Genomic DNA, 44,001 nt, shown 5'->3' on the forward strand with positions numbered 1-44,001 from the left:
GTACCGGCCCGTCGCGCGGAGCCGTGCGCGGTGCCCCACGTACCATGCGGAAGCGTGAAGCTGACAATTCTGGGTGGCGGCGGGTTCCGGGTTCCTCTGGTGTACGGGGCGCTGCTCGCCGACCACGCCGAGGGGCGGGTCTCCGCGGTCACCCTCTACGACACCGACGCCGACCGGCTCACCGCTGTCGCCCGGGTGCTCACCGAGCAGGCCGAGGGCATCGCGGACGCGCCGGCCGTCGTCGCCACCAACGAGCTCGACGAGGCGTTGCGCGGCGCCGACTTCGTCTTCTCGGCGATCCGGGTCGGCGGGCTCGCGGGCCGGGCCGCCGACGAACGGGTGGCCCTCGACGAAGGCGTGCTCGGCCAGGAGACCGTCGGCGCGGGCGGAATCGCCTACGGTCTGCGCACCGTGCCGGTCGCGGTCGACCTGGCCCGGCGCATCGCCCGGCTTGCCCCGCACGCCTGGGTCATCAACTTCACCAACCCCGCCGGCCTGGTCACCGAGGCCATGTCCCGGCACCTCGGCGACCGCGTCATCGGCATCTGCGACTCGCCGGTCGGCCTCGGCCGCCGGATTGCCCGGGTGCTCGGCGCGGACCCCGACCGGGCCCGGGTCGACTACGTCGGCCTCAACCACCTCGGCTGGGTGCGCGGGCTGTACGTCGAGGGCCGGGACGAACTGCCGCGTCTGTTGGCCGACCCGGAGCTGCTCGGCTCGTTCGAGGAGGGCAGGCTCTTCGGCGCCGACTGGCTGCGGTCCCTGGGCGCGATTCCCAACGAGTACCTGCACTACTACTACTTCAACCGCGAGGCGGTCCGCGCCTACCAGGAGGCGGAGCAGACCCGGGGCGCCTTCCTCCGCGAACAGCAGGAGGGCTTCTACGGCCGGATGAAGAACCCGGACACTCCCGCGCTGGCCACCTGGGACCGCACCCGCGCGGAGCGCGAGGCGACCTACATGTCGGAGAACCGGGATGTCGCGGGGGCCGGCGAGCGCGACGAGAGCGATCTCGACTCCGGCGGCTACGAGCAGGTCGCGCTGGCCCTCATGCGGGCCGTCGCCCGGAACGAACGGACCTCCCTGATCCTCAACGTCCGCAACCGCACCACCCTTTCGGTGCTCGACGCGGACGCCGTCATCGAGGTGCCGTGCCTCGTGGACGCGAACGGCGCCCAACCGGTCGCCGTCGACCCGCTCCCGTATCACGCCGTCGGCCTGGTCACCTCGGTGAAGGCCGTCGAACGCGCGGTGCTGGACGCGGCGGCGAGCGGTTCGCGCGCCGACGCCGTCCGGGCGTTCGCCCTGCATCCACTGGTCGACTCGGTCTCGGTCGCCCGTCGCCTGGTCGACGGCTACACCGGGGTCCACCCGGGTCTTTCCTATCTGACGTAGCGCCGCTCACGGGAGATGCGTCCGGGCCGCCGCTGTGCGGCTGTTGTGCCGCTGCGGGGTGACCGCACGGTCCGGGACCCGTGCCGGGTCAGAGGCCCTCGGCGGCCAGGAGTTCGCTGCTGACCAGGAGATGGAGCTGCGCCGCCGGCCAGGCACCGGTCCGGGGGTCACCGCCCGGCGAGCCACCGGCCGACGGGGTGTCACCCCGCGCGGTGGGTGCGAGGCCGCCACCGTACTCCAGCGCGCGCATTACGGCCCGCAGCAGGGCCGACGCACGCGTCAGCCCGGTCCGCGACAGGGCGGTCGCCGCCTCGTCGATCCGGGTACGCGAAGCACCGGAGGCCTGCCGGAGACCGCTGTGGGCCAGCGCGGCCGGCGCCGATATCGCCTCGTCCAGCGCGGCCGTCAGCGGCTCGGGTGTCCGCCGCGCCGCGGCGGCCAGTGCGGTGGCACCGTCGCCCGGCGCCAGGCCGGGCACGGTCACCCCGTCCGCGGTGAGCACCGCGATCGGGTCGATCCGGATTCCGCCGCCCGCACGGACCACGGATCCGCTGACATGCGTGGCACCCCGCGCGAGCGCGTCGGCCGGCGCGTCCAGCGCACCCGGGCACTCAGGCCGGTACTCCGACGTCAGCACCGCGGGCGTCCCCGACGCATCCCGCACCATGACCTCCAGCCGTTGTTCGCCCGCGTCGTAGCCCACCTCTGCGACCTCGGACAGCGCGACCACCCCGACCGACTCCGCCTCGACGCGGGGCCGGATCAGCCGGGGCGGCCGCCCTTCCCCGGCCGCGGTGAGCGCGGACAGATCGCTGATGAGCAAGGGCGCGGGCAGCTCCCTCCAGGCGGCGCCGACCGGAGTGATGCCGGTGGTGCCGAGGCGGCCCCTGGTGATCGTCAGGGCGCGTCCGGCGGTGCGCCGGACGCTTTCGCTGACCAGGCTGCCGGTGGCCGGACTGCCGAGGGTGGTGGACAGCAGCCGACGCCCCGTCAGCCGGTGCCCGGTGAGCTCCTGGCCCTCGACGGCCGTCCACGGTTCCAGTAGGACCGACCACTGGCAACGCAGCGTGACCAGGGTGCGGGAACGAGTGAAAGGGCAGGTCAACCGCTGTGCGCAAGCTCCTCCCTGTGCACCGCGCGGGCGAACGGAACTCCGGTGACCAGGCGTTCCACCTCGTCGGCCGCCGCACTGCCCAGCCGCTGGAGCTCGTTGCCGAGCGAGCCCGCCAGATGCGGCGTCAGGAAGGCGCCCGGCAGATCCAGCAGAGGAGAATCCGGAGGCAACGGCTCCGGATCGGTGACATCGAGTACGGCGGTGATCCGGCCGCTCGCCACCTCGTCCGTCAGCGCCGCCGTGTCGATCAGTGCCCCGCGCGCGGTGTTGATGAGCACCGCCCCGTCGGGCAGCAGCCCGAGCCGTGCACGGTCCAGCATCCGGTAGGTCTCGGGGATGGCCGGGGCGTGCAGGCTGACCACGTCGCATCCGGAGAGGAGTTCGTCGAGACCGGCCGGTCGCACCCCCAGGGACCGCGCCGACGCCTCGTCGACGTAGGGATCGCTGAGCCACACCTCCAGGTCGAACGGCCGCAGGAGTTCGATGACCCGCCGGCCGATCCGTGAGGCCCCGATGATGCCGACCCGGCGCCGGAAGTTGCCGATCCCGTTGCCGAGGTCGTACGGCGAGGTCGCACCGCGCTCCGCGCGCAGCCGTTCCCGGGCGGCGAACACTCCTTTCCCGGCGAACAGGACGGCCGCCAGGGTGAACTCGGCGACCGGCACCCCATTGGTGTCCGCGCCGGAGGAGACCGCGATGCCCCGCTCCCAGCAGGCCTCCGTCACCAGCGACTTGACGGTTCCCGCCGAGTGGACGACGGCGCGCAGCCTCGGTGCGGCGGCCAGCACCGACGCGTCGACGGGTGGGCAGCCCCAGCCGGTGATCAGCACCTCGGCGCGGGCGAGCGCCTCCCGTACCGCCGGATCGTCGAACCGTTCCGCGACCAGGGGCGGATCGACATCGATGTCGACGAGTCCGGCCAGCCGCGCCAGCACGTCGGGAGGGAAGACCTCCGGCACATGGCGGCGGTGGAGGGCGAGAAGCGCCGGGGGACGGGCGTGCGCCACGGGAGTGCTCCGATCGGCAGAAGGCCGGTTGATCACCGGGAAGTGAAGCAACTATTTCGAAAATCTTCGAAAATTCAACCCGGTCCGGCGAGTTGTCCGGGCGTGGGCCCTTCAGCGGCGGGTGTGCCGCTGCCCGCCGCAGCCGACGGCGGGCTGGTGCTCTCGCGCACGACCAGTTCCGTGGCGACCTCGACCCTGGTGGTCTCCGGCTGCTCCCCGGCGATCAGCTGCAGCACCATCCGGGCGGCCAGCGCGGTCATCTCGGCGAGCGGGGTGCGGACGGTCGTCAGCCGCGGGGTCACCCAGTCCGCGAACGGCAGGTCGTCGAAGCCGACCACGCTCAGATCCTCCGGCACGCGCAGCCCGAGCGAGGCCGCGGCCCGGTAGGTCCCCAGTGCCTGGTGGTCGCTCCCGGCGAAGATCGCGGTCGGCCGGTCCGGGAGCCGCAGCAGGTCCAGGGCGTGCTGGTGGGCCAGGCCGTGGGTGAAGTCGCCGTAGCGCACCAGCTCCTCGTCGAAGGGCAGCCCGGCCTCCTCCAGGGCCGACCGGTAGCCGCCCACCCGGGCTCGCGAGGTCAGCCGGCGGGCCGGGCCGCTGATGATCGCGACGCGCCGGTGGCCCAGCTCGATCAGGTGGCGGGTGGCGGCGAAGCCGCCGGGCCAGTTGGTGGCGCCCACCCATGGCACCCCCGGGGCCGGCTCCTCGATCGGGGCGACCAGGGCGAACGGGAGGGCCAGTCGGCGCAGTTCCTCGTGCTGCTCGCCGGTCAGCTCGGGCACCACCAGGATCGCGCCCCGGGTCGGACGGGTGGCCAGCGAGTCCAGCCACTGCCGGGCCAGTTTCGTGCGGCCGTGCGTCGCCGACACCACCATGCCCATGCCGACGCCGTGCAGCGCCTCCTCGGCGCCCCGGATCAGCTCGACCGCCCAGGGGCTGTCCAGTTCGTTGATCACGAACTCGATCAGCCCGCCCCGGAGTTGGGAGGTCGGCGGGCTGTTCCGGGCCAGGTAGCCGTACTGCTCGAGGAGTCGCTGCACCTTGGCCCGGGTCTTCGATGACACATCGGATCTGTCATGCAGAACTTTGGACACGGTCGAGACCGAGACTCCGGCCTCTCCGGCAATTTCTGCCAAAGTGCTCCGCGTTGATTCGTCCCCAGCCGTTGACGTCATCCGATGTTTCTCCTACGTTTCGATCGATCCGTTGTTGCGAAAACTATCGCAACTTCATTTTCAGGCACAGAGGTGGTCTTCGATGAACCGATGGGGTACCGGCGCAAAGACGCGTGCGGCGCTTTCGGTGTGCGGCGCGCTGCTGCTCACCGCCTGCGGCTCGGGCAGCGGCGGCTCGGGCGGAGACAGCGACGAGCTGCTCGTCTGGGTCGACAACACCCGCACCGCCGCTGCCAAGGAGTATGCCAAGGCGCACCCGGACCAGAGGATCCGCGTGGTCACGATCCCGCCGGACGCGGGATACGTCCCCACCAAGATCTCCCTCGCCAACCGCACCAAGCGCGGCTGGCCGGACGTGGTCTTCCTGGCCAATCCCTCCGAGACCGCCACACTGGCCGCCGAGCCCTTCGACTACGCGGCCCCGCTCGACGCCGCCGTCCCGAAGAAGACCCTGGACGGCTTCGCCCCCGGCGCACTCGACACCTGCACCTTCGACGGCAAGACGTACTGCCTGCGCAACGACATCGCGCCCGCCATCCTCTGGTACGACTCCGAGCTGATGAAGAAGTACGGCTACCAGGTGCCCACCACCTGGGAGGAGTACCAGAAGGTCGGTCTGAAGGCGGCCGCCCAGCACCCCGGCACCATCGTGGGCTCCGTCGCCGGCAAGTACGGTGCCGGTCTCTACTTCGGCTCCAGCGGCTGCCCCACCCGCGACACCCTCAGCCTCACCAAGGTGCGCATCGACACCGGGGACGACACCTGCACCCGGGTCGCCGACGTTCTGCAGCCGCTCACCGAGAAGAAGGCCGTCACCAATGTGGTGCCGACCGAACCGGCCTTCGCCAAGCTCGGCGCCGACGACAAGATCCTGATGCTGCCCGGCCCGGCCTGGTTCGGCGACTTCATGTTCGAACCGTCCTTCAAGGTGCCCGAAGGCCGGATCGCGGCCGCGCGGATGCCCCTCTGGAAGGGCGAGTCCAAGTCCGCCGCGGGCCAGGTGGGCGGCGGCGCGTACGTCGTGTCGAAGCACGCGGGCAAGCGGGCGAAGGCGGCCACCGACCTGGTGACCTGGCTGACCACCGACGTCCCCCTGCAGGCCAAGCAGCCCACGTACCCCGCCTTCACCGCCGCCGCCACCGAATGGGGCAAGGCGAAGGCGAAGGACACCTACTACGCGGCCAACCCCGTGCCGGTCCTCACGGAGGCGGCAGCCAACCTGCGTCCCGGCTTCGGCGCCGTCCGCTACGAGGCCGAGTGGCAGAGCAGCTTCAACGACACCCTCGGCGCCGCGGCAGGAGACGGGAAGTCGCTCAAGGACTCCCTCGGCAGCTGGCAGAAGCGGCTGGAGCAGGCCGCGAAGACCAGCAACTACACCGTCGAATGAGCCGCCCCATGACCCTCACCGCCAGGCGGCCGGCAGCCGCCGCCACCACCACCACGCCCGCCCCGCAGCGGCGAAGCCCCATGAAGCGGGCCCGGTCGCTGGCGGCCTGGGGTCTGATCTGCCCCTACACGCTCTTCCTCGTCCTCTTCGGCGTCGCCCCGGCCGGCTACGCGCTCTGGACGTCCTTCACCCACGACGGCTCATTCGCCGGCATCCGCAACTGGACCGGGGTCTTCGAGGACTACCGGCTCGCCGACTCCGCGGCGCACGTCGGGATGTACCTCCTGCTGTGGCTGCCGATCCTCGTCCTGCTGGTGCTGTCGCTCGCGCTGACCCTGCATGTGAAGCCGGGCCGGTTCTCCTCCACGATGCAGTTCGTCTACTACCTGCCGGGCGCCGTCACCGGCTCCGCCGCCGCGCTGCTGTGGCTGTTCATGGTCAGCCCCGACGCCAGCCCGTTCAGCCCGGTTCTCGACCTGTTCGACATCAGCAGCGCCACCGACGCCCTCTCCGGCCGGAGCCTGATCTCCGTCCTCACGGTGATGGGCGTCGCCGTCCACGCGGGCGGCTGGATCATCGTCCTGTACGGGGCGCTGAACGCCCTGCCCAAGGACGTCATGGAGGCGGCCCAGGTCGACGGCGCCTCCACCTGGCGGACCACCTGGCACATCAAGCTGCCCATGGTCCGCAGCTACGTCGCCTTCGTCCTCATCTCCAGCTTCGCCGCCGGCAGTCAGGTCTTCGTCGAACCGACCGTGCTGACCACCGGCGCCCCCGGACAGATCAGCCCCACCTGGTCGGTCAACCAGCTCGCGTACAACTACGCGACCCAGGAAGGGGACTTCGGCAAGGCCGCCGCCCTCTCCCTGGCCATGCTCGCGGTCGGTCTGCTGGCCGCCTGGATCGTCATCAGCCGCACCCGCATGTACGAAACGGACCACCGGTGATCACACGTGAGAGGCGTCCGAGCCCGATGAACGCCGTATCCCGCTCCGCACGGCTGCTGTTCCTCCTCGGCGCCGCCGTCTTCTTCGGACTCCCGCTGCTGTGGCTGGTCCTCGCTCCGACCCGTACCGCCGACGACCTCACCACCGGGTCCTCGCTCGGCTTCGGCTCACTGGGCAACGTGGGCAGTGCCTGGGACCACCTGATGAGCTACAACGACGGCCAGATCACGCTGTGGATCGGCAACTCGGTCTTCTACACCGCGGCCAGCGTCGCGCTGTCCCTGGTGCTCTGCGTACCGGCCGGATACGTCCTGGCCAAACACGTCTTCGGCGGGCGCAAGCTGCTGCTGACGCTCTCCATCGTCTGCATGATCCTGCCGCCGGCCGCCCTCGTCCTCCCGCTCTACCTGGAGATGAACGCCTTCGGCCTCACCGGCACCCCCGCCTCGGTGATCCTGCCGCTCTCCTTCTACCCGTTCGGCGTCTACCTCGCCTATCTGCACTTCGCCGCCAACCTCCCGGACAGCCTGCTGGACGCCGGCCGGGTCGACGGGGCGGGAGAGCTGCGGCTGTTCTGGTCGATCGGCATCCCGCTCGCCAAGCCGGCCATCGGGCTGATCGCCTTCTTCTCCTTCACCCGGACCTGGACCGACTTCTTCCTGCCGTTCGTGATGCTCGCCGACGACCGGACCTTCACCCTTCAGCTCGGCCTGATGTCGCTGCTCCAGTCGACCGGCGCGGTCAACGCCTCCAGCGGATTCAGCGACCTCGACATCCACCAGCCGGAAGCGGCCCTGGCCGGACTCGTCGCCTGCGTACCCACGCTCGTCGCCTTCCTGTTCGCCCAGCGCTTCCTGCGCACGGGACTGCTCGCCGGCGCGGAGAAGGGCTGAGGCGGATGACCGATGACAGCCGTGCGGAGCTCCAGGAGTACGTGCGTACCCTCGCCGAACCCCTCCTCCCGCACTTCAGCCCCGGCCGTGCCCGGCTCCGCCTGGGCGTCAACACCGCCATCCACGACGACCCGGCCGCCGAGCTGGAGGCGTTCGCCCGCCCGCTGTGGGGCCTCGCCCCGCTCGCCGCGGGCGGCGGGCACTTCGCGCACTGGGAGTACTGGGTACGCGGACTGGCGGCCGGCACCGACCCCGGCCACCCCGAGTACTGGGGCCCGCCCGGACCGCACAACCAGCGGATCGTGGAGATGGCCGCCATCGGATTCGCCCTCGCGCTCGCCCCCGACCGGCTCTGGGAACCCCTGACCGAACCGGAGCGCGCGCGGGTGGCCCACTGGCTCACCACCGGCATGTCCTGCCCGGTCACCGACAACAACTGGCTCTTCTTCCCCGTCCTGATCGGCCTCGGGCTCGACCGCGTCGGCGTCCCGTACGACCGCGAGCGGGTCAGCACCTGCCTGGACCGGCTGGAGACCTTCGCCTGCGGCGACGGCTGGTACTCCGACGGCCCCACCGAACGCCGCGACTACTACGTGCCGTGGGCGATGCACTTCTACGGACTGCTCTACGCGGCCCTCGCCGGACACCGCGACCCCGAACGGGCCGTGCGCTTCCGGATGCGGGCGGCCCTGTTCGCCCAGGACTTCCAGCACTGGTTCGCCGACGACGGCGCCGCCGTCCCCTACGGCCGCTCCCTCACCTACCGCTTCGCGCACGCCGCGTTCTGGTCCGCCCTCCCGTACGCCGGCGTCGAGGCCCTGCCCTGGGGAGTGGTCAAGGGACATCTGATGCGTCATCTGCGCTGGTGGCAGCAGCGCCCCGACGCCGCGCCCGGCGGACTCCTCTCCATCGGCTACGCCTATCCGCAGCCCGCGCTCGCCGAGCAGTACAACGCCCCCGGCTCCCCGTACTGGGCGATGAAGACGTTCCTGCCGCTCGCGCTGCCCGCCGGCCACCGGTTCTGGACCGCCGCCGAACGCAGCGCCCCCGCCCTGCCCGCCGTCTCGCCCCAGCCGCACGCGGGCGCCGTCCTGATGCGCTCCGGCGGTGACGTCACCCTGCTCGCCGGCCGCCAGCACCACTCCTGGGTCCGCCACGGGGCCGAGAAGTACGCCAAGTTCGCGTACTCCTCACGGTTCGGCTTCAGCCTGCCCGCCGGACCGGTCGGACTGGAGCAGGGGGCGTACGACTCGATGCTGGCCCTCAGCGACGACGGCGGCGTTCACTACCGGGTGCGCGAGGAGCCGGGCGCCCACCAGGTCACCGACGACACCGTGCGCTCCACCTGGCACCCGTGGCCCGACGTCGAGGTCACCACCTGGCTCACCGCCGCCCCGCCCTGGCAGTCGCGCGTCCACCGCGTCCGCACCGCCCGCCCGCTGCACACCGCGGAGGGCGCCTTCGCCGTCGACCGCGACTCCGCGCCCCCGCCGGGACCCACCCGCCAGACGGGCCCCGGCCGCGCCCGCGCCACCGGCTCCGCCGGACTCACCGGCCTGATCGACACCGACGGCCGCCGCACCGGGCAGATCGTCGACTGCCTGCCCGGCACCAATGTGATCGCCCGCCGCACCATGCTGCCCATGCTCACCGGCGAACTCCCGCCCGGCGAGCACTGGCTGAGGTGCGCGGTCCTCGGCGCCGAGCCCGGACCGGACGGCGAGACCGCATGGAACCGCCCACCCGCACCACCGAACACCGGAGGCAGTACATGAGACCGGTTCTCAGTCCGACATCCCTGGTGGCCGCCGCGGCTGCCGCACTGATCGCACTGCCCCTGGCCCTGGCACCGGCGGCCACCGCCGCCACCCACGGCAGGACGTACGAGGTCGCGACCTGGGGATCCGACCGGTCCGCAGGCAGTGCGCGGCACCCGCTGCGCACGATCTCGCGCTGCGCCGAACTCGTACGCCCCGGCGACAGCTGCCTGATCCACCGGGGCACCTACCGCGAGCAGGTCACCCCGCCGGCCGGCCGCAAGGACGCGCCGGTCACCTTCGCCGCGTACGGCGACGGCACGGTGACCGTCGACGGCACGGACACGGTCTCCGGCTGGCAGGACGCGGGCGACGGCCTCGTCTCGACGAGGACCGATCTGCCGCTCGACACGAGCGAGAACGCCCTCTTCCTCGACGGCGACCGCGCCATGGAGGGCCGCTGGCCCAACTCCGGCACCGACCCGCTCAATCCGACCTGGGCCGTCGCCGAGAAGACCTCCACCGACCAGCACATCGACGACCCGGCCCTGCCCGCCGGGGACTTCACCGGAGCCACCGTCCATCTGTGGGCCGGCTCCAACCCCTGGAGCCAGCAGACCGGAACGGTCACCTCCACCGCCACGGGCGCCCTCGACTTCAAGGGCGGCAACTACCGCTGCGACCCGCTCTGCATGGGCGACAAGAACTACCGCAACTACTATCTGGTGGGAGCCAGGGCAGCCCTCGACCAGCCCGGCGAGTGGTACTACGACAAGGCCGCGAAGACCCTGTACCTCGTGCCGCCCAAGGGTGGTATGCGGGGCCACACCGTCACCGCCAAGCAACGCTCCTGGGGCATCGACCTCAGTGGCAGCTCCTACGTCACCGTGCGCGGCCTCGACCTGTGGGGCACCTCGCTGCGCACCGGCAAGAACAGCACCGGCGTCCTCGTCGAGGACCTGAACGCCCGTTACGTCTCCGAGTACTCGACGCTCCCGATGCCCGCCGACGACGAACTCGCCATCGAACCGGGCGAGGGCCACATCGTCGTCTCCCGGATCCTGGACTCCGGCATCCAGATCCTCGGTACCGGAAACACCCTGCGTGACAGCGAGATCGGCTACTCCGCCGGCACCGGCGTCCTGGTGCGCGGCAGCGGCAACACGGTCACCAACACCTATATCCACGACATCGGCTGGATGGGCAGCTACACCCCCGGCATCGAGATCAACGGCAGCGACCACACAGTCACCCACAACACCGTCCGCCGCACCGGGCGGGGCAGCATCGACGTGTCGTGGCAGCTCAACGGGGTGCCGTTCCACAACAACGAGATCGCCTACAACGACCTCTCCGAGGCGATGCGGACCTCCCGCGACGGCAGCCCGTTCTACGTCTGCTGCAACCTGGACGCGACCGGCACCAGTGTGGACCACAACACCGTCCATGACGACGACGGCCAGGTCGGCTACTACATCGACAACTCCTCCGGGAACTTCCTGCTCCACCACAACGTCGCGTACAACACCGGCACCCGGGGCACCTTCTTCAACGGCCACAGCGGCGTCAGCCTCGGCAACCGCGACCACCACTCCTCGTACGGCCAGGGCATCACCGGCGCCTCGGTCCGCCTCTCGGGTGCCACCGACGCCACCGGGACGTACGTCAGCAACATCGTCGGGATGACCAAGACGGAGATCTCCGGCCCCGGGAACCCGGGACCCGTCGTGCGCAGCAACCTGCTCCCGCCCACCGACCCCGGCTACACCGACACCCGCAACGGCGAACTGTGGCTGCGCGCCGGCTCGCCCGCCATCGACGCGGGGGAGACCGTCGACGGGGTGACCACCGAGGTGCGGGGCGCGGGCCCCGACCAGGGCGCCTACGAGTACGGTGACGCGATCTGGTCGGCGGGCTGCGACCTGCCCGGCTGCCAGACCCGGGTCCGCAACGACGGCTGGACCGCCACCGGGTCCGACGGCTCGGACGCCTCCGCGGCCGTGGACGGCATCCAGACCACCCAGTGGAAGTCCGCCGGACTCCAGGCCCCGGGCCAGTCGCTCACCGTCGACCTGAGCGCACCGAAGACCGTCGGCCGGCTGGCCCTCGACGCGGGTCTCGACGCCACCGGGCACCCGTCCGGGTTCACCGTCGCGACCAGCCGTGACGGCAAGCGGTGGGACAAGCCGGTCGCCGAGGTGAGCGGCCGTTCCTTCACCCAGGAGGCAGTCTTCGCGCCCGCCACCGTCCGCTATCTGCGGATCACCCTCACCGCACCGGGCGACACCGAATGGGGTGTGAACGAGATCCGTCTCTACGCGGACGGGCCGGACGCCGCCGGGACGCTCCAGGCCGAACTGGCCACCGATGTCCTGGGCACCACCCGGGGCGACGCCGCCACCGGGCTGCTGGGCTCAGGTGACCGCTTCGGCTTCCGCAGGGTCCAGTTCGGTGCGGGCGCGGACCGGATGACCGTCCGCGTCGCGGCGCCGGGCCGGGGCGTGACCGGTGTGCTCCAGGTGCGGCTGGACAGCCCGAAGGGCCGGATCGTGGGTGTGCTGCCGGTGAGGGCGACCGGCGGCGCCGACACCTGGCAGGAGCAGTCGGCGAAGCTGCCGCACACCGTCACCGGTTCGCACGACGTGTACGTCGTCGCCGCAGGCGGCGCGAAGACCGCGGCCGTCGACTGGCTGACGTTTGGCAGGTGAGTACGCGGGTGGGGGCCGGGACATCGTCCGATGTCCCGGCCCCCACCCGCACGTCCGTACCCCGGTCAGGGGGCGGAGGGGACACGCGGGCCACCGGTGGAAGCCCAGGAGGGCGTCACGCCGGTCACCTGGCAGACCATCAGGTAGAGCGGGATGGGCGGCGTGTACGGCGTACGGCTGTCGGGCTGGTGGATCAGCCGGGGCCGGACCGCGGGGACGCAGGCCCCTCGTGCGTAGGCGGCCTGCGCGGGCCAGTCCAGATCGAGGTCGGAGCCCGACGGGACGATCCACCACCAGCGCTCCCCGTCGTCGAAGACGCAGCCGGTGCGCGGCAGATGAGACATCAGCCGGAAGCCGTACCGCGCCGGCACCCCCACCGCGTCGCAGCCCAGGGTCGCCGAAAGGGCAGAGGGAAGCGGCAGTTGCACGCGGCCGCCGCCGGGGCGGCCCAGCTCACGGGGGCGGCGGGTTCCGAGGAGATGGGACATGGCGTTCTTCAGCATGAGTGCTCCGAGCCGTGCGGCAGTTCTGCCCAGACGATGCGGCCCGAGCCGCCCCCGGCGTCGCGGGACCCCCAGGAGCTGCACATCGCGTCGACGAGCAGCAGGCCGCGTCCGTGCTCGTCATCGGCGCCGCGGCCCAGCCGCGGCCCGCCGGGCTGGTGTCCTTGGTCCTGTACGGCTATGCGCAGCCGCCGGTCGAGGCAGCGCAGCTCGCACACGACGCGAGAGCTGGCGGTGTGCACCACCGCGTTGGTGACCAGTTCGGACACGATGAGGATCGCCGCGTCGTGTGCGTCGCCGTCCAGCCGCCACTCGTCCAGCCGGGCCCGGGTCAGCTGCCGGGCACCGGCCACCGACTCCGGGCGCGCGGGCAGCGCGAAGCAGTACCGGAGCGCTTCCGTCCCGGGGCAGAGGTCCATGAGCCGGGGGATGAGCGCACTGCCAGGTGCCACGACCGAATCCTCACAGTGGGGGCTGCGTCACGCATCGCGATCCTCTGTCAAAGGGGGCGATGGTGACTAGTGAACTGGTTCACTCGCCAACTCTCCCCCTGTCGTGAACACTTGGCAAGGGGCACTCTGAAATTTCCAGAGTGGCTGTGTCTTTGATGGCACGCGCATGGCACACTGCTGGCAAACAGCGCATGGGGAGGTCTGAAGTGAGTGAACCGCGGTCCGCCCCGACCGTGGGTCAGGTCGTTCTCGGCAAGCGCCTGCAGGATCTGCGGGAACGGGTCGGCCTGAGCCGGGACCAGGCTGCCAAGGTGCTGCGCGTCGCGCCCGCGACGATACGCAGGCTGGAGACCGCCGAGGTCGCTCTCAAGATCGCCTATGTGCAACTCCTCCTGAAGGCCTACGGGATCTCCGAGGAGGAGGCCGACGCCTTCGTCGTCCTCGCCGAGGAGGCCAACAAGCCGGGCTGGTGGCAGCGGTTCCACGACGTGCTGCCCGACTGGTTCAGCATGTACGTCAGCCTGGAGGGCGCCGCGAGCCTGCTGCGCATGTACGAGCCGCACTTCGTCCCCGGACTGCTGCAGACCGAGGACTACGCGCGCTCGGTGATGCGTACCGGAGCGGTCGGCCAGACCAGGCCGGAGGACATCGAGCGCCATGTGGCACTGCGGATGCAGCGCCAGTCCCTGCTCACCCGGCCGGACGCCCCGCGGCTGTGGGTCGTGATGGACGAGACGGTGCTGCGCCGCCCGGTGGGCAGCCCGCAGGCCATGCGCGCCCAGATCGACCAGTTGCTCGAAGCGACCACGATGCCCCATGTGACCCTCCAGATCGCGGAGTTCTCGACCGGCCATCACCCGGGCACCTACGGGCCGTTCGTACTCTTCCGGTTCGGCGTCCCCGAGCTCCCCGACATGGTCTACAGCGAGTACCTGACCGGGGCCGTCTACTTCGACGCGCGCCCCGAGGTGGCCTCCTACCTCGAGGTCATGGACCGCATGGCGGCCCAGGCCGCGACTGCACAACGCACGAAGGAAATCCTCCGGGACTTCCGCAAGGAGCTGTGATGACACCCATATACAACGGCATGCCGGCCGCCGAACTCGGCTCCGAGGGCTGGTACAAGCCGTGGAGCGGCGGCAACGGCGGCAATTGTGTGGAGGCCATGAAGCTGTCCGACGGAAGAATCGCCATGCGCCAGTCCGCGGACCCGGACGGCCCCGCCCTGATCTACAGCCACCGCGAGATCGCCGCCTTCATCCAGGGAGCCAAAGCCGGTCAGGCGGACTTCCTGCTGACCTGACCTGACCTGACCTGACCTGACCTGACCTGACCCGGGGGCGGCCCGGGGCCCGGCCCGCCGCTCACCCTCTTCGTTCTTCCTGCCGCCGTCCCACGGACCCAAGGAGCGCGCCATGACCGGACACGAGCCCCCCGCCCTCGAGATCGACACCAGCAAGCCGCACCCCGCGCGGATGTACGACTGGTTCCTCGGCGGCAAGGACAACTACCCGGTCGACGAGCAGATGGCCCGGCAACTGCTGGCCCTGGACTCCCGGGGCCGCGACATGGCACGGGTCAACCGGGCGTTCATGCACCGCGCCACCCGGTGGCTCGTGGAGAACGGCATCCGGCAGTTCCTCGACATCGGCACCGGCATACCCACCGAGCCCAACCTCCACCAGATCGCCCAGCAGACCGCGCCGGACGCCCGGGTCGTCTACTGCGACAACGACCCCATCGTTCTCGCGCACGCGGCGGCACTGCTGCGCTCCACCCCGGAAGGCGCCACCGAGTACATCCAGGCCGACGCCCGCAGGCCCGAGGCCATCCTGGAGGCGGCCGGCCGGGTCCTCGACTTCGACAGGCCGATCGCCCTCTCGCTGCTGGCCCTGCTGCACTTCCTGGACGACGAGGACGGCGCCGCCGAGCTGGTGGACCGCCTGGTCGACCAGCTCGCGCCCGGCAGTTACCTGATCCTCTCGCACACCACGGGCGACTTCGACCCGGACGGCGCGGCCCAGGCGGCCGCCCTGTACAAGGCCCGCGGCATGACCCTGCGCCTGCGCACCCACGCCGAACTCACCGTCTTCTTCCACGGCCTCGACCTCATCGCCCCCGGGGTCTCCCTCGCCGCCGACTGGCATCCGGAGCTCGGCGAGGTGGTCGATGTCCCGGGCGACGAGCCGATCCCGGGGTACGCGGGCGTGGCCCGCAAGCCCTGAGGGCGGCCCGCCGGGACGGCAATGCGCCGCCGCAGGCCACAATGGACCCATGTCCCGACGCACCTCACGCCCCCGGCGCCCGTCCGCCGCGAGCGCCCGCACCGCTTCCGCGGCCGAGATCACCGCAGCATCGCCCTGTCCGTGCGGGCTGCCCGCCGAGTACGGCGCGTGCTGCGGAAATCTGCGCGCCGGGGCCGCCGCGCCGACCTGTGAGGCGCTGATGCGCTCGCGGTACGCCGCCTTCGCCGTCCGGGACGCCGCGTATCTGCTGCGCACCTGGCACCCCGGCACCCGGCCCGCCGTCCTCGACCTCGATCCGGGGGTGCGCTGGGAGCGTCTGGAGATCCTGGGGACGACCGAGGGCAGCGCCTTCCACACCACGGGCACCGTCACCTTCCGGGCCCACTTCAAGGACAACGGCCGCGCCGACTCGCTCCACGAGAAGAGCCGCTTCGTCCGGCACGAGGGCGCCTGGGTCTACGAGTCGGCGGTCTTCGCCGACTGACCGCCCGGCTCAGACCGGCGCGCCGGCCGGGGCCGCCGGGGACAGCTCCTGCGCGAGGTCCTCCGCCAGCAGCCGCTTGGCGATGACGTCGACCGCGGCGCGCAGGCGCGCGTCGTCCGGGCGCTCGCCGTCCTGGCCCAGCTGTTCGTTGAGCCACGTCGCCCAGGCGTTCGTGATGGTCGCTGCCTCCCTGCTCCCGGCCTCGGTGTGCGCGAACAGGTGACCGTCCCCGGTGAGATAGCCCTCCTCGATCATCCGGTCGAAGGCGGGCACCAGTACCTCCGGCGGAATCCGGTGCCGGGCGGCGATCAGCCGGAGCCCCGCGTGGCCGACCATCCGGGTGAACAGCTCGACCTGCATCACCGCCCAGGCCCCCGCCATATCGAGCCGGGTGTCCGATTCGGCGATGATCCGCCGGGCCGTGTCCGGGTCGACCCGGCGCAGGACCTTGGCCACCGAGAACTCGAGCAGCCGGGCCGAGTCCCCGGCGCTCGGTGAGGCGAAGCCCTCGCCCATGTCGGTCGAGCCGGCCCGCACCGTGTCGCGCAGCTTCACCTCCTTCAGGAACAGCGCCACGACGAATCCGACCAGCGCGACCGGCACGGTCCACAGGAACACCGTGTGCAGGGTGTCGGCGTACGCCTGGGCCAGCGGCGCCGACTGCGCGCCGGGCAGCGAGTGCAGGCCCTCCGGGCTCTGCGACGCCTTCGCCAGCACCGCCGGGTTCCCGCCCGCCCGCGTCGCCGCCGCGATGCCGTCCTTGAGATTGGGGCCGAGAGCGTTGGCGTAGATGGTCCCGAACACCGCGGTGCCGAACGCGCTGCCGAGCGTCCGGAAGAACGTCACGCCCGAGGTCGCCGTGCCCAGGTCCGCGTAGTCGACGGTGTTCTGCACGGCGATCGTCAGCACCTGCATGGACAGGCCGATGCCGAGCCCGAGCACCAGCATGTACAGCGACTCCAGCCACACCCCGCTGTGCGGGCCCATCCGGGAGAGCAGGTACAGACCGACCGCCATGACCAGCGAGCCCACGATGGGGAAGATCCGGTAGCGGCCGGTCTTGCTGACCACATTGCCGCTGAAGATCGACGCGACCAGCAGGCCGAGGACCATCGGCAGCGTCCGGACGCCCGAAAGGGTCGCCGAGTTCCCGTCCACGTACTGCAGATACGTCGGCAGGAAGATCATCGCGCCGAGCATCGCGAATCCCACGATGAAGCTGAGGATCGAGCAGACCGTGAAGACCGGGTTCCCGAACAGCCGCATCGGCAGCATCGGTTCCTTCGCCCGGAACTCGACGAAGCAGAACATCGCGAGCGCGGCCAGCCCGAGGGCGAACAGGCCGATGATGACGGGCGATCCCCAGGCGTACTGGTTGCCGCCCCAGCTCGTCGCCAGGATCAGCGAGCTCGCCCCGACCGTGACCATCGCGATGCCCAGGTAGTCGATGACCGGGCGTCCCACTGCCTTGACGGACGGAATGGTGCGGGCCGCGGCGATGACCACCACGATCGCGATCGGCACATTGACGTAGAACGCCCAGCGCCAGGTCAGATGGTCGGTGAAGAGTCCGCCCAGCAAGGGGCCGATGACGGTGGAGATGCCGAACACCGCGCCGATCGCACCCTGGTACTTGCCGCGGTCGCGCAGCGGGATCACATCGGCGATCAGCGCCATCGAGGTGACCATCAGCCCGCCCGCGCCGATGCCCTGGAGACCGCGCCACACGATCAGCAGCGTCATGTTCGTCGCGAGGCCGCAGAGGAACGAACCGGTGATGAAGATGATCGCCGAGAGCTGGAAGACGATCTTCCGGCCGAACAGGTCGCCGAACTTCCCGACCAGGACCGTCGCCACCGTCTCCGCGAGCAGGTACGCCGTGACCACCCACGACATATGGGCGGCGCCCCCCAGGTCCGAGACGATCGTGGGCAGTGCCGTACCCACGATCGTCTGGTCCAGCGCGGCCAGCAGAATGCCCAGCACGATCGTGGCGAAGACGATGTTGCGGCGGCGCGGATCGAGCAGCGGCGGTGCGGCGGCACTCTGCCCGGCGGGGACGGTCTCGCTGGCAGTGGTCACGCTTGCACCCTCACACCGCGCCGTGCCACCCGCATGCGGTGGAGGGCCGGACGTGTCAGGCCGGCAGATCCCGCAGTGACGCCTTCATCCGGGTCACGAACGCCTCCCGCACCGGTTCTGCCACCCGGTCCAGCGAGAGGTACGGATTGAGGTCCTCCAGCTCGACGAGCAGCAGTTCGCCGTCAGCCGTCCGGCACGCGTCGACCCGCTGGATGCCGTGGTCGAGGGTGTTCCACTCCACGAAGGACCGGGCGAACTCCAGATCCGCCGCACTCGCCCCGTACGGCTCCAGCACCCACCGCCGCTCCGGGTGCGGCGCGTGCAGCGCGTACTGGAAGTCGTGGTCGACGAAGTAGAAGGACACCTCGTAGCGGAAGTCGATCCGCGGCTGGATCAGCTGGGTCCCGTCCGTCTCGCTGGACAGCTCGGCGGACAGCTCGGGGGTCCGCACGAAACGCAGCCCCACCGAGTCCGCGCCCAGCTTCGGCTTGATCACATAGCCGTCGGCCCGGGGCAGCAGCCCCAGGTCCGCCACCCGGTCCACGGTGGGGATCACCGGGTACCCGGCGCGGCTCAGGTCGACCAGGTACTGCTTGCCGGCCATGTCACCCCGGCCGGTCAGCGGGTTGTAGACCCGTGCGTCCAGTTCCCGGGCCCGTGCGCAGAAGGCGTCGTACGCCTCCTGGTAGTGCAGCACCGGGCCGCTGTTGCGTATGACGGCCATGTCGAAGCCGTCCAGCAGGGCGGCGGCGTCGCGCGGGTGGCAGAGTGCCGTGTCGAAGTCCTCGCGCAGCCGTGAGGTCAGGAAGATGTCCTCGGCGCAGTAGCGGCGCCCGCGGGCCTCGTAGGCGAGGTCGGTGACGAAGAGGACGGACGGGCGCGAGCCGGCGGCCATGGTGTTCCCCCAAGGGGTGTATGAGCGGACGGGTGGTCAATAACCTGGGCGGCGTTGCCCGTCAACGACCCTGGAGCGTCATGACGTCTGCCCCGCAAGAGTCGCTCGCCTCGCAAGAGCCGCCCGCGCCCGACATTCTCTCGTCCGCCTTCGCCGCAGATCCCTACGGGGCCTACCGGACCATGCGCGAGAGCGCCCCGTTGATCAGGCACGAGGCCACGAACAGCTACATCGTCTCCCGCTACGAGGACGTCGAACGGGTCTTCAAGGACAAGGCGGGGGAATTCACCACCGACAACTACGACTGGCAGATCGAACCCGTTCACGGCAGGACCATCCTCCAGCTCAGCGGCCGTGAGCACGCCGTGCGCCGGGCCCTGGTCGCCCCGGCCTTCCGGGGCACCGACCTCCAGGAGAAGTTCCTCCCGGTCATCGAGCGCAACTCCCGCGAGCTGGTCGACACCTTCCGGCACACCGGCACGGCCGATCTCGTCGACGCGTTCGCGACCCGCCTCCCCGTCCTGGTCATCGCGGACATGCTCGGCCTGGACAAGGCGGACCACGACCGTTTCCACGGCTGGTACACCACCGTCATCGCCTTCCTCGGCAACCTCGCGGGCGACCCGGAGGTGGCGGCGGCCGGCGAGCGGACCCGGCAGGAATTCGCCGCGTACATGATCCCGGTCATCCAGCAGCGCCGGGCCGCACCCGGCGACGATCTGCTCTCCGCCCTCTGCGCGGCCGAGGTCGACGGCGTACGGATGAGTGACGAGGACATCAAGGCCTTCTGCAGCCTGCTGCTGGCCGCGGGCGGCGAGACCACCGACAAGGCCATCGCCTCGATCTTCGCCAACCTGCTGACCCACCCCGAGCAGCTCGCGGCCGTACGGGAGGACCGCGGCCTCATCGACCGGGCCTTCGCCGAGACGCTGCGCTTCACCCCGCCGGTGCACATGATCATGCGCCAGACCGCCACCGAGGTGGAGCTCGGCGGCGGCCGGGTGCCCGCGGGGTCGACCGTCACCTGCCTGATCGGCTCGGCCAACCGGGACGCGTCCCGGTACCGCGATCCGGACCGGTTCGACATCTTCCGCACGGACCTGACGAGCACCACGGCGTTCTCCGCGGCGGCCGATCATCTGGCGTTCGCCCTGGGCAGGCACTTCTGTGTCGGCGCGCTGCTGGCCAGGGCCGAGGTGGAGACCGGGGTGAACCAGTTGCTGGACGCGATGCCCGACGTGCGGCTCGCGGACGGATTCACCCCGTCCGAGCAGGGCGTCTTCACCCGGGGGCCGCGGTCGCTGCCGGTGCGGTTCACCCCGGTCGCGGGCTGAACCGGGGCGGCGGCACGGATCGCCGGGCCGCCGCCCGACGGGGAGGCCGGCCGATACGGGTGCGGATGTCGTCCGTGGACCCGTGGCGCACGGACGGCGTCCGTACGGGCGCCCCGCACCGGCTCAGCGGATGTGGCGCCCCGAGATCGCCCGCGCGATGACCAGGCGCTGGATCTCGCTGGTCCCCTCGAGGATCGTGTAGATCTTGGCGTCGCGGTACATCCGCTCGACCGGATGCTCCCGGCTGTACCCGGCGCCGCCGAGGATCTGCACGGCCTTCTCCGTTGCGGACACGGCGAGTTCACCGGCGCGCAGCTTGGACATGGAACCCTGCCCCGCGTCGAAGGTCCGGTCGTTGCGGGCCATCCAGGCGGCCTGCCAGATCAGCAGCCGCACGGACTCGATCTCGGTACGGATGTCGGCCAGCGCGAAGGCGATCGACTGGTTCTCGATGATGGGACGGCCGAACGCCTCGCGCTGTCCGGCGTACTCCAGCGCGTACTCGTACGCCGCGCGCGCGATGCCCAGCGCCTGGGCGCCGACGGTGGGGCGGCTGACCTCGAAGGTCGCCATCGCCGCCTGCCCCTTGGCGTTGCCGCCCTCGCGGGCGCGGGCGAGCCGGGCGTCCAGCTTCTCCTTTCCGCCGAGCAGACAGTGCCCCGGGACCCGGACGTCGTCCAGAAAGACGTCCGCTGTGTGCGAGGCGCGCAGGCCGAGCTTCTTGATGGTGCGGCCCGCCTCCAGGCCCTTCGTGGCGGGCGGCACGATGAACGCGGCCTGCCCGCGGGCGCCGAGCGCCGGGTCGACCGAGGCGACGACCACATGGATCCCGGCGATCCCGCCGTTGGTGATCCACGCCTTCTGGCCGGAGAGCACCCACTCGTCCGCGGCCTCGTCGTAACGGGCCTTCGTGGCCATGGCGGAGACATCCGAACCGGCCTGTGGTTCGGAGACGCAGAACGCCGCCACCTTGGGGTCGTCCTCGTCGCCATAGCACTGCGGAACCCACTCGGCGAGCTGGTCCGGTGTGCCGGAGGCGAAGATCCCGGCCACGGCGAGGGAGGTGCCGAAGAGTGCCATGCCGATTCCGGCATCGCCCCAGAACAGTTCCTCGTTGGCTATCTGGAGGGAGAGCCCTGTGGGGTCGCCGTACATGTCGGCCAGCGACTCGAACCCGTACAGGCCGATCCGGGCCGCTTCCTGGATGACCGGCCAGGGGGTCTCCTCGCGGGCGTCCCATTCGGCGGCTGCCGGGCGCACCACCTGGGCGGCGAAGCCGTGCACCCAGTTGCGGAGGTCCTGCTGCTCCTCGGTGAGGGCGAGGGAGAAGTAGCTCATCGGCTCAGGCCTTCGGGATGTCGAAGTACCGGGTGAGGCCCGAGGCGAGGCCGACGTCGCCGGCCACCTTCAGCTTGCGCATCATGAACATCGTGACGGGATTGCCGTTGCCGGAGACCAGTTTGAGGAACTCGGCGTCCCCCATCACCAGGGTCGTGCGCGGTTCGGCCTCGGAGCGGCCCTCGCTGACGGTGCAGCTGCCGTCCGCGATCGAGGTCTCGAAAACCGCGTCGGTGTCCCCGGTGATCTTCCAGCGGATCAGCGCGTTGAGCTGTCCCGCGGCGTCCGGGCGGAACTGCTGCCTCATCCGGCCGAAGACCTCACCGAGCACCCGGGTGCGCAGTTCACCGTGCATGACCTCGCCGAGCTGCTTGGCGGACAGACCCTTCACGATCCGGGCGAACTCCGGCGGGGAGACGGCCGCGAAGTCGAGTGCGGCCAGTTCACCGGTGAGGTTGCCGCTGCTGTTGTCGGCCACGCCAGTTCCTTACTCTGGAGTAAACTTACTTTTGAGTAAGGTAAGCGCCGGTCCGCCCCACCGCAAGGCGGGGCCGGGCGCCGGTGCGCCGCGGGGGAGTCACCAGGAGCTGCCGGGGCGCACCGTCAGCAGGGGGTGATGGGCGGCCAGGAGCTTATTGGCGCGGGCCAGTTCCGACAGGGCGTGCTCACGGTCGGCCTGGTCCTCGATGCCGAGCCGTGGACCGCGGAACCTGCGGACCTCGCGCGCGGCGCACTCGGCGTCGAACTCCGCCTCCAGGATGTGCGGCGGGATGCAGGACCCGATCAGTGCGGCGACCCGGTCCGGGATCGGCACGGGGACGAGCAGGTGCGAGGCGGTCATGGGGGTTCCCTCTCGAATGGTGGCCAGGAGGTCGTGCGGTACGGCCGCCGGGCGGGCGGCCGACTCCTCCATGTGTACGGGACGCAGTTCCGGGTTTCTCGTTGAGAACGTCTCCGTGTGGCAACCGTTTGGGAGTGACCGGGTATTTCGCCTTACCCATAAGTAAGTTGACTCGACGCGAGGGCCGTGATCCGGCCGGAAACCGTTCTGCGGGACTACTACAGGGCGGATTCCTGACTCCGGGCCTGCAGTTGCAGCGCCCGCAGTACCGCCTCGGTGGAGAACCTGCTCTCGGGGTCGACCAGTTGCTCGCCGAAGATGGACTCCAGGTTGCGCATGCGGTAGCGGACGGTCTGCGGGTGCACATCCAGGAGTTCGCCCATGTGGGCCGCGGTGCCGCGGGTGTCGAGCCAGATGCGCAGTGTCTCCACCAGCCGCTCCCGGCGGGTGGCGCTGATCGCGGCGATGGGCGCGAGTTCGCGCTGGGCGAGCTGGTCCAGGAGGACCGGGTCGGACAGCAGCCACAGCGTGATCAGGTGGTCCTCGCAGAGGACGAACGGCGCGTCGTCGATGACGCCCGTGTCGACGAGTTCGAGGATCCTCCTGGCCCAGCGGATCGAGTCCGAGGCCAGAGCGGTGGGGACGGTCAGCCCGATCGCGGCGCGGGTGCCGAGGAGCGACTGGTCGAGCATGGATCTTCGCGCGTCGTCGAGGGGCCCCGGGATCAGTAAGTGCGGCTGGGGATCGCTGAGATCGGCCAGTACGTCTCGGTCGGCGCTGACCCGGTCGAGCCCGGCGGGGGCGCGCACCGCGACGAGGGTGACCTCCTTGGGCAGTGTCCACCCGGTCTGCTCGCACAGCTCGGCGATGGCGGAACGGGGGACGGGGCGCCCGGCCAGGATCAGGTGCAGCAGACGCCGGCGCATGGCCTCGCCCTGTTCGCCGCTCTGGGACTGCACCTCCAGGAACCCCTCGCGGGAGAGCGATTCGAGCTCGTCTATGTAGGTGAAGAGCGCGTCGGCGAAACTGAGCATCAGGGTCGGCGAGAAGTTGTAACTGCGGCCGACCTTCTTCGCCCGCCGCAGTGCGACGCGGGCCCCGAGCCGATAGGCGCCCTGAAGCGTTTCCATGGTGCGGCCTTCATATGCCTCGAACCGTCCGAACCGGCGGCACATGTCGTCACGCAGTGATGTCGATGTGGACGGTTCGGCGACCAGGTCCACGAACGAGGAGAGGCTCTGTTCGACGCCGACCCGGATGGCATGGCCATTGGGGCCGCTGAGAAGACGCGCGTATTCCGGATAGGCCCGGGTGACCTCGACGCCGATCTCCTTGATGAGACTCGGGAGTTCGGGCCGCATGATCGCGGCGAACTCCTGGGGAAGCGGTCCCAGCGGATCCCCCGTGTCCAATGGCGAAATGACTTTCGGCATGACGTGTCCCCTTGCTCTCCGGCGCCCGGTGGGGGTGAGGCGGTGGGGGACCGCGCTCCCACGAACCGACAGGTGCGTATCAAGTCCGCGATGAAGATAGACCAAGTCAGCGGCCATGCGCACCACTTGTGCAAGATCGAAGTGCAAGGTGCACACACTTCCGCCCTGTTGCGGGGCTCCGGCGCAGGTGGGGTGGGAGTGGTCAATTTCGGACAACAGTCGAGAGTGTGGCTGGTACCACCATGTACGGGCGTCGGCGAAGTCCGGACGACCGGCCGGACCGGGGCCGTCCTCCAGCCGGTTGAGCGGCGTCCGGTCCGGACGGCCGGCCCGGGCCGGGAAATTGCGCACCAAGTGACAATTGATCTGAGCCGTTTAGTGACCTACGGATGACAAAAACAGCTGCTGGCGAGAATCTTCGCCAGCAGGATTGTGCTGGAAGTTTCTCGCAAGTAACGTCACGGCCTGTCACAGATTATATGTGGCCGAGAGTGTACGTCTCCCCTCGGAGAATTGGTTCGTAGTCGTGCTTCCTGCCCCTTGGGCAGCTGTGGAGCACGTCCCCGCAAGCAGTGCCACCCGCATTGTCGAATCGGAGGAACTAACTGTGCGTAATGCCCTCAAGAAGATCGCCGTCGCCACCGGCGTGGCTTCCGTCGCCGTCGTGCTCGGGGCCACCCAGGCCATGGCGATCCCCGCCACCACATGGACCGTCGCGCCCAACCCGGCCCCGTTCACGGCTGTCTCGACCAACACGGTCCTGTCGGTGAGCGGGATTCCGCTCACCTGCCCGACGGCGGGCGCGAGCGGATCCGCGTTCAGCGCCACCGGCAACCCCGCCACCGTCGGCAACATCACCTCGGCCACCTTCGGCACGACGGCAAGCCCGTGCACGAGTGCTCTCGGCCCGGTGACGCCGGTCGCCACGACCACGCCGGCCTGGCAGCTCGTGGCGCAGGACTACGCCTCCGGTGTGACGACCGGCTACATCAAGAACATCCAGGCCAAGCTCACGGTCCTCACCTGCACCTTCAACGTCACGGGTGAGGTCAACGCGACGTACACCAACAGCACCAAGAAGCTGGCCGTCTCCAACAGCACCCGCCAGCTGACCGTCTCGGGTGCCACCGCCGCGTGTGCCGGCATCGTCGCCAACGGAGCCCACCCGACCTTCACGGGCACCTACAGCGTCACCGGGATCACGAGCATTGTCGGCAGCTGACGGACTGCCGGACAGTCGAACCAGCAGACCGCACCGCGGGATTCCTGCCGTGCGGTCTGCACCGTCGATGGAAGGGAATGACGAAGCATGATGACGCGCGGCACAACGGGGCGGAGCCGTGGGCGTGCGACGGCACGGAGCGGAGCCGTTCTGGCCGCGGTCCTCATGGCCGGAATGATCCCGGGTGCGCAGGCATCCGCCGGTGGTCGTGACGTTCGCATCGATGTGAAGTACGGCTGCGACTTTCCTTCCGGGGCCAAGAAGGTCGCGGTCCGGGTGTCCGCGACGGTTCCGGAGGAGGCCGCGGTCGACCAGCCCGTTCAGCTCAGCGACGTGAGCACCGAGCTGACCCTGCCCGAGGCCGGACTGCCGGACCTGGCCGACGTGGGGACGGCCGGCGTCGAGGTGGAGACGCAACTGACCATGGGCGTGGCGCAGGGTGACCACACCGCCTCGACCGTGTGGATCGGGACCACCGGTGATCCGGTGGCCGTCCCGGATACGGGGGAGTTCACCTTCACCTCCTCCGGAGCCGTTCCCTCGGTGACCGCCGGCTCGTCCGGCGACCTCACCTTCACGGCGGGGAAACTGACCGCACTGCTGACCTCGCCGAAGCCGGACAGCGCGTCCGCCGAGCCCTCGGCCGAGCCCGCGGCCGTACTGCTGACGTGCACTCCGGAGCCGGACCAGGACCTGGCACTCGGAAGCGTGCCGGTCGCCGGCGACCCGCAATGGCCTTCGCCGGAGCCCTCCGGGACCGAGGAGGGAAAGGCCGCCGGAAGCAGCGGACCCGATCGTGACGCCGGGACTCCGAAGGTGGGCGATCCGGCGAATTCCGTCCTCCAGGACGGGAAGGCACCGCGCTGCGTGGGTGACCCGGAGGACCAGTTCAGCCTGAACGCCTATGTCACCGGCTACGCGAACGTCGCCAAGCTCAAGAGCGCCACGCTGTTCCCGGTCGCGTGCACGCAGATCGAGCAGGGCGCGACCGAGATCAAGATCCTGGACGGCCTTGTCCATCTGTTCCAGGATTCTACGGCGACGCTGGACTATCAGGGCAAGCCGCAACTGCCTCCGGCCACAGGCACGTTCCTGACGTTCGGCTTCATGCCGACGACCGCGACCCTGGAGATGACCCAGATCCCACCGGCCGCCGGTCCGGACGGCAAACCGGCGCCCAATATCCACTCCGACCTGAAGATCCTCGGCCCGGGCAACAGCGAGGGCAAGACCACCATCGAAATCCAGCTCCAGTTGCGGCTGCACGACGTGAAGGTCAACGGCGTCGCCCTGGACGTCGGCGCCAACTGCCGTACGGAGCGTCCGTTCACCCTGCCGCTGCAGGGAGACATGGTTCTCAAGGACGGGGTTCAGACCGGCTACACACTGGTCACGGGCGGTGTGCTCACCGGCCAGGTCACCCTTCCGCCGTTCTCGGGGTGCGGTGTCGGTGAGGACCTGGACGATCTCTTCACCGCCTCCATATCGGGTGTTCCCGGCGCCGTGAAGCAGGTCCAGGCGGCGCCCTGCGCGGCGGCACAGCAATCGCCGACCGTGTGCACGCAGGACAGCCAGCCGGTTCAGGTTCCCAAGCCGCAGCGCTGATTCCCTTCCCGTCCTGCTGCTTTCTCCACCGGAACCGAATCATTCCATTCCGCTCAGCCCACCATGAATTGAGGGAGTAATGAGAGCTGTCCCGAAGAGATGGCGCACCGGCCTGCTCGCCGCCGGCGCCGCCGCGGTGGTCGCGATTCCGCTGACACCTCTTTCCGCCTCGGCGGCCGTCACCGCCGCGAACCTCAACGGGCACTGGGCGCCCTTCTCCCGCTGCCCCGTCGACGATCCCGCCATGCTCGCGGCGGACGGCCAGGACTTCGTGGCGTCGTGTGTGTCCTCGTACTCGCCCAGCGGTGCCATCAAGCTGGGCAGTACGGAGGCCACCACCGGCGCCAACGACATGCAGTTCGGTGTCATCCAGGACACGGCCGCCGGTACGTTCAAGGTCGTTCCGCCCGCGGGCGGGGCGATCGTCGGTGCGCCGACGTCGATACCCGGCGGGCTGCTCGGGCTCATGTGCCCCAGTGACATTCCGGTCGTCACCGCCGTCTGCCAGCAGATCACCGACGTCAGTCTGAACAAGGTGAAGGCGACGGTGGAGTCCGCCGGTACGCCCACCGAGTTCAATCTGCCGGCCGGGCTGAGCACCGGGCAGCCGATCGTGAAGCTGCCCGTGCGGATACACCTGGAGAACCCGCTCCTCGGCTCCAACTGCTACATAGGCTCGGCCGCGGACCCGGTGATTCTGCGTCCGCAGAACACCACTGCTCCGGCCATCGCCATCCAGCGGTTCGACGGTGACGGCACGCCCAACGCCACCGAGGGCGCGATGCTCAGGTTCGCGCTCACCGGAAACAACCAGGGCGACACCACGTTCTCCGTGCCGAAGGCCACCGGCTGCGGTCTGGGCGGAATCCTGAGCTGGGCGGTGAACCTGAAGACGGGCCTGCCGTCCACCTCCGGGAACAACCACCTCACGCTGAACAACGCCTCGACGTACAGCGGTGCGCTCACCGCCCCGGGGCTCGTCCTTCCCAACGACGGGAAGGTGCTTTCCCAGTACTGGCACTCCGCGGTGAAGTAACGCCGGCGGACGCGCAGAGGTACGCTGTCCCGCTCTGCTCTCCGTGTATTTCCTCGCTGTGCATGACGATGCCCGCCCCGTCCGGGAAATCTCCTGGGCGGGGCGGGCATCGTCGTGGGCTGTTCCATACGAAAGTGAGCACAGTGAAGGGTGGCGGGAGTTCCAGGAGGGCTCAACTTTCGACAACCCCACGTGGGTCCCTGCTCACCTCCGTACAAAAACAACCCTGCCGTGAACAGCTGCGCAAAAAGTTCAGGGACCGCTATTGCGAAGGCAGGTTACTGAGCCGTAGCGTCCCAGGTGAGCAGCGCGGAAACGCGTCCGCAACTGTTCGTTCGACGCACGTGGAGTCCAGGTCGCGCCCCCCTTGACCCGGATTCCGCACCGGGATTGCCTCGGCCCCGAACTCTCCGTCCGGGGGCGGCGCTCCCGCTGTCGGGGTCTCGCGGCTCCGGCCTCCGTGGACCGGGGGCCCCGACTCGTACGCCGGAGATCTTGCGCAGATTCCGACAAAGCCGGTGCACGGCTTTGTCACTCGGTGACAAGTGATCCACACCGAGCACCTTGTTCGTCGATTTCCGCTGTTCAACGGCTTGTCCTGGCGGTTTCGGCGGACATAACGTGCGCCTCCTGGTGCATGTGTGACGAGCCGCCATTGGATTTCTCAGAGCCGGAGCGCTGACAGATGACTTCGTTCACCGACACGTCGAGGGAGGGCCGATGGGAATCGAAGTAGTCGTTGAAGGCCTTACGAAATCCTTCGGTAAACAGAACATCTGGCAGGATGTCAGCCTCACTCTGCCCGCCGGTGAAGTGAGCGTGATGCTCGGTCCTTCCGGTACCGGAAAGACCGTCTTCCTGAAATCCCTCATCGGTCTGCTCAAGCCCGAGCAGGGGCGCGTACTCATCAATGGCGTCGACATGGTGAACAGCCCCGAGCGGAAGATCATGGAGACCCGGAAGCTCTTCGGTCTCATGTTCCAGGACGGTGCGCTCTTCGGATCGATGTCGCTCTTCGACAACATCGCCTTTCCCTTGCGCGAGCACACCCGCAAGAAGGAATCCGAAATCCGCCGGATCGTCATGGAGCGGATCGATATCGTCGGCCTTCTCGGCGACGAGGACAAACTGCCCGGCGAGATATCCGGCGGTATGCGCAAACGGGCCGGCCTGGCGCGCGCCCTCGTCCTGGACCCGCAGATCATTCTCTGCGACGAGCCGGACTCCGGGCTCGACCCGGTCCGCACCGCCTACATCTCCCAGCTGCTCATCGACCTCAACGCACAGATCGACGCGACGATGCTGATCGTCACCCACAACCTCGACATCGCGGCCACCGTCCCGGACAACATGGGCATGCTCTTCTGCCGCAACCTCGTCACCTTCGGACCGCGCGAGGTCCTGCTGACCAGCGATCTGCCCGTCGTCTCGCAGTTCCTCTCCGGCCGCCGCGAAGGACCCATCGGCATGTCGGAGGAGAAGGACGCCGCCACGCTCGCCGCCGAGGAGGTCAACGGCTACGGGCAGGGCATCAGTTCGGCCAACGCCGTGCGCACCGTGGTCCCGCAGCTGGAGCCCTCGCCGGGCCTGCCCGTACGGCAGGGCGCGCTGCGCCGCCGGGAACGGGTCATGTCGATGATGGGGCAGCTGCCGGAGGCCGCCCGTACGGCTATCCTGAACAGCTACAGCCCGGCCGCCGGCGGTGGACGCCCGTGACCGCCCCCATACCGGTGCGGCCCCCCGGGCCGCCCGCGGACCGGGTGCCGGAGAAGGCGCCCGAACAGAGACGCCCGACCCGGCTGTTCGCCCCGCTGCGCGAGACGGGCAGGCTCTTCACCCTTGCCGGGACCGTGTGCCGCGAGACCTTCCGCCGGCCCTTCCAGGTGCGGGAGTTCATCGAGCAGTTCTGGTTCGTCGCCAGCGTCACCATCCTGCCCGCCGCCCTCGTCTCCATCCCGTTCGGTGCGGTCATCGCGCTCCAGGTCGGCTCCCTCACCCAGCAGCTCGGCGCCCAGTCGTTCACCGGCGGTGCCAGCGTCCTCGCCGTCATCCAGCAGGCCAGCCCGATCATCGTGGCGCTGCTGGTCTCCGGGGCCGCCGGGTCGGCCATCTGCGCCGACCTCGGATCACGCAAGATCCGCGAGGAGCTCGACGCGATGGAGGTCATGGGCGTCTCGCCCGTCCAGCGCCTCGTCGTCCCGCGGGTGCTGGCCACCATGCTGGTGGCCGTCCTGCTGAACGGACTGGTCTCCGTCGTCGGCACCCTCGGCGGCTACTTCTTCAACGTGATCCTGCAGCACGGCACCCCCGGCGCCTATCTGTCCAGCTTCTCCGCCCTGGCCCAGCTGCCCGACCTGTACATCAGCGAGATCAAGGCCCTGATCTTCGGCTTCATCGCGGGCATCGTCGCCGCCTACCGCGGCCTCAACCCGCGCGGCGGGCCGAAGGGGGTCGGGGACGCGGTCAACCAGTCCGTCGTCATCACCTTCATGCTGCTGTTCTTCGTGAACATGGTCCTCACGGCGATCTACCTCCAGATCGTCCCCGCGAAGGGGAGCTGACCGATGTCGATGCTCAGCTGGCTCGACCGATCCGGTGACCAACTCACCTTCTACGTAAGGGCGCTGCTCTGGATCCCCAGGACCCTGCGGCGCTATCTCAAAGAGGTGCAGCGGCTCCTCGCCGAAGTCGCCTTCGGCAGCGGCGGCCTCGGCGTCGTCGGCGGCACCATCGGCGTGATGATCGCGATGACGCTGGCCACCGGAACGGTCGTCGGCCTCCAGGGGTACGCGGCGCTCAACCAGATCGGCACCGCCGCCTTCACCGGCTTCATCTCCGCCTACTTCAACACCCGTGAGATCGCCCCGCTCGTCGCCGGACTCGCGCTCTCCGCGACCGTGGGAGCGGGCTTCACCGCGCAGCTCGGCGCCATGCGGATCAACGAGGAGATCGACGGCCTGGAGGCGATGGGGGTGCGGTCCATGCCCTACCTCGTCACCACCCGCATCATCGCCGGGGTCGTCGCCATCATCCCGCTCTACGCGATCGGGCTGCTCTCCTCCTACGTCTCCTCCCGCTACGTCACCGTCCTGTTCAACGGGCAGTCGGCCGGCACCTACGACCACTACTTCAATCTGTTCCTGTCCCCGCAGGACGTGCTGCTGTCGGTGCTCAAAGTGCTGATCTTCAGCGTGATGGTGATCCTCGCGCACTGCTACTACGGCTTCCACGCCACCGGCGGACCCGCCGGGGTGGGGGTGGCGGTCGGCCGGTCGGTGCGCAACGCGATCGTGCTGATCAGCGTCACCGACTTCTTCCTCTCGCTCGCCATCTGGGGCGCCACGACGACGGTGAAGGTGGCCGGCTGATGAACACCCGGACCACGCAGACCGCTCGCCGCAGACTCGCCGGAGTGGCCCTCCTGCTCGTGCCCGCCGTACTCATCTGGGTGTCGGTGGCCGTGTACAACAAGGACTTCACCGACGACGCGACCGTGACGGTACGGACCGCGAGCGTCGGCAACGAGATGCACGACAACGCCGATGTGAAGCTGCGCGGAGTCGTCATCGGGCAGGTCCGCGACATCTCGGCCGACGGCGAGGGCGCCCGCCTCACCCTGGCCATCCAGCCCGGCAAACTCGACCGGATCCCGGCCGACGTGACCGCCCAGATGCTGCCCACCACCCTGTTCGGCGAACGGTTCGTGGCGCTCGTACCGCCCGCCGTGCCGTCGGCGCGGACGCTGCGGGCCGGAGCCGTCATCCCGCAGGACCGCTCCAGCAACGCCATCGAACTGGAAGAGGTCCTCGACAACGTCCTGCCGCTGCTGACCGCGGTGCAGCCGGAGAAGCTCTCCGCCACCCTCAACGCGGTCTCCCAGGCACTCCGGGGACGCGGCGAGAAGCTCGGCGACACCCTCGTCAGGCTCGACGCGCACCTCCAGAAGTTCAACCCCCAGCTCCCCACGCTCAACGCCGACATCAAGGAACTCGTCAAAGTGAGCAGGGTGTACGGGGACGCCGCACCGGACGTCCTGGACGCACTCACCGACTTCACCACCACCAGCGGCACCATCGCCGACCAGCAGGCGGAGCTCGCCGATCTCTACGGCTCCACGACCGCCTCCGCGCATGACCTCACCACGTTCCTCCAGGAGAACAAGGACAACCTGATCCGGCTCTCCGCCACGGGCAGGCCGACGCTGGAACTCCTCGCGAAGTACTCCGACGAGTTCCCCTGCACCCTGCGGACCGTGGCCGGGTTCGTCCCGGCGATGGACAAGGCGCTCGGCAAGGGCACCGGACAGCCCGGCCTCCACGTCACCGTCAAGTCCGTGAAGTCCAAGGGGAAGTACGTGCCCGGCAAGGACACCCCGGTCTACGACGCGACCGGCGGACCGCACTGCTACTCCGTGCCGTACGTCGGCACGGCCGCGCCGACGGCCGCCGGACGCGCTGCCGCATCGCCGGCCCCCGGCGACAAGGCGGCCGCCGGCGAGGCGGCCGGCACCGGGCCCAAGGCCACGGACACCTCTCTCGGCATGCCCAACTCCCCGCAGGAGAGCCGGCTCGTCAACGAGCTGGTCGCTCCCTCACTGAAAGTCCAGCCGCAGACCCTGCCCGACTGGAGCAGCGTGCTCATCGGTCCGGCCTTCCGCGGCGCGGAGGTGAAGCTCAAGTGAAGCGCCGCTCCCTCGCGGGACCGCTCGCGAAATCGATCGTCTTCATCCTGGTGACCGTCCTGGCCACCACCGTCCTGGGGCTGTCCATCGCCAACACCGGGGTCGGTGACACCACCACGTACAAGGCGAGGTTCACCGACGCCACCGGGCTGATCGTCGGCGACAGCGTACGGATCGCCGGGGTCAAGGTCGGGCAGGTCGAGTCGATCAAGGTCGCGGACAAGCGGCTCGCCGAGGTCGGCTTCGCCGTCCGCAAGGGGCGCAGCCTCCCCGCCTCGGTGACCGCCTCGATCAAGTACCTCAACATGGTCGGCCAGCGCTACATCGACCTCGACCAGGGCGCCGGACCGGTCGGCAGGAGCTTCGACGCCGGAGCGACCATCCCGCTCTCACGCACCACACCCGCGCTCGACCTGACCCAGCTCTTCAACGGCTTCCAGCCGCTCTTCGAAGGACTGTCCCCGCCCGACGTCAACCAGCTCGCCGGCTCCATCGTCCAGGTGCTCCAGGGCGAGGGCGGCACCGTCGACAGCATCCTCCAGCACGTCGGCTCACTGACCTCCACGGTCGCGGCCAAGGACAAGGTGATCGGTGAGGTGATCAAGAACCTCAACACGGTCCTGAAGACCGTCAACGACCGGGAGGCCGGCTTCAACGACCTCGTCGACACGCTCCAGCAGCTCGTCACGGGCTTCTCCGGCGACCGCAAGCCGCTCGGACAGGCAGTCACCGCGATGGGCGCGCTGACCACCGTCACCGCCGACCTGCTCCAGGACGGACGCCAGCCCCTCAAGGACGACATCAAGCAGCTCGGGCGGCTCTCGGACCAGCTGGGCAAGGGAACCCCGCAGATCGAGAACTTCCTGAAGAAGACCCCGGCCAAGATGGAGGCGATCGGCCGCCTCGCCTCGTACGGGTCCTGGCTCAACCTCTATCTCTGCGAGGCCAGGGTCAGCGGTGTGACCACCGAGGACGGCAGCGCGCCGCCCACCGGCATCGCGATCACCCAGCCGAGGTGCCTGGCATGAGAATCAAACCCCTGCGGGAACGCAACCCCGTCGCCATCGGCATCGCCGGACTCCTCGTCCTGGCCCTCATCGGCTTCGGCGCCTACCGCGCCGACTCGCTGCCCTTCATCGGCGGCGGCACCACCTACACCGCCGACTTCACCGAGTCCGCCGGGCTCGGCGACGGCGACGAGGTACGGATCGCCGGCGTCAAGGTCGGCGAGGTCACCGGAGTCTCGCTCGACGGCGCCAGGGTGAAGGTCAGCTTCCGGGTCAAGGACGCCTGGATCGGCAACTCCTCCACCGTGGGCATCGCCATCAAGACCCTGCTGGGCGACAAGTACCTCGCCGTCGACCCGCTCGGCACGGGGCCGCAGGACCCGGACCGGCGCATCACGGTGAGCCGTACCACCTCTCCGTACGACGTCACCCAGGCCTTCAACGGACTCGGCGAGACCATCGGCGAGATCGACACCAAGCAGCTCGCCAAGAGCTTCGAGACGATCTCCGCCACCTTCAAGGACTCGCCGCCCGATGTGAAGAGCGCCGCCGACGGGCTCTCCGCACTCTCCAGGACCGTGTCCCAGCGCGACGCCCAGCTGGCCACGCTCCTCAAGGGCAGCAAGCAGCTGACCAAGACCCTCGCCCACAAGAAGAGCAGCTTCGAGACCCTGCTGGAGGACGGCAACCTGCTCCTCGGCGAGATCCAGGCCCGGCGGGACTCCATCCATCTGCTGCTCACCGGCACCCGGGACCTCGGCACCCAGCTCACCGGCCTGGTCGCGGACAACAACAAGCAGCTGAAGCCCACCCTGGAGTCGCTCGGCCGGGTCACCGCCGTCCTGGTGAAGAACCGCAAGAGCCTCGACAAGGTGCTGTCGCTGGCGGGTTCCTACAACCGGCTCGTCGGCAACACGATCGGCAACGGCCGCTGGCTCGACAACTACGTCTGCGGGGTCGTCCCGAGGGACTACCTCCCCGCCGGCACGCCCCCGGCGACCGGATGCATGCCACCCAAGCAGCAAGGCGGCCGCTGACATGAGAATCACGCGCATCGTCGGCATCGGCGCCGGACTCGCCGTCGTGGCCGTCGCGGCCACCTCCGGCGTGCTGGCCATGGACGACGAGGGCAGGACGACCGTCACCGCCTACTTCGACCAGGCCACCGGCGTGTACGCCGGATCGGACCTGCGGATCCTCGGAGTGAAGGTCGGCACCGTCGAGTCGGTGCGGCCGAAGGGAGAGGAGGTCGAGGTCAGGCTCCGCGTCGACAAGGGCGTCAAGGTGCCCAAGGACGTGCATGCCGTGGTCGTCGCCCCCAGCCTGGTCGCCGACCGGTACGTCCAGCTCGCCCCCGCGTACAAAGGGGGACCGGTGCTGGCGGACGAGGCCGAACTGCCCGCTTCACACAACGCGACCCCGGTCGAGGTCGATCAGCTGTACGCCTCCATCACGGAACTCTCCACCGCGCTCGGGCCCGACGGGGCCAACGCCGACGGCGCGCTGGCGAAGCTCCTGGACACCGGAGCGAAGAACCTCGACGGCAACGGAAAGGCGATCGGGGACTCCATCGAGCAGTTCGGCAAGGCGACGAAGACCCTCGACAAGAGCAGCGGGAACCTCTTCGGCACCCTGTCCTACCTGCAGACCTTCACCACCATGCTGAAGGACAACGACGGCAACGTCCGCGAGGCCGAACAGCAGCTCAACTCGGTCACCGGATTCCTCGCCGACGACAAGTCGAACCTCAGCGCGGCCCTGAAGGAACTGGGCACCGCCCTCGGCCAGGTCAAGACCTTCATCAAGGACAACCGAGGCGTCCTGAAGGCGAACGTGGACGCCCTGGTGCCGGTCACCCAGACCCTGGTCGACCAACGGGCCTCGCTCGCGGAGTCGATGGACACGCTGCCGCTCGCCGCGGACAACGTGATCAAGGCCTACGACCCGTTGAACCGCACCATCAACGGCCGCACCAACCTCAACGAGCTCTCCATGGGCGGACCACTCACGGACGAGTCCGCGGGCCTGAGCGGACTCTCGCCCGTGGACGCCGCCCGCCAGCAGGCGCTGCCCTCGCTGCCGCTGCCCGCCGTGGGCACCGTCTACGGCACCCCCGACAAGACCGCCACGCAGAAGAAGGGGGCGAAGCGATGAGCCGCGTACCGCGCCGACCCGGCGCCCGCGCGACCGGCGTCGCCGCCGTGCTCGCGGTGGGCGTCGGCCTGGCCCTGATCGTCACCACGGTCGACCTGCCGACGTTCACCGGCATCGACCAGGTGCCGCTGCCCGGCGGCGCGGACCTCGGCGACCACCCGTACGAGATCACCGCCGAGTTCGGGGACGTGCTCAGCCTCGCCCCGCAGTCCTCGGTGAAGGTCAACGACGTGGCCATCGGCCGGGTCACCAAGATCTCGCTGGCCCCGGGCAGCTGGAACGCCAAGGTCACCATGCGGGTCAACGGGAGGATCAGACTCCCCGCGAACGCGTACGCGCACCTGGAACAGTCCAGCCTGCTCGGCGAGAAGTACATCCAGCTCTCGCCCCCCGCATCCGGCACCGCCAAGGGCGCCCTCGCCGACGGGGACCGCATCCCGCTCGCCCGGACCAACCGGAACCCGGAGGTCGAGGAGGTGTTCGGCGCGCTGTCGATGCTCCTCAACGGCGGTGGCATCAACCAGCTGAAGACCATCACCACCGAGCTCAACAAGGCGCTGACCGGACAGGAACCCCAGGTCCGCTCCATGCTCAGCCGGGTCAACACCCTCGTCACCGACCTGGACGACCACAAGGGGGACATCACCGACGCCCTCGACGGCGTCAACCGGCTGTCCGCCACCCTCGCCACCCGCAAACAGGACGTCGGCACGGTCCTCACCAAACTCAGCCCCGGCATGAAGGTCCTGGAGAAGCAGCGCGGCTCGCTCATGACGATGCTGCGCTCGCTCGACACGCTCTCCACCGTCGCCGTCGACACGGTGAACAAGAGCAAGGCCGACATGGTCGCCGACCTCAAGGCCCTCGCACCCACCCTCCAGGCCCTCGCCGACTCCGGCCAGGACCTGCCCGACTCGCTCCAGGTGCTGCTGACCTACCCGTTCACCGATGAGGTGCTGCGCGGCGTGAAGGGCGACTACCTCAACGTCTACCTGGATGTGACGGCGCTGCCCGGCACCCAGATCATTCCGCCGCTCGACCCGGCCGGCGGCACCACACCCCCGGCCGTCCAGGGCAGCACGGCCCAGAAGTCCGGTGCGGCCCTGCCGCTGCCGCTTCCCTCGGTCACGGGGCCGGCCACGAAGGGGAGCAACCGATGATCACCCTGGCCATCCGGCTCAAGAACATCGCCTTCCTGATCATCGCGGTGCTCGTCCTCGGCTACCTCGGGGTGCGCTACGCCGACCTCGGCCACTACGTCGGCATGCGCAGCTACTACACCGTCAAGGTCCAGCTCCCGCAGACCGGCGGCCTGTTCACCCACTCCAACGTCACCTACCGGGGCGTGTCCGTGGGCCGGGTCGGGCCGATCGAGCTCACCGACGACGGGGTGGAGGCCGAACTCCGCATCGAGAAGGGCTCCCCGCCCATCCCGGACGCACTCAAGGCCGTCGTCGCCAACCTCTCCTCGGTCGGCGAGCAGTACATCGATCTGCGCCCGACCCGCACCGAGGGCCCGTACCTGGCGAACGGCTCCGTCATCGACCAGGCCGACACCACGATCCCGGCCCCCGTCACCGACGTACTCACCAGCGTCGACGACCTCGCCGGCTCCGTCGACCTGGAGTCGCTGCGCACGGTCGTCGACGAATTCGGCACCGCCTTCGAGGGGCGCGGCGACGACCTCCAGGTACTGCTCGACACCAGCAGTGACTTCGTCCAGGCGGCCGACGACGCGCTGCCCGTCAACACGCGGCTGATGATCGACGGCGAGACCGTGCTGCGCACCCAGGCCGAACAGGGCGACGCGCTCAAGGGCTTCGCGTCCGGTGCCGAGGAACTGGCCGCCGAGCTGAAGGGGTCCGACACCGATCTGCGCAAGCTGATCGCGGTCGCCCCCGACGCCACCGGCCAGATCAGCGGACTGCTGCGGGACCTGGACCCGAGCTTCGGCGTGGTCGTCGCCAACCTCCTCACCACCTCGGACGTCGCCGTCACCCGGCAGCGCGGACTGGAGGAACTGCTGGTGAAGCTGCCGGCGGTCGCGGCCGTGGGCTCCAGTGCCGTGGACGAGAACGGCGCCCGGTTCGGTATGTCCGTCACCTTCTTCGAGCCGCTGCCCTGCACCTCCGGCTACGGCGGGACGACCTACCGCAACGGGCTCGATGTCACGGCCGGCCCCGCGCTCAACACCAAGGCCCGCTGCACCTCGTCGCCCGGAACGGGCGTCAACGTCCGGGGCAGCGCGAACGCACCGAAGGGCGGGGCCCTGCCCCCGCCGGCCAAGCCCGGATCGATGCTCCTGGGCGACGACAGGTCGACGGACCGGCTTCCCGGGGCACTCGGTGTCACCCCCGACACCGCCCCGGCCGCCGACGGCATGGCCGGTCTGCTGGGTCTCGGCCAGGGAGGCGGCTCATGACATCGCGTACGAGGACATCGATCGGCTGGGCCGCACTGCTCGCCGCCGCAATTCTGATCTGCGCACTCGGCGGCTGGTCGTACGCCCGGGCGCGCGGCGACGACGACCTGGCGTACGCCAAGAGCCGGGACACCGCGCTGGCCGACGGGAGAGCGCACCTCGCCCGGCTCAACAGCCTGGACGGCAAGGACGCCAAGAGCGTGGACGCCGGTCTGAGCAGCTGGCTCCGGTCCTCGACCGGCCCCCTGCACGAACAGCTGAAGCGCACCCGGACCAAGGACGCGAGCGAGCTGACGAAGTCCGGTTCCACGGCGAGGGGCAAGGTCACCGACGCGGCGCTCACCGCGCTCGACGAGCGGACCGGTACCGCGCAGCTGATCGCGACCGTCGATGTCCGGGTGACTCCGCGCACCGGCAAGGGCGGCACCGAACGCAAACGGTTCGAGGCCACCCTCGCCCGGACCGAGGACGGCTGGAAGGTCAAGGCACTGACGGCGATACCGGTCGGGAGCGGCACATGAAGCGGCAGGGAGGGGCGACGGTCGTGACCACCGGCACGGATGTGGAGGGCGTCGGGGAACTCGGGGCAACCGCGGACGGGGAACGCCCGCAGGAGCCCGGAACGGACGTGTCCGGAACGCGGGAGCCGGTAACGGACGTGGCCGTAACGGAGGAGTCCGCGAAGGACGAGCCGGGGCAGGACGAGCCGGCGTCCGGCGCGGGCCGCCGCAGGCTGCGCCTCGTGGCAGGGGTACTGGTCGTGGCGCTGCTCGCGGCCGGTGGCGGTCTCTTCGCCATGGGCCGTCAGCTGCGCGACACCCCCGCCACCTCCAACACGGCGCTCACCGACAGCGAGGCGACCACCCGGGTCGCGGGAGATGTCACCAACGCGCTCGGCAAGGTCTTCTCCTACAGCCCCTCGGCCACCGCCGTCACCAAGGAGTCGGCGAAGCAACTGCTGGCGGGCAAGGCACTCCAGCAGTACGCGGCGCTGTTCGGCCAGGTCGAGAAGCAGGCAGCCGACCAGAAGCTCACCCTCACCACCCATGTCGTACGCGCCGGAGTGACCCGGCTGACCCACGACAGCGCGCATCTGCTCGTCTTCCTGGACCAGGTCTACGAACGCCAGGGCAAGGCCGCCAGTACGGCGGCGGCGCAGCTCTCCGTCACCGCCCAACTGCGCGACGGACGCTGGACGATCGTAGAGATCACCTCCAGATAGCGCTGTACGGCAGTACGTCCGCACAGCGGCACCGAACAGCGCACCGCACGACTCAGCACAGCACGGCACGGCACAGGGCCGGCAGGGAGAGGCAGCAATGGCACGGGTACGGATGACGAGGAATCCGCTGGTGGCGGCGGCGATCGTGCTGACGGTCGCGGCGGCCGGTGCGGCGGGCTGGGGCGGAGTGTCCCGGTACCAGGCATCGCACGACGACTCGGCGGCGTACGCGCAGACCCGCGACGACGCGCTGGCCGCGGGCGAGCAGGCCGTGCAGAACATGAACACGCTCGACCACCAGCGGCTGGCCAAGGGGCTCGACAGCTGGGAGGACTCCACCACCGGCGACCTGCACCAGCAACTCGTCGACGGACGGGACGCGTTCGTGAAGCAGATCCAGGAGGCGAAGACCGTCAGCACGGCCAAGGTGCTGTCCGGTGCGGTCACCGAGCTCGACGACCGGGCCGGCCGGGCCGGGGTCATGGTGGCGCTGCGGGTGACCGTGACCGCGCCGAAGGGCAAGCCCGCGGTGAAGGAGAGCCGGATGCTCGGGCAGCTCACCCGCACCTCCGAGGGGTGGAAGCTCAGCGCCCTCGGTCAGGCGCCCGTCGGCAACACGGCCGGCTGACGCCACCGACTCCCACCCCGCACCGAGAGGACCCCCGGACATGTCGACGACCCGTCACCTCGTCAACCGGCAGCGCCGCCTGGCCACCGTCGCCGCAGCAGCACGCACCGCCACGACCGCCACCGTGCCCAGGCCCGCCGAGCCGGACGCCGAGCCCGCGGACAGCGGGGCCGAGGGCGCCACGGCAGCCGGCGAGGACAGCCCCGGCGCCGGGAGCGAACCCGAGGGGGAGCCGGAGAAGGAGGGGTCGCGGTCCGGGCGGCCACTTGGTCCGAGGGCCTCACTGCCCGCGGTCCTGTGCGTCCTGACCGTGCTTCTCGGTTCCTTCGCCGCCTGGGCTCTCACCTCGGCGGGCAGCCTGCGGGACGACCCCGGCCGGCAGAACACCGCCCTCACCGACATCAGCAGCACCAGTGAGGTGAAGGGGCAGATCACCGAGGCGGTGGGCGCGGTGTTCTCGTACAACTACGCCTCGCCCGCCAGGGCCGACACCGCCGTGAAGACCTACCTGGTGGGCAAGGCGGTACAGCAGCACGAGGACATGCTCGCCGACGTAAGGGCGCAGGCACCCAAGCAGAAGCTCGTCCTCACCACGACCGTCACCGAGAGCGGCGTGCAACTGCTCGACGGCGACCGGGCCCGGCTGCTGATCTTCGCCGACCAGAGCAACACCCGTACCGGCAAGTCGCAGGAGACGACCTACGCCGCGGCGATGTTCGCCGTGGACGCGGTTCGCCGGGGCGGCACCTGGCGGATATCGGCCATCGACACGTTCTCCCGGTGAGCCGGGGGAGAGGAGAGCACGCATGAGGTTCAACGGCACCATGCGCCGCGGACTCGGCGGCACCGCAGCCGCCGTCGCCGCGATGGCAGCGCTCACCGCCTCCCAGGGACCGGGGCTCGTGGCGCATGAGGAGACGCAGGAACAGCGTCAGGAGTCCGACGAGGTCACGTGGTCGGAGGTGCCCAACGACGACTCCTACCACACCGAACTGCCGCCGCTGAAGAGCCCCGAGCCCCCGAAGCCGGGCGTCAAGCAGAGCCCGGCCGTCGCCGCGTCGTGGGCCGAGGCGGGGATTCCGGCCACGGTGCTCGCCGCCTACCGCAGGGCGGAGAGCTCACTGGGACGCAGCGACCCGGGCTGCGGGCTGCCGTGGCAGTTACTGGCGGCCATCGGCAAGGTCGAGTCCGGGCACGCGGGCGGGGGCAGGGTCGACGCCCGCGGCACGACGCTCTCGCCGATCCTCGGACCGGTGCTCAACGGCGCGGGATTCGCCAACATCCCGGACACCGACGGCGGAGCGTACGACGGGGACAAGACCTTCGACCGGGCGGTCGGCCCGATGCAGTTCATCCCCTCGACCTGGGCGCACTGGGGGCGGGACGGCAACGGCGACGGGCGCAGCGACCCGGGCAACGTCTACGACGCGGCCCTGGCCGCCGGGTCCTACCTCTGCGCCGGACCGCGCGATCTGACGGTACGGGCCGATCTCGACCGGGCGATCCTGAGCTACAACCACTCGGACACCTATCTGCGCACCGTGCTGTCCTGGCTGGAGTTCTACCGCAAGGGCACCCATCCGGTCACCGACGGCAAGGGCCCGGCACCAGTCCCGACCCGTCCACCAGTCCGGACCCCGACCCGACCACCACGAAGCCCGGTCCGGGCTGCGCGACGGACTCCCCGTCGCCGGACCCGAGCGACACCACCGGGGCCACGGAGTCTCCGTCGCCCGAGCCGAGCACGACCCCGGAGCCCTGCACCACGCCCTCGGTGCCGCCGGCCGCCGACTGATCCCGGGCCCGTTCGGCCCGGGCGGGCACTCCGGTTCAGCCACCGGCCGAGAGCACCGCGGCCAGGTCGTACCGCACCACCTCTTCCAGCTGCGCGTACGTGCAGGTGCCGGGGGTGCGGTCCGGCCGCCACCTGCGGAACTGGGCCGTGTGCCGGAACCGGTCGCCCTCCATGTGGTCGTAACCCACCTCGCAGACCCGCTCCGGGCGCACCGGCACCCACGACTGGTCCTTCTTCCCGGACCACCGGCTCGGGGTGCCGGGCAGCCGGGCGTGCTCGTGCGCCTCGGCGTCCTGCCAGGCCCCCCAGGGGTGGCCGGTGAAGTCCGTGAGCAGCGGCTCCAGTTCGGTGACCAGCTCCGCGCGGCGTTTCATCGGGAAGGCCGCGCAGACCCCCACGTGCTGGAGGACGCCCGCCTCGTCGTACAGGCCGAGCAGCAGCGATCCGACGACCGGGCCGCTCTTGTGGTGGCGGTAGCCCGCCACCACGCAGTCGGCGGTCCTCTCATGCTTGATCTTGTACATCACCCGGGTGTCCGGCCGGTAGGGCAGATCGAGCGGTTTGGCGACGACCCCGTCGAGACCGGCCCCCTCGTACTGTTCGAACCACTCCTGCGCGACGGCCGGGTCGGTGGTCGCCGGGGCGAGGTGGACGGGCGCCGAGACGCCGGACAGTGCGGCCTCCAGCACCGTTCTGCGTTCCGACTGCCGTGTGCTCAGGAGCGAGTCGTCGTCCACCGCGAGGATGTCGAAGGCGACCAGACTGGCCGGGGTCCGCTCGGCGAGCTGCCGCACCCGGGAGTCGGCGGGGTGGATGCGCTCGCTGAGCCGGTCGAAGTCGAGCCGTCCCTCGTACGCGATCACGATCTCGCCGTCGATCACACAGCGGGCCGGCAGGCTGTCCCGGACCGCGGTGACCAGCTCGGGGAAGTAGCGGGTGAGCGGCTTTCCGGTGCGGCTGCCGATCACCACCTCGTCGCCGTCCCGGTGCACGATCGCCCGGAAGCCGTCCCACTTGGCCTCGTACTGCATCCCCGGCGGGATCCGGGACACGGACTTGGCGAGCATCGGCTTCACGGGCGGCATCACCGGCAGATCCATGCCCCGATTGTGGACCGCCCGGCAGCCGGAGTCTCCCGATATGCGCCATATGTGTGCCCGGCCTACCGTGGCCGACATGGCAGCAGCGGGCAAAGCGGTGGAGCTGGACGCGGGCGGACGTCCCGTCCGGCTGTCCAGTCCGGACAAGGTCTACTTCCCGGAGAAGGGCTATACCAAGAAGGACGTGGCCGAGTACTTCCTGGCCGTGGGCCCCGGCATCACCCGCGCCCTGCGCAACCGGCCGACCACCCTCCAGCGCTTCGTGGACGGGGTCGAGGGTGAGTTCTTCTACCAGAAGCGGGCCCCGAAGAACCTGCCCGAATGGATCCCCACCGCCGAGATCACCTTTCCCAGCGGCCGCCCCGCCGACGAGATCTGCCCCACCGAGGTGGCCGCCGTCATCTGGGCCGCCAACCTCGGGACGCTCACCTTCCACCCCTGGCCGGTCCGGGGCGGTGACACCGACCATCCCGACGAGCTGCGCATCGACCTCGACCCCCAGCCCGGCACCGACTACGCCGACGCGGTGCGGGCCGCCCACGAGCTGCGCTCCGTCCTGGACGACCACGGCCTGCGCGGCTGGCCCAAGACCTCCGGCGGCCGCGGTATCCATGTCTTCGTCCCCATCGAGGCCCGCTGGACCTTCACCGAGGTCCGGCGGGCGACCATCGCGGCGGGCCGCGAGCTGGAACGCCGGATGCCGGACCGGGTGACCACCGCCTGGTGGAAGGAGGAGCGCGGCGAGCGGATCTTCGTCGACTTCAACCAGACCGCCCGGGACCGCACGATCGCCTCGGCCTACTCCGTACGTCCCCGACCGCACGCCCCGGTCTCGGCGCCCCTGCGCTGGGAGGAGATCGACGACGCGGAACCGCGCGACTTCGACATCCGGACCATGCCGGTGCGGTACGCGGAAGCGGGTGATGTGCACGCGGACATGGACGAGCACGCCTTCCGGCTCGACCGGCTGCTGGAGCTCGCCGACCGCGACGAGCAGGAGCGCGGGCTGGGCGACATGCCGTACCCGCCGGAGTACCCGAAGATGCCCGGCGAACCGAAGCGGGTGCAGCCGAGCCGCGCCCGGCACGACCAGGACGGCGACGCATGAGCGACCCCGGCCCCGACCCGGCTCCGCCCGGAT

The 44,001-nt window shown here is 70.1% G+C and carries 41 protein-coding genes and 1 pseudogene; 29 read left to right on the top strand and 13 right to left on the bottom strand.

All coding sequences use genetic code 11. From position 1 onward, the window contains the following. The first annotated feature begins 54 nt into the window (after window positions 1–54). Window positions 55–1,395, top strand: coding sequence for a 6-phospho-beta-glucosidase (locus J1C73_RS03080; RefSeq protein ID WP_207314968.1), 1,341 nt, complete (start codon window positions 55–57; stop codon window positions 1,393–1,395). Between the two features lie 88 nt (window positions 1,396–1,483). Here J1C73_RS03080 and J1C73_RS03085 read toward each other — a convergent pair whose 3' ends face one another. From J1C73_RS03085 to J1C73_RS03095, 3 genes are all read right to left on the bottom strand, one after another. Beyond that, window positions 1,484–2,500, bottom strand: a complete 1,017-nt coding sequence (locus tag J1C73_RS03085; RefSeq protein WP_207314969.1) for a YehQ C-terminal OB-fold domain-containing protein — start codon at window positions 2,498–2,500, stop codon at window positions 1,484–1,486. Further along, window positions 2,497–3,516, bottom strand: a complete 1,020-nt coding sequence (locus J1C73_RS03090; protein WP_207314970.1) for a hydroxyacid dehydrogenase — start codon at window positions 3,514–3,516, stop codon at window positions 2,497–2,499. Before J1C73_RS03090 ends, J1C73_RS03085 begins: the two co-directional genes overlap by 4 nt. A 74-nt stretch (window positions 3,517–3,590) precedes the next feature. Next, entirely contained in the window at window positions 3,591–4,688 is a 1,098-nt protein-coding gene (locus tag J1C73_RS03095; RefSeq protein ID WP_207314971.1) for a LacI family DNA-binding transcriptional regulator, read from the bottom strand. Between the two features lie 82 nt (window positions 4,689–4,770). Between J1C73_RS03095 and J1C73_RS03100 the strand changes: the two genes are divergently transcribed. From J1C73_RS03100 to J1C73_RS03120, 5 genes are read left to right on the top strand one after another with little or no spacing between them, the layout of a single operon-like run. Continuing rightward, the gene (locus J1C73_RS03100; protein WP_207314972.1) at window positions 4,771–6,075 is read left to right on the top strand and encodes an ABC transporter substrate-binding protein; all 1,305 of its coding nucleotides are present in this window, start codon (window positions 4,771–4,773) and stop codon (window positions 6,073–6,075) included. An 8-nt stretch (window positions 6,076–6,083) separates the two neighbouring features. After that, window positions 6,084–7,022, top strand: coding sequence for a carbohydrate ABC transporter permease (locus tag J1C73_RS03105; RefSeq protein ID WP_242643640.1), 939 nt, complete (start codon window positions 6,084–6,086; stop codon window positions 7,020–7,022). A gap of 26 nt (window positions 7,023–7,048) precedes the next feature. Beyond that, the gene (locus tag J1C73_RS03110) at window positions 7,049–7,915 is read left to right on the top strand and encodes a carbohydrate ABC transporter permease (RefSeq protein ID WP_207314973.1); all 867 of its coding nucleotides are present in this window, start codon (window positions 7,049–7,051) and stop codon (window positions 7,913–7,915) included. A gap of 5 nt (window positions 7,916–7,920) precedes the next feature. Beyond that, window positions 7,921–9,690 (top strand): DUF2264 domain-containing protein, encoded by a 1,770-nt coding sequence (locus tag J1C73_RS03115; RefSeq protein WP_207314974.1) that lies wholly within the window; start codon window positions 7,921–7,923, stop codon window positions 9,688–9,690. Then, complete coding sequence (locus J1C73_RS03120; protein WP_207314975.1) at window positions 9,687–12,380, top strand: carbohydrate-binding protein; 2,694 nt, start codon at window positions 9,687–9,689, stop codon at window positions 12,378–12,380. Before J1C73_RS03115 ends, J1C73_RS03120 begins: the two co-directional genes overlap by 4 nt. 65 nt (window positions 12,381–12,445) lie before the next feature. Here J1C73_RS03120 and J1C73_RS03125 read toward each other — a convergent pair whose 3' ends face one another. Together J1C73_RS03125 and J1C73_RS03130 are read right to left on the bottom strand one after the other, a co-directional pair. Continuing rightward, window positions 12,446–12,883: a hypothetical protein gene (locus tag J1C73_RS03125; protein WP_207314976.1), complete on the bottom strand. Its 438-nt coding sequence runs from the start codon at window positions 12,881–12,883 to the stop codon at window positions 12,446–12,448. Next, the gene (locus J1C73_RS03130; protein ID WP_207314977.1) at window positions 12,877–13,335 is read right to left on the bottom strand and encodes an ATP-binding protein; all 459 of its coding nucleotides are present in this window, start codon (window positions 13,333–13,335) and stop codon (window positions 12,877–12,879) included. The genes J1C73_RS03125 and J1C73_RS03130 overlap by 7 nt, the downstream gene beginning before the upstream one ends. 206 nt (window positions 13,336–13,541) lie before the next feature. Here J1C73_RS03130 and J1C73_RS03135 point away from each other — a divergent pair, with 206 nt between their 5' ends. The 4 genes from J1C73_RS03135 (at window position 13,542) to J1C73_RS03150 (ending at window position 16,065) form a co-directional block, all read left to right on the top strand. After that, a complete protein-coding gene (locus J1C73_RS03135) occupies window positions 13,542–14,402 on the top strand; it encodes a Sco1979 family transcriptional regulator (RefSeq protein WP_207314978.1) in 861 nt (286 codons plus the stop codon). Continuing rightward, window positions 14,402–14,638, top strand: coding sequence for a DUF397 domain-containing protein (locus tag J1C73_RS03140; RefSeq protein ID WP_123464329.1), 237 nt, complete (start codon window positions 14,402–14,404; stop codon window positions 14,636–14,638). The genes J1C73_RS03135 and J1C73_RS03140 overlap by 1 nt, the downstream gene beginning before the upstream one ends. Window positions 14,639–14,750: 112 nt before the next feature. Further along, window positions 14,751–15,560: an SAM-dependent methyltransferase gene (locus J1C73_RS03145; protein ID WP_207314979.1), complete on the top strand. Its 810-nt coding sequence runs from the start codon at window positions 14,751–14,753 to the stop codon at window positions 15,558–15,560. A gap of 49 nt (window positions 15,561–15,609) precedes the next feature. Further along, window positions 15,610–16,065, top strand: a complete 456-nt coding sequence (locus J1C73_RS03150) for a YchJ family protein (protein ID WP_207314980.1) — start codon at window positions 15,610–15,612, stop codon at window positions 16,063–16,065. 9 nt (window positions 16,066–16,074) lie between these two features. Here J1C73_RS03150 and J1C73_RS03155 read toward each other — a convergent pair whose 3' ends face one another. Both J1C73_RS03155 and J1C73_RS03160 read right to left on the bottom strand, forming a co-directional pair. Then, window positions 16,075–18,147, bottom strand: a complete 2,073-nt coding sequence (locus J1C73_RS03155; protein ID WP_207314981.1) for an MDR family MFS transporter — start codon at window positions 18,145–18,147, stop codon at window positions 16,075–16,077. Window positions 18,148–18,202: 55 nt separating this feature from the next. Continuing rightward, window positions 18,203–19,042 (bottom strand): hypothetical protein, encoded by an 840-nt coding sequence (locus J1C73_RS03160; RefSeq protein WP_207314982.1) that lies wholly within the window; start codon window positions 19,040–19,042, stop codon window positions 18,203–18,205. A gap of 80 nt (window positions 19,043–19,122) precedes the next feature. On the opposite strand from J1C73_RS03160, the gene J1C73_RS03165 reads away from it, so the two are divergent. Continuing rightward, complete coding sequence (locus J1C73_RS03165; RefSeq protein WP_207314983.1) at window positions 19,123–20,376, top strand: cytochrome P450; 1,254 nt, start codon at window positions 19,123–19,125, stop codon at window positions 20,374–20,376. A gap of 123 nt (window positions 20,377–20,499) precedes the next feature. Here the strand turns inward: J1C73_RS03165 and J1C73_RS03170 are convergent, their stop codons facing one another. From J1C73_RS03170 to J1C73_RS03185, 4 genes are all read right to left on the bottom strand, one after another. Next, a complete protein-coding gene (locus J1C73_RS03170) occupies window positions 20,500–21,714 on the bottom strand; it encodes an acyl-CoA dehydrogenase family protein (protein WP_207314984.1) in 1,215 nt (404 codons plus the stop codon). A gap of 4 nt (window positions 21,715–21,718) precedes the next feature. Beyond that, on the bottom strand, window positions 21,719–22,192 hold the full coding sequence (locus J1C73_RS03175; RefSeq protein ID WP_207314985.1) for an SCP2 sterol-binding domain-containing protein: 474 nt from the start codon (window positions 22,190–22,192) through the stop codon (window positions 21,719–21,721). 99 nt (window positions 22,193–22,291) lie between these two features. Next, a complete protein-coding gene (locus tag J1C73_RS03180) occupies window positions 22,292–22,555 on the bottom strand; it encodes a hypothetical protein (RefSeq protein ID WP_123466344.1) in 264 nt (87 codons plus the stop codon). 218 nt (window positions 22,556–22,773) lie between these two features. After that, window positions 22,774–23,988: a PucR family transcriptional regulator gene (locus tag J1C73_RS03185; RefSeq protein ID WP_207314986.1), complete on the bottom strand. Its 1,215-nt coding sequence runs from the start codon at window positions 23,986–23,988 to the stop codon at window positions 22,774–22,776. 607 nt (window positions 23,989–24,595) lie between these two features. On the opposite strand from J1C73_RS03185, the gene J1C73_RS03190 reads away from it, so the two are divergent. From J1C73_RS03190 to J1C73_RS35615, 17 genes and pseudogenes are all read left to right on the top strand, one after another. After that, window positions 24,596–25,210 (top strand): hypothetical protein, encoded by a 615-nt coding sequence (locus J1C73_RS03190; RefSeq protein ID WP_207314987.1) that lies wholly within the window; start codon window positions 24,596–24,598, stop codon window positions 25,208–25,210. 165 nt (window positions 25,211–25,375) lie between these two features. Further along, window positions 25,376–26,815 carry a DUF6801 domain-containing protein gene (locus J1C73_RS03195; protein WP_242643642.1) on the top strand — a complete coding sequence of 480 codons (1,440 nt, stop codon included), beginning with the start codon at window positions 25,376–25,378 and terminating at the stop codon, window positions 26,813–26,815. Window positions 26,816–26,894: 79 nt separating this feature from the next. Continuing rightward, the gene (locus J1C73_RS03200) at window positions 26,895–27,851 is read left to right on the top strand and encodes a hypothetical protein (RefSeq protein WP_207314989.1); all 957 of its coding nucleotides are present in this window, start codon (window positions 26,895–26,897) and stop codon (window positions 27,849–27,851) included. Between the two features lie 720 nt (window positions 27,852–28,571). After that, window positions 28,572–29,567: an ABC transporter ATP-binding protein gene (locus J1C73_RS03205; protein WP_207314990.1), complete on the top strand. Its 996-nt coding sequence runs from the start codon at window positions 28,572–28,574 to the stop codon at window positions 29,565–29,567. After that, window positions 29,564–30,412, top strand: a complete 849-nt coding sequence (locus tag J1C73_RS03210) for an MlaE family ABC transporter permease (protein ID WP_123464353.1) — start codon at window positions 29,564–29,566, stop codon at window positions 30,410–30,412. Before J1C73_RS03205 ends, J1C73_RS03210 begins: the two co-directional genes overlap by 4 nt. 3 nt (window positions 30,413–30,415) lie before the next feature. Next, the gene (locus tag J1C73_RS03215; protein WP_073734361.1) at window positions 30,416–31,219 is read left to right on the top strand and encodes an MlaE family ABC transporter permease; all 804 of its coding nucleotides are present in this window, start codon (window positions 30,416–30,418) and stop codon (window positions 31,217–31,219) included. Continuing rightward, window positions 31,219–32,532 carry an MCE family protein gene (locus tag J1C73_RS03220; RefSeq protein ID WP_123464355.1) on the top strand — a complete coding sequence of 438 codons (1,314 nt, stop codon included), beginning with the start codon at window positions 31,219–31,221 and terminating at the stop codon, window positions 32,530–32,532. Before J1C73_RS03215 ends, J1C73_RS03220 begins: the two co-directional genes overlap by 1 nt. Then, entirely contained in the window at window positions 32,529–33,560 is a 1,032-nt protein-coding gene (locus J1C73_RS03225) for an MCE family protein (RefSeq protein WP_207314991.1), read from the top strand. Before J1C73_RS03220 ends, J1C73_RS03225 begins: the two co-directional genes overlap by 4 nt. Beyond that, a complete protein-coding gene (locus J1C73_RS03230; protein WP_207314992.1) occupies window positions 33,557–34,576 on the top strand; it encodes an MCE family protein in 1,020 nt (339 codons plus the stop codon). The genes J1C73_RS03225 and J1C73_RS03230 overlap by 4 nt, the downstream gene beginning before the upstream one ends. A 1-nt stretch (window position 34,577) precedes the next feature. Beyond that, complete coding sequence (locus J1C73_RS03235) at window positions 34,578–35,693, top strand: MCE family protein (protein WP_207314993.1); 1,116 nt, start codon at window positions 34,578–34,580, stop codon at window positions 35,691–35,693. Continuing rightward, window positions 35,690–36,853 carry an MCE family protein gene (locus J1C73_RS03240; protein ID WP_207314994.1) on the top strand — a complete coding sequence of 388 codons (1,164 nt, stop codon included), beginning with the start codon at window positions 35,690–35,692 and terminating at the stop codon, window positions 36,851–36,853. Before J1C73_RS03235 ends, J1C73_RS03240 begins: the two co-directional genes overlap by 4 nt. After that, a complete protein-coding gene (locus tag J1C73_RS03245) occupies window positions 36,850–38,115 on the top strand; it encodes an MCE family protein (RefSeq protein WP_207314995.1) in 1,266 nt (421 codons plus the stop codon). Before J1C73_RS03240 ends, J1C73_RS03245 begins: the two co-directional genes overlap by 4 nt. Then, on the top strand, window positions 38,112–38,636 hold the full coding sequence (locus tag J1C73_RS03250) for a hypothetical protein (RefSeq protein ID WP_207314996.1): 525 nt from the start codon (window positions 38,112–38,114) through the stop codon (window positions 38,634–38,636). Before J1C73_RS03245 ends, J1C73_RS03250 begins: the two co-directional genes overlap by 4 nt. Next, the gene (locus J1C73_RS03255) at window positions 38,633–39,337 is read left to right on the top strand and encodes a hypothetical protein (RefSeq protein WP_242643643.1); all 705 of its coding nucleotides are present in this window, start codon (window positions 38,633–38,635) and stop codon (window positions 39,335–39,337) included. The genes J1C73_RS03250 and J1C73_RS03255 overlap by 4 nt, the downstream gene beginning before the upstream one ends. Before the next feature lie 97 nt (window positions 39,338–39,434). Then, window positions 39,435–39,965 (top strand): Rv1363c family protein, encoded by a 531-nt coding sequence (locus tag J1C73_RS03260; RefSeq protein WP_123464370.1) that lies wholly within the window; start codon window positions 39,435–39,437, stop codon window positions 39,963–39,965. Window positions 39,966–40,005: 40 nt separating this feature from the next. After that, entirely contained in the window at window positions 40,006–40,749 is a 744-nt protein-coding gene (locus J1C73_RS03265) for a hypothetical protein (protein ID WP_207314997.1), read from the top strand. Window positions 40,750–41,308: 559 nt separating this feature from the next. After that, a pseudogene (locus tag J1C73_RS35615) lies at window positions 41,309–41,362 on the top strand (hypothetical protein); the annotation flags it as partial. A 187-nt stretch (window positions 41,363–41,549) separates the two neighbouring features. On the opposite strand, the gene J1C73_RS35620 reads toward J1C73_RS35615, so the two are convergent. Next, complete coding sequence (locus tag J1C73_RS35620) at window positions 41,550–41,789, bottom strand: hypothetical protein (RefSeq protein ID WP_307797594.1); 240 nt, start codon at window positions 41,787–41,789, stop codon at window positions 41,550–41,552. 6 nt (window positions 41,790–41,795) lie between these two features. Continuing rightward, window positions 41,796–42,860: an ATP-dependent DNA ligase gene (locus tag J1C73_RS03275; RefSeq protein ID WP_207314998.1), complete on the bottom strand. Its 1,065-nt coding sequence runs from the start codon at window positions 42,858–42,860 to the stop codon at window positions 41,796–41,798. Between the two features lie 97 nt (window positions 42,861–42,957). Here J1C73_RS03275 and ligD point away from each other — a divergent pair, with 97 nt between their 5' ends. Continuing rightward, entirely contained in the window at window positions 42,958–43,968 is a 1,011-nt protein-coding gene (gene ligD, locus J1C73_RS03280; protein ID WP_207315001.1) for a non-homologous end-joining DNA ligase, read from the top strand. Window positions 43,969–44,001: the final 33 nt, after the last annotated feature.

This window comes from Streptomyces laculatispora (genome assembly GCF_017353455.1).
Lineage (GTDB): Bacteria > Actinomycetota > Actinomycetes > Streptomycetales > Streptomycetaceae > Streptomyces > Streptomyces laculatispora.

Bases quoted from the DNA above. Each gene is read 5' to 3' on its own strand.
- J1C73_RS03165 (WP_207314983.1), top strand. From the start codon at position 19,123: ATGACGTCTGCCCCGCAAGAGTCGCTCGCCTCGCAAGAGCCGCCCGCG.
- J1C73_RS03205 (WP_207314990.1), top strand. From the start codon at position 28,572: ATGGGAATCGAAGTAGTCGTTGAAGGCCTTACGAAATCCTTCGGTAAA.
- J1C73_RS03200 (WP_207314989.1), top strand. From the start codon at position 26,895: ATGAGAGCTGTCCCGAAGAGATGGCGCACCGGCCTGCTCGCCGCCGGC.
- J1C73_RS03245 (WP_207314995.1), top strand. From the start codon at position 36,850: ATGATCACCCTGGCCATCCGGCTCAAGAACATCGCCTTCCTGATCATC.
- J1C73_RS03150 (WP_207314980.1), top strand. From the start codon at position 15,610: ATGTCCCGACGCACCTCACGCCCCCGGCGCCCGTCCGCCGCGAGCGCC.
- J1C73_RS03125 (WP_207314976.1), bottom strand. From the start codon at position 12,883: ATGCTGAAGAACGCCATGTCCCATCTCCTCGGAACCCGCCGCCCCCGT.
- J1C73_RS03120 (WP_207314975.1), top strand. From the start codon at position 9,687: ATGAGACCGGTTCTCAGTCCGACATCCCTGGTGGCCGCCGCGGCTGCC.
- J1C73_RS03185 (WP_207314986.1), bottom strand. From the start codon at position 23,988: ATGCCGAAAGTCATTTCGCCATTGGACACGGGGGATCCGCTGGGACCG.
- J1C73_RS03140 (WP_123464329.1), top strand. From the start codon at position 14,402: ATGACACCCATATACAACGGCATGCCGGCCGCCGAACTCGGCTCCGAG.
- J1C73_RS03230 (WP_207314992.1), top strand. From the start codon at position 33,557: ATGAGAATCAAACCCCTGCGGGAACGCAACCCCGTCGCCATCGGCATC.
- J1C73_RS03105 (WP_242643640.1), top strand. From the start codon at position 6,084: ATGACCCTCACCGCCAGGCGGCCGGCAGCCGCCGCCACCACCACCACG.
- J1C73_RS03250 (WP_207314996.1), top strand. From the start codon at position 38,112: ATGACATCGCGTACGAGGACATCGATCGGCTGGGCCGCACTGCTCGCC.
- J1C73_RS03195 (WP_242643642.1), top strand. From the start codon at position 25,376: ATGGCCGGAATGATCCCGGGTGCGCAGGCATCCGCCGGTGGTCGTGAC.
- J1C73_RS03115 (WP_207314974.1), top strand. From the start codon at position 7,921: ATGACCGATGACAGCCGTGCGGAGCTCCAGGAGTACGTGCGTACCCTC.
- J1C73_RS03180 (WP_123466344.1), bottom strand. From the start codon at position 22,555: ATGACCGCCTCGCACCTGCTCGTCCCCGTGCCGATCCCGGACCGGGTC.
- J1C73_RS03215 (WP_073734361.1), top strand. From the start codon at position 30,416: ATGTCGATGCTCAGCTGGCTCGACCGATCCGGTGACCAACTCACCTTC.
- J1C73_RS03170 (WP_207314984.1), bottom strand. From the start codon at position 21,714: ATGAGCTACTTCTCCCTCGCCCTCACCGAGGAGCAGCAGGACCTCCGC.
- J1C73_RS03255 (WP_242643643.1), top strand. From the start codon at position 38,633: ATGAAGCGGCAGGGAGGGGCGACGGTCGTGACCACCGGCACGGATGTG.
- J1C73_RS03235 (WP_207314993.1), top strand. From the start codon at position 34,578: ATGAGAATCACGCGCATCGTCGGCATCGGCGCCGGACTCGCCGTCGTG.
- J1C73_RS03160 (WP_207314982.1), bottom strand. From the start codon at position 19,042: ATGGCCGCCGGCTCGCGCCCGTCCGTCCTCTTCGTCACCGACCTCGCC.
- J1C73_RS03275 (WP_207314998.1), bottom strand. From the start codon at position 42,860: ATGGATCTGCCGGTGATGCCGCCCGTGAAGCCGATGCTCGCCAAGTCC.
- J1C73_RS03100 (WP_207314972.1), top strand. From the start codon at position 4,771: ATGAACCGATGGGGTACCGGCGCAAAGACGCGTGCGGCGCTTTCGGTG.
- J1C73_RS03145 (WP_207314979.1), top strand. From the start codon at position 14,751: ATGACCGGACACGAGCCCCCCGCCCTCGAGATCGACACCAGCAAGCCG.
- J1C73_RS03260 (WP_123464370.1), top strand. From the start codon at position 39,435: ATGGCACGGGTACGGATGACGAGGAATCCGCTGGTGGCGGCGGCGATC.
- J1C73_RS03220 (WP_123464355.1), top strand. From the start codon at position 31,219: ATGAACACCCGGACCACGCAGACCGCTCGCCGCAGACTCGCCGGAGTG.
- J1C73_RS03110 (WP_207314973.1), top strand. From the start codon at position 7,049: ATGAACGCCGTATCCCGCTCCGCACGGCTGCTGTTCCTCCTCGGCGCC.
- J1C73_RS03095 (WP_207314971.1), bottom strand. From the start codon at position 4,688: ATGACGTCAACGGCTGGGGACGAATCAACGCGGAGCACTTTGGCAGAA.
- J1C73_RS03240 (WP_207314994.1), top strand. From the start codon at position 35,690: ATGAGCCGCGTACCGCGCCGACCCGGCGCCCGCGCGACCGGCGTCGCC.
- J1C73_RS03265 (WP_207314997.1), top strand. From the start codon at position 40,006: ATGTCGACGACCCGTCACCTCGTCAACCGGCAGCGCCGCCTGGCCACC.